The following is a 46,967-nucleotide window of genomic DNA, read 5'->3' on the forward strand; positions in this document are numbered from 1 at the left end:
GCTCGCTCCCGGTGACCATGAAGATGCGCAAGGGCATCGACGACGACCACATCACCTACCTCGACGCCGGCCGGATCGCGGTCGAGGAGGGCGTCACCGCCATCGCCCTGCACGGCCGCACCGCCGCCCAGCACTACGGCGGCACCGCCGACTGGGACGCCATCGCCCGCCTCAAGGAGACCGTCCCCGAGATCCCCGTGCTCGGCAACGGCGACATCTGGTCCGCCGAGGACGCCGTGCGGATGATGCGCGAGACCGGCTGCGACGGCGTCGTCGTCGGCCGCGGCTGCCTGGGCCGGCCCTGGCTCTTCGGCGACCTCGTCAGCGCCTTCGAGGAGGGCGGGAACGGCACGTACGCCCAGCCCGCCCTGCGCGAGGTCGCCCGGGTCATGCTGCGCCACGCGCAGCTGCTCGGCGAGTGGCTGGAGAACGAGGAGCGGGGCGTGATCGACTTCCGTAAGCACGTCGCCTGGTACACCAAGGGCTTCTCGATCGGCTCCGAGCTCCGTAAGAAGCTGGCAATCGCCTCGTCCCTGGACGAACTGGACGCTCTTTTGAGCGAGCTGGACCTGGATCAGCCCTGGCCCCTGGGTGCGGACGGGCCGCGCGGCCGGACCTCGGGTCGCAACCGGGTGGTGCTTCCGGAGGGGTGGCTGGAGGACCCGTACGACTGCGCAACTGTGGGCGCGGAGGCCGAACTGGACACTTCGGGCGGGTGAACGCCCGGCGATGACGCGTGATTCTCGCCACCTCTGATAGGGGCTCCGCTCAGATGAGCGTTGAAATCGGGGGTGCACCTCTGGAAGGGGTGGCACTGGGTGCCACCCCTTTTGGCTTCAATCCTTGGCGGCAGACGGCGGGAATTTTCGGCGCTCCGTGAGGCACCGATTATTTTCGGTCACCTTGCCTTCATTATGTGAAGGAAGCGGGTGCGAGCCTCAGATGAGCGCGCGACTTTCGATCTGCTGGCGGATGGGTGGTTGCGCCCCCAAGATGGCGGAGTGGACCTCCTCAGATGCCTTCGATCTGGGTACGCTCCCCGCCGTCAGGGCAGCCCACCCCCAACTGCGTCCCGGGAGGCCCCAGTGAGGAGTCGATTCCCGTGCCGGTATCTGAAGATCGCCAGAAGTTCGTCTACGACTTCACCGAGGGCAACAAGGACCTCAAGGACCTGCTCGGCGGGAAGGGTGCCAACCTCGCCGAGATGACCAACCTCGGTCTGCCCGTCCCTCCGGGCTTCACCATCACCACCGAGGCGTGCAAGGTCTACCTCGAGGGCGGCCAGGAGCCGTCGTCGATGCGCGACGAGGTCACCGCCCACCTCGAGGCCCTCGAGGCGCGGATGGGCAAGAAGCTCGGCCAGGCCGACGACCCGCTGCTGGTCTCGGTGCGCTCCGGCGCCAAGTTCTCCATGCCGGGCATGATGGACACCGTCCTGAACATCGGCCTCTCCGACGAGTCCGTGACCGGCCTCGCGACCCAGGCCGGCGACGAGCGGTTCGCGTGGGACTCCTACCGCCGCCTCATCCAGATGTTCGGCAAGACCGTGCTGGGCGTCGACGGCGAGCTCTTCGAGGAGGCGCTGGAGGAGACCAAGCGGGCCAAGGGCGTCACCACGGACGTCGACCTCGACGCGGCCGACCTCAAGCGCCTGGTGGAGGAGTTCAAGGTCATCGTCTCCAAGGCGACCGGCCGGGACTTCCCGCAGGCCCCGCGCGAGCAGATGGACCTCGCCATAAGGGCGGTCTTCGACTCCTGGAACGGCGACCGGGCCAAGCTCTACCGCCGCCAGGAGCGCATCCCCGGCGACCTCGGCACGGCCGTCAACATCTGCTCGATGGTCTTCGGCAACCTCGGCCCCGACTCCGGCACCGGCGTCGCCTTCACCCGCGACCCCGCCAGCGGCCACCAGGGCGTCTACGGCGACTACCTGCAGAACGCCCAGGGCGAGGACGTCGTCGCCGGCATCCGCAACACCATGCAGCTCGCCGAGCTCGAGCAGCTCGACAAGGCCTCGTACGACCAGCTGATGCAGATCATGGAGACGCTGGAGACGCACTACAAGGACCTGTGCGACATCGAGTTCACCATCGAGCGCGGCAAGCTGTGGATGCTGCAGACCCGCGTCGGCAAGCGCACGGCCGGTGCGGCCTTCCGCATCGCCACGCAGCTGGTGGACCAGGGCCTGATCGACGAGGCCGAGGCGCTGCAGCGCGTCACCGGCGCCCAGCTGGCGCAGCTGATGTTCCCGCGCTTCGACGAGAAGGCGAAGGCCGACCTGCTGGGCCGGGGCATCGCCGCCTCGCCGGGCGCCGCCGTCGGCCGGGCCGTCTTCGACTCGTACACCGCCGTGAAGTGGTCGCGCTCGGGCGAGAAGGTCATCCTGATCCGCCGCGAGACCAACCCCGACGACCTCGACGGCATGATCGCCTCCGAGGGCATCCTGACCTCGCGCGGCGGCAAGACCTCCCACGCGGCCGTCGTCGCGCGCGGCATGGGCAAGACCTGTGTCTGCGGCGCCGAGGAGCTGGAGGTCGACACCAAGCAGCGCAAGATGACCGCGCCGGGCGGGGTCGTCATCCAGGAGGGCGACGTCGTCTCCATCGACGGCTCCACCGGCAAGGTCTACCTGGGCGAGGTCCCGGTCGTGCCGTCCCCGGTCGTGGAGTATTTCGAGGGCCGCATGCACGCGGGCGCCGACGACGCCGACGAGCTGGTCCAGGCCGTGCACCGGATGATGGCCTACGCCGACCGCATGCGCCGGCTGCGCGTACGGGCCAACGCCGACAACGCCGAGGACGCCTCGCGCGCCCGCCGCTTCGGCGCCCAGGGCATCGGCCTGTGCCGCACCGAGCACATGTTCCTCGGCGAGCGGCGCGAGCTGGTCGAGCGCCTGATCCTGGCGGACACCGACACCGAGCGCGACGAGGCGCTGGGCGCCCTGCTGCCGCTGCAGAAGGCCGACTTCGTCGAGCTGTTCGAGGCCATGGACGGGCTGCCGGTCACGGTGCGCCTGCTCGACCCGCCGCTGCACGAGTTCCTGCCCGACATCACCGAGCTGTCGGTGCGTGTCGCGCTCGCCGAGGCCCGCGAGGACGCCAACGAGAACGACCTGCGCCTGCTGCAGGCCGTGCACAAGCTGCACGAGCAGAACCCGATGCTGGGCCTGCGCGGCGTGCGCCTGGGCCTGGTCATCCCCGGCCTGTTCGCCATGCAGGTGCGGGCCATCGCCGAGGCCGCGGCCGAGCGCATCAACGCCAAGGGCGACCCGCGCGCGGAGATCATGATCCCGCTGGTGGGCACCGTCCAGGAGCTGGAGATCGTCCGCGAGGAGGCCGAGCGCGTCATCGCCGACGTCGAGGCCGCCACCGGCGTCGGCCTCAAGCTGCCGCTCGGCACGATGATCGAGCTGCCGCGCGCCGCCCTGACGGCCGACCAGATCGCCGAGGCCGCGGAGTTCTTCTCCTTCGGTACGAACGACCTGACCCAGACCGTGTGGGGCTTCTCCCGCGACGACGTCGAGGCCAGCTTCTTCACCGCCTACCTGGAGAAGGGCATCTTCGGGGTCAGCCCGTTCGAGACCATCGACCGGGACGGCGTGGGCTCGCTGGTCCGCGCGGCCGCCAAGGCCGGCCGGGCCACCCGGCCCGACCTCAAGCTCGGCGTCTGCGGCGAGCACGGCGGCGACCCGGAGTCGGTGCACTTCTTCCACGAGGTGGGCCTGGACTACGTCTCCTGCTCCCCGTTCCGCATCCCGGTCGCCCGCCTGGAGGCGGGCCGCGCGGCCGCGCTGAACGGCACGGCGGGTACCAGCGACAGCCGCTGAGCACCGGCCGGACGAGCTCCGGAGCCGCTGATGGGATGACCTCGACCCTCAGCCCCCTGCGGCTCCGGTAGAGGAGGGGCAGCACCCGCGCGGGGTGCTGCCCCTTCCGGCCATTTAACCGCTGCGTAACGCGACGTACACGCGAAGATCATCCGCCGGGACGGGCGGGCGGGCCGCCGGGGCTCCCGGCGGCCGGTGGAACGGTGAAGGGGCGGCGCCCGTGCGGGAGCGCCGCCCCTCTTTACTCCCCCACCGGGAGTTGTTGCCGCCCGCATCGGCTCGGGCGGCAACTCACATACTCAGCGGCCGCTTTTTCGCTCGCCACCCCCCACGGGAACGAGCGGGTGCGGCCCTGAGTGCGTGAATAGCATTTCGCTTCTGCGATGTTCGCCGCGAGTCCTTTCAACTGTGGCCAAAAGGGCGTGGTAACACCGCGTATCGGTGTGCATACTCAGTGGGCGGGGGGTGGTTGCGGATGTCTCATGTGGGGGTTTGGTGCTGCGTGTCCATTTCACTGGACTCGATCTGGCCCGGTTGCGCCTGGCCGGAGACCCGGACGTGCTGTGGGAAACCGTATTGAGCCTGCACCGCCTCCGGGACAAACAAGGCGAGTCGATCTTCGGAGATTGGCGCTCGGAAACCCGTCCTCGGTTGAATGGTGAAACGCGGCTACTGGCGCCGCTGGTTCCGCCTCGTGGTTATTTCCCGGACTTCCTGACGCCGCCCGAAGGGTTACTCGGACTCGAGTCCGGCATACAGGCGCTGCGGGCCACGCCCGCCGACCGGGTGCACGAGGAACTGGGCAGGCTGTCCACCGTACGGACCCTGCCCGCTTGGATACGATCGCTGGCCGAGGGCGACGCCCGTGCGTTCGGCAAGCTGATCAGCGCCCTGCATTCCTACCATCAGGCGGCCATCGCCCCCTACTGGGCCCACATCCAGGCGCAGATCGAGGCCGACCGCGCCATCCGCGGCCGGGCCCTGCTGGACGGGGGCGCGGACGCCCTGCTGTCCTCGCTGCCGCCCACGATGCGCTGGCAGGCCCCGGTGCTGGAGGTCGACTACCCCGTCGACCGCGACATGCACCTGAACGGCCGCGGACTGCTGCTCCTGCCGTCCTTCTTCTGCCGGCGCACCCCGGTGACCCTGCAGAACGCCGAGCTCACGCCCGTCCTGGTCTACCCGGCCCGGGCCATGTCGGAGTCCGCGCCCGCCGTACCGGCCGCCCCGCGCTCGCTGGGCAAGCTCGTCGGGCACACCCGCTCCGCGGTCCTGGGCTCCATAGGGGGCGGCTGCACGACCAGCGAACTGGCCCGCAGGGTCGGGGTGTCGGCGGCCTCGGCCAGCCAGCACGCGGGCGTCCTGCGCGAGGCCGGCCTGGTGCTGACCCTGCGCAACGGCAGCGCCGTCATGCACACCCTCACGCCCCTGGGCGCCGCCCTCCTGCGCGGCGGCCACCGCGGCCCGCAGGGCCGCTCCCGCGTCCAGTCGTCGATGGTTCAGTCGTCGATCCCGGACCGCTCGACGCCGGCGACGATGTAGCGCTGCAGCAGCAGGAAGACCAGCAGCAGCGGAACGATCGAGACGGCGGCGGCCATGAACAGCTCGTGCAGGTTGACGACCTGCGCGGTGGTGAAGGTCGACAGCGCCACCTGGACGGTCCACGAGTCACGGCCCTGGCCGATGACCAGCGGCCACAGGAAGGAGTTCCAGGCGCCGATGAAGACGATCGTGCCGACGGCCGCGAAGACCGGCCGGGAGTTGGGGACGACGATGCGCCAGTACGTGCGCCAGTAGCCGAGCCCGTCGACCTGGGCCGCGTCCTCCAGTTCGCGCGGGAAGCCCAGGAAGTACTGGCGGAAGACGAAGCAGGCGAACGCGCTGAAGAGCGTGGGCACGATCAGCCCGCGCAGGGTCGAGACCCAGCCGAGCGAGGAGACCAACACGAAGGACGGCACGAACGTGACGGCCGCCGGGACCATCAGGGTGCCCACGACCGCGTAGAAGACGGCGTTCGCGTGCCGGTAGGGGATGCGGGCCAGCCCGTACCCGGCGAGCGAGGCGAGCAGCAGGGTGCCGACGGTCGTGACCACCGCGATGAGCGAGGAGTTCAGCAGCGCGTGGGCCATGGGGACGTCCGGGTCGGCGAACAGCTCGCGCACGTTCGACCAGTGCGGATCGCGGGGGAAGAACGTCCAGGTGGGGGCGGTGATCTCGGACTCGGAGGCCAGGCCGTTGCGGACGATCAGATAGAAGGGGACCAGGAACAGCGCGGCCAGCGCGATGAGCAGCACCAGCCGCAGCGCGCGCCCGGCGCGTACGAGAGCGTTCTCCACGGCTAGTGCTCCTCCTTGCGGCCGAGCCCGGACCAGCGGGCCTGTACGACGGTCACCACGGCGATGACCAGCGCCAGGATCACCGCGCCCGCGCTGCCCAGGCCCAGGTCCTGCCCCTGCCCGAGCGCGGTGTAGTAGAGGTAGACCAGCGGTGGCCGGGCGTAGGGCGGGTAGCCGCGGGCGTCCGAGAGCAGGTTGTAGAACTCGTCGAACGCCTGGAAGGCGGCCACGACCAGCAGCAGCACCACGGTGACCGAGGTGGTGCGCAGGGCGGGGAAGGTGATGTGCCGGAACGTCTGCCACCCGGGCCGGGCGCCGTCGAGCGCCGCCGCCTCGTACAGCCGCACCGGGATGCGCTGCAGCCCGGCCAGGAACAGCAGCATGTAGAAGCCCGCCTGCAGCCACAGCCGCACGGTGACGATGACGAGCCAGTACCAGGGCGGATCCGTGGCCGCCAGCCAGGCGACGGGCTCCGCGCCGAACCAGCCGAGCACGGTATTGGCCAGTCCGAAGCGCACGCCGTTGAAGACCGACAGCTTCCAGACCATCGCGGCGACGACGTACGAACAGGCGGCCGGCAGGAAGAAGACGGACCGGAAGAACGCCTGCGCGAAGCGCAGCCTGTTCACCGCCAGGGCCAGGCCCAGGGACAGCGCGTAGGTGGCCGGCACGATGAAGGCGGTGAAGACGGCGAAGGTCACCAGCGACGAACGGAAGGCCGGGTCGCCCAGCATCGCCGTGTAGTTGCCGAGACCCACGAAGTCGGTGGGGGAGACGGTGTTGTGGGCGTCGAAGAAGCTGAGGTACACGCTCCAGGCGAGCGGTACGTACGTGAAGAGGGCGAGCCCCGCTACGAACGGGCCGACGAAAGTCCAGAACCAGAAGGTACGGTTCCGCTGCCGTAGCCGGTCGCTCCGCGCCGTGCTCATGATCCCTTCCGCACCCGGCGCAGCTCCGCCTCCGTCTTGCGGACGGCCGCCTTCAGCTCGCTGCCGGGGTCGGCGCCGCCCTTGATGATCCGGTTGAGGGCGTCCTGATAGGTGGTCTGACTGGGCGGCGTCCACAGAAGGGGCTGCGCCGGGAAGCCGTGCTCGGTGGTGAACCGTACGGCCTCGGCCGCCGGTCCCTTCTTGAGCCGGTCGGCCTTCGCGGCGAGCGAGGTCCGGGCGGGGATGTGGAAGCCGTAGGACAGCGCGAAGTCCTCCTGGTGGTCGGTGCGCTCGATCCACAGCCACTTCACGAACGCCTTGGCCGCCTCCCGGTGTTCACTGCGGGCGCTGACGGCGGCCGTCCACGCGCCGACCGGGACGGCGGGGCGGCCGCCCGGGCCGTCCGGCGGGAACGGCAGCACTCCGAAGTCGTCGCCGAGCGCCTTCCTGATCTGCGGCAGCGCCCACAGCCCCGACCATTGCATGGCGGCCAGGCCCTGGACGAACGCGGAGGGATCGGCCCAGTCGGTGGGCGCGCCCAGCAGCAGCGACTTGTCGGCGTACAGCCGGTGGAGCTTGCCCAGGGTGCGGGCGGCGGCAGGGTCGTCGAAGCCGACCTTGCCCTCTTCGGTGAGGAGCGAGAGCCCGGCGGCCTGCAGGGGAGTGCCGGCGAGGGCGCTCGCGCCCCCGTCGTTGCCCAGGAAGAGGCCCTTGACCTTGGAATCGGAGAGCCTGCGCGCGGCGTCGACGAGCTCGTCCAGGGTGCGGGGCGGCCGCACCCCGGCGGCCTCCAGCAGGCTCTTGCGGTAGTACAGCAGCTGGGTGTCGACGACCTGGGGGATGCCCCAGACGCGGCCGTCGTGGGTCTTGGGGGCGAGGACGGCCTGGCTGAAGTCGCCCTTGACATCCTGGATCAGGTCGCTTAGATCGACGATCTGCCCGCCCTGGATCTGGTCCAGGGTCGGGCCGTTGACCTCGAAGACGTCCGGGCCGGAGGAGGTCAGCAGGGCGGCCGCCGCCTGCTGGTCGTAGTTGCCCGGCCGCCATTCCACCCGGACGTCGGCGTCCTTGTACGCGGCGGCGTACCGCCCCACCGCCTGCCGGGTGCCGACCTCCCCGTACTGGTGGTACCACTGCGACAGGCGGGGTCTGTCCGAACCCCCGCCCCCACGACCGGTGTTCGAGCCGCACGCGGTGGTGAGGCCGCCCGCCAGTGCGAGACCGGCGCCGCCGGTCATGAGCTGTCTGCGGCTGATCGGCATGTCGGCTCTTCCCCTCGGCGGTCGGGACCGTACGGATCAACGATCAACGATGAAGGGGAATTACGACAGAGGGGTTAGCGCCGCGTGTCGGCCGTTCCGGCGGCTGCCCCGGCCTGCCCGGCGTCAGGCCGTCTGCCGTGTGTCGATCCGGAACCGGAGCCTGCAGATGACCGCGTCGGTGTCCCGGCGCACGGCGTGGGCGACGACCGCGCCGCGCTGGTTCTGCAGCAGCCGCTGCCAGACGTGCGCGGGCTCGACCTCCGGGATGAGCACCGTGACGCGGTTGTCGGGGTGGCGGTCGGCGAGCTCGTGGACGTACGCCACGATCGGGCCGCCCAGCGAGCGGGAGGCGGTGGGCAGTTCGACGAGGTCGACGCCGGGGCACCACAGCTCCCAGTCGCGGCGCAGCGACTCCGCCGCCCGCCGCCCCTCGGCGTCGGGATGGGTGACGGTGACGGCCACCACCTCGTCGCCGAGCGACACGGCGGCCGTCAGCGCCTTGCTCGTCAGCCGGGACAGTGAGGAGACGGGCACGACGACCACGGAGTGGCAGCGGCGCGGCGCCTCGGGCACCCGGCCCAGCTCCAGCCGCTCGCCGATCCGCCCGTACGCCCGGTGGACGGCCTCGAGGACGAGCACCAGCAGGGGGAGCGCGACCACGATCAGCCAGGCGCCCTCGGTGAACTTCGTCGCCGTGACGACGACGGCCGAGACGCCGGTGAGCACGGCCCCGAAGCCGTTGAGCAGCGCCTTGCCCCGCCACCCGGCGGAACGTTCCTGCCGCCAGTGGCGGACCATGCCGACCTGGCAGATGGTGAAGCCGACGAACACCCCGATCGCGAACAGCGGCACGAGCGTGTTGACGTCGCCGCCGGAGAGGACCAGCAGCACCGCCGAGACGGCCGCGAGCGCCAGCACACCGTGGCGGTGGACCTGGCGGTCGGCCTTCAGGCCGAAGACGTGCGGAAGGTAGTTGTCACGGGCGAGCAGGCCCATCAGGACGGGCAGCCCGCCGAAGGAGGTGTTGGCGGCGAGCGCGAGCAGGATCACGGTGGCGAACTGCACGACGTAGAACGCCCAGTTGTGGCCGAGCGAGGCGTCCGCGAGCTGGGCGAGGACGGTGACGCCCTCCACCGGCTGCAGGTGGAAGCGGCCGATGAGGACCGACAGGCCGATCAGCATGACGCCCAGCAGCGCGCCCAGCGCGACCTCCGTGCGCTGGGCGCGGCGGGTGGCCGGGGCGCGGAAGGACGGCACGGCGTTGGCGACGGCCTCGACGCCGGTCAGCGCCGAGCAGCCGGCCGCGAACGCCTTCAGCAGCAGGAGGGCGCCGACGGTGGTGGCGTCGTCACCGAGCACGGAGGCGTGCCCGGCGGCCGCCTCGGTGCTCGCGGGCGCGGCACGGAAGAGGCCCACGACGATCAGCACCAGGATCGAGCCGACGAAGACGGCCGTCGGCGCGATGAACGCCTTCGCCGAGTCCACGATGCCGCGCAGGTTCACGCCCGTGACCAGCACCAGCACGCCCAGGCAGAGCCACATCCGGTCGCCGTAGAGGGAGGGGAAGGCCGACGTCAGCGCGGCGACCCCGGCGGTGACCGACACGGCCACGTTCAGGACGTAGTCCAGCACCAGCGACGCGGCGGTGAACAGGCTCGTCCGCCGGCCCAGGTGGCGCTTGGCGACGGCGTAGGAGCCGCCGCCGTCCGGGAACGCCGCGATGACCTGCCGGTAGGAGGCGACGAGCACGGCCAGCAGGGCGGCGATCGCCAGCGTGACCGGCAGCGTGAAGCCCAGGCCGTGCGCCCCGGCCGCCGCCAGCACCAGGACGATCGCCTCGGGCCCGTACGCCACCGACGCCATCGCGTCGAGGGAGAGGGCCGCCAGGCCCTGCGTGGCCGTCAGCCGGTGCCGGTCCTCCGCCACGGGCCGCCCGGCGCCGGTATCGGGCGGCTCCTCGGTACCGGCGGCGTGCTCCGAATTGGCCAGCATGGACATCTTTTGTCGTACCTCCGTTGTCTCGGAGGCCCAGCGTGCGCCCGCGCCGACGGGGCGGCGCCCGGCATTGGCGCCCTCTTGGCGGGTCTTGGCGCGATCCATACGCCTTCTTGACGCCCCGTGAGGCCGGGCGTCAGTGAGCCGCAAGGATTGGCCAAGACCACGTCAGCAGGGCGTCAACATCCCGCGTACCGCCCGCCGTGCGCCTCTAGCGTCAGCATCATGGGACGGCGACAGACATTGCGGGCGCGTACGCGGGCGCGCGAGGCGTACGGCCGGGGCCCGAAGGCCCGCCCGCCCGCAGGCGGCGCACTGGCCTGGGACCGGAACTGGCGGCGCGAGGCCCGCGCCGCCTGGTGGTGCGGGCTGGCCCTCGGGGGCGTGCTCGTCCTCGCCGACCTCGCCCGCGGCGGCCTCGACTGGCCGCGCGGCTGCTCCTGGGTCGCCATCGGCGGGGCGCTCGTCGCGGTGCTGCGGCCCCCGAGGATCACCGCCGGCGAGAACTGGCTGGCCGCGCGCGGCCTGCTGCGCGAGCACCGCGTGCGCACCGACCTGCTCACCCAGGTGCGCCGCGCCGACGGCATCGCCCCGCGCCTGGTGCTGCGCGACGTCGCCGGCAACCGCGTGGAGCTGGACCCCGCGGTCCTGGCCGCGAACCCCCTGCTGTGGCACCGCCTCGACGCCGGCGCCCGCCGCTCCCGTGCCCGGGGCCTGCTGCGCGAGGGCACCCAGCCGCTCGCGGACCTGGCGGCCCGCATCGACGACGAGGGCGCCAGGCGCCTCCTGCAGGACGCGGGCTTCGACCGGGGATGACGCCGGCCGGCCCGTCCCGCCCACGGGCGGGCCTAAGCGCTCCGCTGGAAGTGCCGCGATATGCCGTCGATCGTCCGCGGCGCCATCGTGGCTGGTCGCGCGGTTCCCCGCGCCCCTTCAGGGCGCTGCCGAACCGCAGCGGACTTCGCCCGACCTGCTTAGGCGGCGCCCCGCCAGTCGTACCGGACCCCCGTCAGCCGCTCCGACGCCGCCCACAGCCCCGCGCTCGCCCGGTCGTCCCGCGTCCACCCCGCCCGCAGCGACCGCACCGGCGACCCGCGCCACAACTGCACGCGCGGCCCGAAGAAGTCGTCCTGCTCCACTCCCGGCGCCGTCGCCGCGTAGAGCGAGGGCAGGGCGCCGTCCTCCGCGCTCTGCGCGACGGTGCGGTTGACGAACTCCACGGCCCGCTCCGCCCAGGCCCGTTCCTCCATCCGCACCCCGGCCGTCTGCAGGTTGGTCGCCGCGTACCCCGGGTGCGCGGCGGCCGCCACCACGGCCGAGCCCTCGGCGGTCAGCCGCCGCGCCAGCTCGTGGACGAAGAGCAGGTTGGCGCTCTTGGAGCGGCCGTAGGCGATCCAGCGGCGGTAGCGGTGGTCCATGTTCAGGTCGCGCGGATCGACGGTGCCCAGGTAGTGCAGCCCGCTGGAGAGCGTGACCACCCGCGCCCCGGGCCCGCCCGCGCGCAGCCGCTGCAGCAGCAGGCCCGTCAGCGCGAAGTGGCCGAGGTGGTTGGTCCCGAACTGCATCTCGAAGCCGTCCACCGTTCTTCGGTGCGGCAGCGCCATCACCCCGGCGTTGTTGACCAGCAGGTCCAGCCGGTCCTCCGTGAGGTCGGCGGCGAAGGCCCGCACGGAATCGAGATCCGCCAGGTCCAGCTGTGCGAACCGCACCTCGGCGCCGGGCGCCTGGGCCCTCATGAGCTCCTCGGCCGCCTTGCCGCGCGTCGCGTCCCGGCAGGCCAGCACCACCCTCGCCCCCTTGCGGGCGAGCTCCCTGGCGGTCACATAGCCGATGCCGCTGTTGGCGCCGGTCACCACGGCGGTGCGGCCGCTCTGGTCGGGGATGTCGCTCGCGGTCCAGCCGTTCATGTCCGGTGTGCTCCTCTGCGGTCCGTACCTGGCGGTTACGAGTGAGTAGCTTCTGAGGCCCAGCCTAGGCGGGAAGGTTCGCACGGGCAGCCCCGGTTCGTACGTCCGATCGCAGAAACGTCCTGTCGCGTGTCGGCGGGGCCTTGGTACGGTCGCGCCATGTCGCCCTCGCATGGTTCGCCGCAGCCCGTGACCGCCGACGACGTCGAGGAGGCCGTCCGACTGGTGATCACCGCCCTGCGCGGCGCGCCGGAGGTGAACTGGCAGAACCGCGCGGGCTCGCTGGAGTGGGACTGCTGGGAGACCGTCGAGCACCTCGCCGACGACATGTTCTGCTACGCCGCCCAACTGGCCCCGCCGACGCCGCCCTTGGACGGCTACGTCCCCTTCGTTCTGACGCGGCTGCGCCCGGGCGGCCCGCAGGAGACGATCCACGCCGAGCGCGGGCCGGGGGTGCCGGGGCTGCTCCAGGTGCTCGAGGCGGCCACCGGGCTCCTCGCGGCCCTGGTGCGCACGAAGCCGCCGCACACCCGGGCGTTCCACAGCTACGGGATCGCGGACCCGGAGGGCTTCGCGGCCATGGGCGTCGTCGAGGCCCTGGTGCACGCGCACGACGCCGCCGAGGGGCTGGGCGTCGCCTGGGAGCCGCCCGCCGCGCTGTGCGAACGGGTCCTGGCCCGGCTGTTCCCCGACGCCCCCGCCGATGCCGGGCCGTGGCCCACCCTGCTGTGGGCGACCGGCCGCACGGAGCTGCCCGGGCACCCGCGCCAGGCCTCCTGGCGATGGCACAGCGCCCCGCGGGACTGACCCCGGACCCGCCCCCAAGCGCCCTGCCGCGAAGGGGCCTTGTGCGGCGGTCCCGTACGATCCGCCGGTGAACCCCGACATATCCCTGACAACGCTGATCGTGCTCTGCCTGGCCGCGGGCGCCGCCGGGTGGATCGACGCCGTGGTGGGCGGGGGCGGCCTCCTCCAACTCCCCGCCCTGATGGTGGGCTTGCCGCACATGGCGCCCGCCTACGTGCTCGGCACCAACAAGGCCGTCGCCATCTGCGGGACGACCGCCGCGGCCGTCGCCTACACCCGAAAGGCGCCCCTGGACCTGCGCACCGCCGTGCGCATCGGCCTCGCCGCGCTCGGCGGCTCGCTGGCCGGGGCGTTCTTCGCGTCGGGCATCAACAGCGCCGTCCTGCGCCCCCTGATCATGGCCGTCCTGCTGGCCGTCCTCGCCTTCGTCCTCCTGCGCCCCACCTTCGGCGCGACCACGGCCCCCGCCGCCCCGGTGACCCGGCGGCGCGTGCTGACGGCGATCGGTGTGGCGGGGCTGGGCATCGGCTTCTACGACGGGCTCATCGGCCCCGGGACCGGTACGTTCCTGGTGCTCGCGCTCGCCGGGATCCTCCACATGGACCTGGTCGCGGCCTCCGGCACCGCGAAGATCGTCAACGTCTGCACCAATGTGGGCGCGTTGGTGACCTTCTCGGCGCAGGGCGCCGTCCTGTGGCAGGTCGCGGCCCCGATGGCCGTCTTCAACCTCACCGGCGGCGCGGTGGGCGCCCGCATGGCGCTCAAGCGGGGGAGCGGCTTCGTGCGGGGCGTGCTGGTCGTGGTCGTGGTGTCGCTGGTGTGCAAGCTGGCCTATGACCAGTGGGGCGGATGAGGTAGTTGATGTGGCTGGGGTGCCACAGGGGCTGTTTTGTCGCTGCTTATCGGTCGTTCGTACGACCGACAGTGCGGAAAGCAGTCCGGTGCGCGGCGATCGGGCACCGTGCGGTTAGCCTGGCTCCTGCCTTTCCGCACCTTCCCGACGGCTGGGGGCGCCCGTGCATTTCTCCCGGTGGAGCCGGTCCCGATGGACCCGGGCCGTGCTCGCGGGGCTGTATGTGGTCACGCTCGCGGCCGCCGTGCCCAGGGGCGCCGGCGGGCACGGCCGGGACGGGACGTGGTCGAGCGCGGAGGCCCGGCGCTTCTGGGGCCCGTCACGGATGGCCGCCTCCACGGACGACGCCGGGCCCGACGCCGCGGGCGGGCCCCAGAGCATCACCGGCAGCGCCCGCCACTTCGAGGGCGTGCCCACGGTCGGCGTGCTCTTCTACGTCGGCGAGGACATGCGGGACCACCACTGCACCGCCAGCGTGGTGCACAGCCCCAAGGGCAACCTCCTCATCAGCGCCGGCCACTGCGGCTTCGGCGACGACGCGGCCTTCGTCCCGGACTACCGGCGGGGCGAACGCAAGCAGCCGTACGGCGTCTGGGCGATCGACCGCACCTTCGTGGACCCCCGGCGCGAGGACTACGGCGACGGCTCCGACCTGGACTTCGCCTTCGCCACCGTCAGACCCGACGGCAGGGGCCGCCAGATCGAGCGCGTCACCGGCGCCAACCGCCTAGTCCGCACCCCGGGCGAGGTGAACCGGGTGACCGTCATCGGCTATCCGAGCGCCGACAGCGACCCCGCCGACCAGGCCGTCCGCTGCACGGCCATGACCAGCCGGCTGGAGGGCCACCGACAGCTGACGATGCGCTGCGACGGCTTCTTCTCCGGCACCTCGGGCAGCCCCTGGCTGATCCACTTCGACGAGAAGACGAGGACGGGCGACCTCATCGGCGTCCTCGGCGGCCTCAACGGCGGCGGGCCCGACGGCGACGAGAGCGACAAGATCTCCTACAGCCCGCTCAACGACGACGAGATCTTCAGGCTCTACCTGGACGCCATCAACGGCCGCGAGCCCAAGCGGGCCTGACCCGCCCCGCATGACGGGAACCCGCCAAAACCGCCGTTCCCCGGGTGTGCCGACACCGGCCCCGGGACGGTGTTCCTCCCGACACACGAGGGGGGATTGCCATGACGAGGAGCTTCAGCCGTGCCGTCGCCGGTACGGCGGTGGCGCTGGCTCTGCTGGTCCCGGGCGGGACGGCCGTCGCGGCGGACGCGGACGGCACGGCGGCCGTGCGGGGCGCGGACGACGGGCCGGCGACGCCCGGGCCGCGGGCGAGGGTGATCGGCACGCTGGAGGGCAACCACAGCGCCCACTCCCTGAACAAGCGCGGGGAGGTCGTCTTCCGGTCCGACGGCGCGTCCACGGTGTGGAACGCGGTGACGGGCAGAAGCCGGACGCTCGAAGGGGCCCCGGACGCCGTGCCCTCCGACATCGCCGACGACGGCCGGGTCGTGGGGTCCCAGCCGGGCGAGGGCCTGGTGGTGTGGAACACCGACGGGACGGTCACCCGCGCCGGACTGCCGCCCGGCGAACAAGCGGTCACCGGCGGCAGCACGATCCGGACGGGCGAGGACGGCACCGTCGTGCTCGCGGCCTACCACTACGTCAGCGTGCCGCCCAGCCCCCGCCCGCGCCTCGTCGTGGCCCACTACCGCTGGCAGCCCGCCAAGGGGTTCCAGCAGCTGACGCGGCCCGGCGACGGCTCCAACGCCGTGGCCCTCAACGACGAGGGCCTCGTCGTCGGCCGCACCGAGAAGACGGCCGCCGCCTGGCGCCCCGACGGCACCGTGACGAAGTACGCGCCCACGGCCGGTCACACCGGCTGGACCTGGGCCAACGCCGTCAACAACCGTGAGGTCCTCGTGGGCGGCCAGGAGCGCCCGGACGGAGCGGTCACCCCGACGCGCTGGGACGGGCCCGAGAGCCCCCGGCAGCTGCCGCACCCCGGCTTCGGCGGCGACGCCACCGGCGTCAACGACCGCGGCTGGGTCATCGGAGCCGTCCGCCCCGCCGCCGAGGGCTACCGGACCGACCCGGTGGTGTGGGACCCGCGCGGCCGGATGCACCGCCTCGACGCCCTGCTCCGCCCGGACCCCGGCGGCGAGGTCGAGTCGGTCGACGCGATCAACAACCGCAACCAGGTGCTGGTGCACATCAAGAGGGCCGACTCGAGCAGATACCTCGCGGTGGTCCAGCTCGGCTGACGCCCGGCCCGGACCCCGTCCCTCAGCCCGCCGCCAGCGCCCGCTCCACCCCCGGCTCGTGCGGCCCGAGGAACGCGGGGCTGGGCCGCACCAGGGCGTCCAGCGCGGCCTTGCCCGACGCGAAGACCTCGCGCGCCCCGCCCGCGTACCAGGTGACGTCGTGCTTGGCGGCCACCCCGACGCCGTACGCGTCGATCCCGGCCGCCTCGCACAGCGCCAGGGCCCGGCGTATGTGGAAGCCCTGGGTGATCAGCACCGCCCGCTTCACCCCGAAGATGCGCTGGGCGCGGGCGCACGAGTCCCACGTGTCGAAGCCGGCGAAGTCGCTGACGATGCGGTCGTCGGGCACCCCGCGCTCCGTCAGATAGGCGCGCATCGCGTCCGGTTCGTCGTAGTCATCGCGGCTGTTGTCACCGGTCACCAGGACCACACGGACCTTGCCCGCGCGGTACAGCTCGGCCGCCGCGTCCAGCCGGTGCGCCAGATACGGGGACGGCTTGCCCTCCCACAGGCCCGCGCCGAAGACCATCGCGACCGGCGCCGACGGCACGTGCGCCATGTCGCGCACCCGCGGCGTGCCCGCCGCGTACACCCACGTGGCGGGCAGCAGCGCCAGCACACAGGCCGTCATCACGACCCACAGCGCACGCCGCCTGCCGCCCCTGGTGGCCGGCAACCGCAACGGCGACCGCCACCGCGGCCGCGCCTGTCGCACCGGACCCGCCGAATCCATGAAACCTCCCCGTTCGCGAGACCAACGCGGCGGGTCGCCAGGAGGTTCCCGAACCGAACGCGCATCGCTGCTGTCACACCCTGGGGCTACCGTCGAGGGTATGAACGGCAGCACAGCAGGGACCGCGACAGAGAAGCCCGGCATCGCCGGATACGAGCCGTCCGACCTCGAGCGCTGGGCGCCCGAGCCCGACAAGCGCCCCGGCCGCACGGCCTTCCAGCGCGACCGGGCGCGCGTACTGCACTCCGCGGCGCTGCGCCGCCTCGCCGGGAAGACCCAGGTCGTCACCCCGGGCGTCAGCGCCCAGGCCTGGGACGCCAGCCCCCGCACCCGCCTGACCCACTCCCTGGAGTGCGCCCAGGTGGGCCGCGAGCTGGGCGCCGCCCTCGGCTGCGACCCCGACCTCGTCGAGGTCGCCTGCCTGGCGCACGACCTGGGCCACCCGCCCTTCGGGCACAACGGCGAGCAGGCGCTCAACGAAGTGGCCGGGCCCTGCGGCGGCTTCGAGGGCAACGCCCAGTCGCTGCGCCTGCTCACCCGCCTCGAACCCAAGCGCTTCGTGCCCGACCCCGCCACCGGCGAGCTCGTCAGCGTCGGCCTCAACCTCACCCGCGCCACGCTCGACGCCGCCACCAAGTACCCGTGGCCGCGCGGCGGCCACCCCACCGACCCGGCATCGGGCAAGTTCGGCGTCTACGCCGACGACGTCCCCGTCTACACCTGGCTCCGCAAGGGCGCCCCCGGGCACCGCCAGAGCTTCGAGGCCCAGGTGATGGACTGGGCGGACGACGTCGCCTACTCCGTGCACGACGTGGAGGACGGCCTCCACGCCGGCCACCTCGACCCGGGCGCCCTGCTCGCCGAGCCCGAGCGCCGCGAGGTCTTCGCCGTCGCCGCCGGCCGCTACGCCCCCGGCGCCGCGCCCGAGGAGCTCGCCGAGGCCCTGGACCGCCTCCTCGCCCAGGAGTGGTGGCCGCACGGCTACGACGGCTCCGCCGTCACCCAGGCCCGCCTCAAGGACGCCACCAGCCAGCTCATCGGCCGCTTCTGCCTCGCCGCCGAAACGGCCACCCGGGCGGCCTACGGCCCCTCCCGTCTCACGCGCTACCGCGCCGAGCTCGTCGTCCCCCGCGGGACGCGGCTGGAGTGCGCGGTGCTCAAGGCCGTCGCCGACCGGTACGTGATGCAGCGCGCGGACCAGGAGAAGCTCCGCTCCGAGCAGCGCGTCGTCATCGCCGAGCTCGCCGAGGCGCTTATCGCCCGCGCCCCCGACGGCCTCGACCCACAGTTCCGCTCCCTGTTCACCGAGGCCGCCGACGACGCCGGACGGCTGCGCGCGATCGTCGACCAGATCGCCGCCCTCACCGACAGCTCCGCCCGCTCCCTGCACGCCCGGCTGAGGGGGACCGGCGCGGCGCGGAGGCCGGGACCGCCGGGCGGCCCCCGGGGTTGAGCCGGCCGGCCCTTGCGGGCGGCGGCCGGAGCGGGGTACTCCCTCTACCGACGGCACGCCGGGTGCGGGACGCTCGGCAGTGGCGCAATCCGACCGGGGGCGACAACCGCAGACGCGTCAGCAGACACGGACTGCGCGGTAGCGAGGAGGCAGCAAGTGGTGGACGCACACCAGACGTTCGTCATCGTCGGAGGGGGCCTGGCCGGAGCCAAGGCGGCCGAGACCCTCCGCAGCGAAGGATTCACCGGCCGGGTGATCCTCATCTGCGACGAACGCGAACACCCCTACGAGCGGCCGCCGCTGTCCAAGGGGTACCTCACGGGCCGCGACGCCCGCGACAGCGTCTTCGTCCACAAACCCGACTGGTACGCCAAGGCCGACATCGAGCTCCACCTCGGCCAGCCCGCCGTCCACCTCGACCGCGGGGCGAAGTCGGTGCGCCTGGGCGACGGCACCCTCGTCCACTACGACAAGCTGCTGCTGGCCACCGGCGCCGAACCCCGCCGCCTCGACATCCCCGGCACCGGCCTGGCCGGCGTCCACCACCTGCGCCGCCTGGCCCACGCCGAGCGGCTGCGCGGCGTGCTGTCCTCCCTCGGCCGCGACAACGGCCACCTCGTCATCGCCGGGGCCGGCTGGATCGGCCTGGAGGTCGCCGCCGCCGCCCGCGGCTACGGCGCCGAGGTGACCGTCGTCGAGCCCGAGCCGACCCCGCTGCACACCGTCCTCGGCCCCGAGCTCGGCCAGCTCTTCACCGACCTCCACGCCGAGCACGGCGTCCGCTTCCACTTCGGGGCCCGCCTCACCGACATCGCCGGGCACGACGGCATGGTCCTGGCCGCCCGCACCGACGACGGCGAGGAACACCCCGCCCACGACGTCCTCGCCGCCATCGGCGCCGCCCCCCGCACCGCCCTCGCCGAGGCCGCCGGCCTCGCCCTCGTCGACCGCGCCGACGGCGGCGGCGTCGCCGTCGACGCCTCCCTGCGCACCTCCGACCCCGACATCTACGCCGCGGGCGACGTCGCCGCCGCCGAGCACCCCTGGCTGGGCACCCGGCTGCGCGTCGAGCACTGGGCCAACGCCCTCAACGAAGGACCCGCCGCCGCCCGCGCCATGCTGGGCCAGGAGGTCTCCTACGACCGGGTGCCGTACTTCTTCTCCGACCAGTACGACGTGGGCATGGAGTACTCCGGCTACGCGCCCCCCGGCTCGTACGACCAGGTCGTCTGCCGCGGCGACGTCGGAAAGCGCGAGTTCATCGCCTTCTGGCTCCGGGAGGGCCGGCTGCTCGCCGGCATGAACGTCAATGTGTGGGACGTCACCGAGTCCATCCAGCGCCTCATCCGCTCCGGCGCCCGCCTCGACGCGGACGCCCTGGCCGACCCGGGCGTCCCCCTCGACCTCGACGCACTGGCCGGCTGAGCCGTGGCCGCCACCTTGCCCCGTACCGCGACGGTCCCGGTCGCGGAGGTCTTCGCCCTGCGCCACGCGGTGCTGCGGCCCGGCCTGCCCGCCGACAGCGCCGCCTTCCCCGGGGACGACGCCCCGGGGACCTTCCACGTCGCCTCCTACGACGAGCGGGGGAAGGTCCAAGGCTGTGCGACGTTCCTCCCCGAGCCGCTGCCCGGCACGGGGGAGGAGGCGTACCGCCTGCGCGGCATGGCCAGCGACCCGGCCGTCCGGGGCCTGGGCCACGGCGCTGCCGTCCTGCGGGCCGGCCTCGCCGGGGCGGCGGCCCGCGGCGCCGCCCTGGTGTGGTGCAACGGCCGCACCCCGGCCCGCGGCTTCTACGAACACCACGGCTTCCACGTGCGGGGAGAGGAGTTCACGGTCGAGGGCGTGGGCCCGCACTTCGTCTTCGCGATCAAGCTCTCAGGGGGTGCCGCCGGCGCCGGCGCGGACGGGAGTGCCGGCGGGCCACCGTAGAATTCACGCGTGGCAGGCAGGATCAACGATGACGACGTGAAGGCGGTCCGGGACGCGGTCCCGATCGACGCCGTCGTGTCCGAGTACCTCCAGCTGCGCAACGCGGGCGGCGGCAACCTCAAGGGACTGTGCCCCTTCCACGACGAGAAGTCCCCGTCCTTCCAGGTCAGCCCCGCCAAGGGACTCTTCTTCTGCTTCGGCTGCCAGGAGGGCGGGGACACCGTCGACTTCATCATGAAGATCGACCACCTCTCCTTCGCCGAGACCATCGAGCGCCTCGCCTCCCAGGCCGGCATCACCCTGCGGTACGAGGAGGGCGGCTACACCCCCGGCCGCCAGCAGGGCGAGCGCATCCGCCTCGTCGAGGCCCACAAGATCGCCGCGAAGTTCTACGCCGACCAGCTCTCGAGCCCCGAGGCCGAGATCGGCCGGAAGTTCCTGGCGGGCCGCGGCTTCGACCAGGCCGCCGCCGAGCACTTCGGCGTCGGCTACAGCCCGGCCGGCTGGGACCACCTCACCCGCTTCCTGCGCGGCAAGGGCTTCAGCGACAAGGAGCTGCTCCTGTCCGGCCTCGCCCAGGACAGCCGCAGCGGCAAGCCCATCGACCGCTTCCGCGGCCGCCTGATGTGGCCCATCCGCGACATCACCGGCGAGGTCATCGGCTTCGGCGCCCGCAAGCTCCGCGACGACGACAACGGCCCCAAGTACCTCAACACCCCCGAAACGCAGATCTACAAGAAGTCGCACGTCCTCTACGGCATCGACCTCGCCAAGAAGGACATCGCCAAGACCAACCGCGCCGTCGTCGTCGAGGGCTACACCGACGTCATGGCCTGCCACCTCGCCGGCGTCACCACCGCCATCGCCACCTGCGGCACCGCCTTCGCCGGCGACCACATCAAGATCCTGCGCCGGCTGCTGATGGACAACGCCGCCTCCGAGGTCGTCTTCACCTTCGACGGCGACGCCGCCGGCCAGAAGGCCGCCCTGCGCGCCTTCGAGGACGACCAGAAGTTCGCCGCCGAGACCTCCATCGCCATCACCCCCGGCGGCATGGACCCCTGCGAGCTGCGCCTGGCCGAGGGCGACGACGCCGTCCGCAACCTCGTCGAGACCCGCACCCCGCTCTTCGCCTTCGCCATCCGCCAGGTCGTCGCCCGGCACAACCTGGAGACGGCCGAGGGCCGCGCCGCCGCCCTGGAGGCCGCCGCGCCCATCGTGGCGGGCATCAAGAACGGCGCCATCCAGCACGAGTACGCCGTCCAGCTCGCCGGCATGCTCGGCATCCTCGACACCCAGTTCGTCGTCCGCCGCGTCGCCCAGCTCGCCCGCTGGGCCCGCGACCGCGGCCAGCGCCCCGGCCAGGACCAGGGACGCGACCGGCACCGGGGCCGGCAGCCGGGAGCGGCCCCGGCCGCTCAGGCGCCCGCACAGGCCGCCCCCCGCGGCGGCCCCGCGCTCAACCTCCGCAGCCCCGCCCACCGCACCGAGCGCGAGCTGCTCAAGCTCGCCCTGCAGCGCCCCGAGCTGGTCGCCCCCGCCTTCGACGCCTACGGCGAGGACGAGTTCACCGCCCCGCCCTACGTGCTGGTGCGCCGCGCCGTCGAGGAGGCCGGCGGCGTCACCCACGCCGACGACGGCTATCTGGCCAAGGTCCGCGAGGCCGCCCCCGACGACACCGTCCGCGCCCTGGTCACCGAGCTCGCCGTCGAGGCCATCCACGCCCGCACGGTCGACGAGGTCTACGCCGGCACCCAGCTGGTGCACGTACGGCTGCGGGCCGTCGAGCGCCGCATCGAGGAGGTCCAGGCCGGCCTCATCCGCCTGGGCGCCCAGGCCGCCCCCGACCACCTGGCCGCCGTGCAGAACGAGCTGTGGGTCCTGCAGCAGTACGGCAAGTCCCTCAAGGACCGCGGCGCCGACGCCCTGTAAGCACCTTCGCGCATCGACGGTGTAAGCAGCCGGTCACGGTCCGGGCTCAGAAAGTGAGCGCACGCCCCTCGTGGCGGGCCCGCGTCGTACCCCACACTGGTGGGCGGTGCCTGAGTCCTCGGAGCGCGGCAGGCCCGGCCTGCCGGACCCGGATTCCCCCGCGAAGCCGCTCCAGCTCCCCGGCACGGGTGGCGGCCCGGCCGTCGCCGCGCCACGAAAGCTCTGCCGCATGCTCTGCCGCCTCAGCAGCGATCACCCTGGAGGTCGCCCCCGTGCAGACCCGGACCCCGACCCTGCCTCAGGCCCTGGCCGACCCGGCACCGACCGTGCCGCAGCAGGCCGAGCCGCCCGCGTCCGAGACCCTGGCCCTCGCCGACGAGACGGCCCCGGAACCGGCCGTGAAGGCCGACACCAGCGGCCCCTCCTCCGACCTCTTCCGCCAGTACCTGAGGGAGATCGGCCGCATCCCGCTGCTGTCGGCGGCCGAGGAGGTGGAGCTGGCACGCCGCGTCGAGGCCGGACTCTTCGCCGAGGAGAAGCTGAGCAGCACCCCCGACCTCGACACCCAGCTCGCCCTCGACCTCGACCGCCTGGTGGTGCTCGGCCGGATGGCCAAGCGCCGCCTCATCGAGGCCAACCTGCGCCTCGTCGTCTCCGTCGCCAAGCGCTACATCGGCCGCGGACTGACCATGCTCGACCTCGTACAGGAGGGAAACCTCGGCCTGATCAGGGCAGTTGAGAAATTCGACTACGCCCGGGGCTACAAGTTCTCGACCTACGCCACCTGGTGGATCCGCCAGGCCATGTCGCGGGCGCTCGCCGACCAGGCCCGTACGATCCGAGTCCCCGTCCACGTCGTGGAGTTGATCAACCGTGTGGTGCGGGTGCAACGCCGCATGCTGCAGGAGCGCGGCTATGAACCCACCGCCGAGGAGGTCGCCGCCCACCTCGAGCTGACCCAGGAGCGCGTCAGCGAAGTGCTGCGCCTGGCCCAGGAACCGGTCTCGCTGCACGCGCCCGTCGGCGAGGAGGACGACGTCGCGCTCGGCGACCTCATCGAGGACGGCGACGCCACCTCACCCGTGGAGTCCGCCGCCTTCCTGCTCCTGCGCGAGCACCTGGAGGCCGTGCTCTCCACGCTGGGCGAGCGCGAGCGCAAGGTCGTCCAGCTCAGGTACGGGCTGGTCGACGGCCGGCCGCGCACCCTGGAGGAGATCGGCCGGATATTCGGCGTCACGCGCGAACGCATCCGCCAGATCGAGTCCAAGACCCTCAACAAGCTGCGCGACCACGCCTTCGCCGACCAGCTGCGCGGCTACCTCGACTGAAGGCGCTCAGGACGCGTTGAACGCACCCGGATGGGTCTGTTCGCGCACGGTCACGTACTGCTGGCGCACCGCCTGCCCGACGCCCAGGTCATCGCCGGAGGGGTCGAAGACCTGGCTGGCGGCCGCGGGCCACAGCGGGGGCTGCTGCGGGGAGAGCACGCCCTGCTGCACGCCCAGCGACCAGGCTGCCTGCCGGGCCGCGCCCAGCGCCGCGTAGTCCGCCGGCTGCGGCACGACCACCTGCGCGCCGAACAGCGACGGCGCGATCGCCTGCACGGCCGGCAGCTCCGCCGCCGCGCCCAGCAGGAAGACCCGGCGCACCTCGACGCCGCGCCCGCGCAGCACGTCGAGGGCGTCCGTGAGCCCGCACAGCATGCCCTCGAAGGCCGCCCGGGCCAGATGCTCCGGCTTCATGCTCTCGCGCCGCAGACCGGCCAGGGTGCCCGCCGTGTGGGGCAGGTGCGGGGTCCGCTCGCCCTCGAGGTAGGGCAGCAGCACCAGCCCGTAGGAGCCGGGGGAGGACTGCAGGGCGAGCTCGGACAGGCCCGGCAGGTCCGTGCCGAGCAGCTCGGCGGTGCCCCGCAGGACGCGCACCGCGTTGAGCGTGTGCACGACGGGCAGATGCATGCCGGTCGCGTCGGCGAAGGAGGTGATGGTGCCCGTGCTGTCCGCGAGGGCCGAATGGTGCACGGCGAAGACCGAGCCGGAGGCGCCCATGGAGATCACCGCGTCGCCGATCCCCACGCCCAGCCCGAAGGCCGCCGCCATGGTCTCGCCCGTGCCGACGGAGATCAGCAGCCCCTCGGGGGTGTGACCGGCCGGCTCGGCGGGCCCGAGGACCTCGGGCAGCGCGGCCTGCCGGCCCAGCGCCAGCTCCACCAGATCCGGCCGCCAGCCGCCCGTGGCCGCCGACCAGAAGCCCGTGCCGGAGGCGTCGCCGCGGTCCGTCGTGCACCGCGCCGGGCGGCCCAGCAGCTGCCACACCAGCCAGTCGTGCGGCTGCAGCACCGCGGCCACCCGCGCGGCCGACTCCGGCTCGTTGCGGGCCAGCCAGCGCAGCTTCGCCAGCGGCTGTGCCGCCTGCGGCACCGCCCCGACCGCCTCGGCCCAGGCGGCCCGGCCGCCCAGCGCGTCGGTCAGATCGGCCGCCACGGCCTGCATCCGCTTGTCGTTGCCGAGCAGGGCGGGCCGTACGAGCACGCCGCCCGCGTCCAGCGTGAGCAGGCCGTGCTGCTGGGCGGAGACGCCGATGGCCTGCACGCCTTCCAGCAGCCCGCCGGTCGCCGCCTCGCCCAGCGAGATCAGCCACGCCTGTGGATCGCCTTCCGGCGACGACTGCGGATGGGGTGCGTAACCCTGCCGGAGCACGGCACCCGTGTCCGTATCGCACACGACGATCCGCGTGCTCTCTGAGGAACTGTCCAACCCGGCGACTATGCCCATGCCGAGATGATGCCAAACCATCGGCGCCGGACCCGCATCGGTAGGGCGTCGGCCGCCCGCCGGTCAGGTGTTGCTGGTGCCCCAGTCGTCCTCGTCGGCCGTGCGCTGCTCGCGCAGGGACCGGATCCGGCTGGTCACCGAGCCGGGCAGCCGCTCGCCGACCTTGCCGATCGCCCGGGTGGCCATCGCCCGGCCGTTCACCGCAGCCGTCTCGGCCGTGTTGCGCACCGCCGGATTCTGTGCGACCCGCTGCGCTCCCTTGCGCAGCTCCTCGTACCGCTCGCGCCCGGCGCGTGCGCCGAGCACGTACCCGACAGCCGCGCCGGTGATGAACGTCAGCCGGTAGCGCATCGCGCCCCATCCTTCCGTTGGATCCGCTGTGCTGCCGCCTACCCGGCAGGGCCGAAGGTCACTCCCGGGGCCCCGGGGGATACCGATTGGCGGAGCACCCCCCTGCTTGCGCTAATCTATGTCTCGCAGCGAGCGCCCGCCGCCCGGGAGACCGGCCGGAGGTGCATTCGAGGCATACGCGACATTCCCCTGTAGCTCAATTGGCAGAGCAGCCGACTGTTAATCGGCAGGTTACTGGTTCGAGTCCAGTCGGGGGAGCGCGGTCCCCTGTAGCTCAATTGGCAGAGCAGCCGACTGTTAATCGGCAGGTTACTGGTTCGAGTCCAGTCGGGGGAGCAGTGAGAGAGGGCCCTTCGGGGTCCTTTTTTCATTCCGGAGGGAACCGAACGGCCGTGATCGAAGTCCTCATGGTCAGACCGATCACACGATACGGCCCCTCCGGGGCAACAGATCGTATGAGCGGCTATGCTGCGGCAGACGGCGCGCACAGATGTGCGCGACGCGCCGTGAACGGGGCGGTAGCTCAGCCGGTTAGAGCAGCGGACTCATAATCCGTCGGCCGTGGGTTCGAGTCCCACCCGCCCCACACGCGCGGCTCAGGTGCAGAAACGATGCGACCTGCGTCTTCGATGCCCCGCCCGGATGTCCGGGCGGGGCATCGTGCTGTTCGGGGGTTGTCGGGGCCCCAGGGGGCCGTGCGGCTCGGCGCACGGAATACGCCGCCGCGGCGGCCCGTTGCCGTCCTTGGGCCACACTGGACCGACGGACGAGACAACCGGAAGCGGGTGGGCGGGCGTGAGTAGCAGCACCGTGGAGCTGACCAAGGAGAACTTCGACGAGGTCGTGTCCGGGGGTGGGTTCGTCCTCATCGACTTCTGGGCCGAGTGGTGCGGGCCGTGCCGGCAGTTCGCGCCGGTGTTCGAGCGGGCGGCCGGGAAGCATGACGATCTGGTGTTCGCCAAGGTGGACACCGAGGCGCAGCCGGAGCTGGCCGCCGCGTTCGAGATCCGGTCGATCCCGACGCTGATGGTCGTGCGGGAGAACATCGCGGTGTTCGCGCAGCCCGGGGCGTTGCCGGAGGCGGCGCTGGAGGACGTGATCCGGCAGGCGCGGGCGCTGGACATGGACGAGGTGCGGGCCTCCGTGGCCAAGGAGCAGGGTCAGGCGCGCGACGGCGATGAGTGAGCTGCTGCTGATCCGGCACGGGGAGACGGCGTGGAGCCGGGACGGGCGGCACACCAGCTGGACCGACAAGCCGCTGACCGAGCGCGGTGAGCACGAGGCGCAGCGGCTGCGGCCGTGGCTGGAGGGGCGGGACATCGGGCTGGTGCTCGCGAGCCCCATGGCGCGGGCCGCGCGCACGGCCGAGCTCGCCGGGCTGAAGGACGTACGGACCGAGCCCGACCTGCGCGAGTGGGACTACGGCGGCTACGAGGGCATCACCACCGCCGAGATCCAGCGGAACCGGCCCGGCTGGTTCCTGTTCGACGACGGCGTCGTGCCGGGCCCGGACGGGCACCCCGGTGAGTCGCCCGGGCAGGTCGGCTCGCGCGCCGACCGCGTCCTGGCGAGGATCGGGACCCGGCTAGAGGACCCGTCCGGGGGCGATGTCGTCCTGGTCGCGCACGCCCACTTCCTGCGGGTGCTCACGGCTCGTAGGCTCGGGCTGCCGCCTTCGGCCGGGGCGCTGTTCCGGCTGGACACCGGCACCGTCAGCCGGCTCGGCACCGAGCACGGGCGCCCGGCGCTGGTCGCCTGGAACGGGCGTGTCGGAACCGGGGCCGGCGCGGCGGGGGCATGATGATCGGGGCGTTGTCCCCGATCTTTATATGACCCGTTCTTCACATGGAGGAACCCGTGGCCACCACCCGCATCGCGACCACCGCCTGGGAAGGCGAACTGCTCAAGGGCAGGGGCGTCGTCAGCTTCGAGTCGTCCGGCATCGGCGAGTACCCCGTCTCCTGGCCCTCCCGCGCCGAGCAGGCCAACGGCAAGACCAGCCCCGAGGAGCTGATCGCGGCCGCGCACTCCAGCTGCTTCTCCATGGCCCTCTCGCACGGTCTGACCGGCGCCGGTACGCCGCCCACCCGCCTGGAGACCAAGGCCGAGGTGACCTTCCAGCCCGGCGAGGGCATCACCGGCATCCACCTGAGCGTCCGGGGCGAGGTGCCCGGCCTGGACGAGGAGGGCTTCGCCGCCGCGGCCGAGGACGCCAAGAAGAACTGCCCGGTCAGCCAGGCGCTCACCGGGACGACGATCACCCTGGCCGCCGAGCTCGCCTGAGCCCGGCCGGCCCCGTCGGACGACGGATCGCCCGCGCGGCGGCGGCCCCTCCCCTCCCGGGGCCGCCGCCGCGCGGGCGTTCCTACGCCACCAGCTCCGCGTACACGATGAGGTTCTCCACCGGACGGCCCTGCGGGGCCGCCTCATCCGCGCACGTGACGAGCCGCAGCGTCTTCTCCTCGGTGTGCCCGTAGACCTTCCGGGTGGGGAAGGCGCTCCGGTCGACCGTCTCCGTGTCCGTCACCGAGAAGCGCAGCACCTTGCCGTCGCCCCGCTCCACGTTGATCACCGTGCCCTTGCCGACCTTGTGCAGGTCGCGGAAGACGGCCTTGCCGTCACGGGGCCCGTCGTGGCCGATGATCACGGCGGCGCCCGGGGTGCCCGGCTTGGCGCTGCCCGTGTACCAGCCGGCGGTCATGCCCTTCTCGGGCGGCGGGACCTGCACGGTGTCGTCCCCGTTGCGGCCCAGCCGGATCAGCGGGCTGGTGACGCCGATGGAGGGGATGGAGACCCGGGACGGCTCCTCGGCCCGGGCCGGGCCGCCGATGACCTTGCCGGTGCCGCCGCCCGGCGCACAGGCGGCCAGCAGGAACACCGGCAGGGCCAGCAGCAGGGCGGTCAGCGGGAGGAGTGCGCGACGGGACATGCGGACCAACCTAGGAACCGGAACGTTTCCTCCGCTTCGGCCGATCGGCCAGTTCCGTCTCCCCCTGGAGACCGACGCACCAGGCCCCGGCGCCCGTCGTGCCCCTCAGGGCACCAGTCGCTGGAAGAGTCCCCAGGTGAATTCCGCCATGTACGGTCCGCGCTGCCCGGACGCGTCCGGGGCCGTGAAGGCCGGCCGCCAGCGGGTGGGCGCCGTACCCTCCATCGGGCGGGCGGGGGCGAAGGCCCGGGCCACCTCGTCCACCGTGCACGACCAGGGCAGCAGGTCCTCGACCGTACGCGGCGACGGGCCGCGGGCGCCGGGGGCGCGGATCAGCCACTCGTTCCACACCGCCCCGCCGGGCGCGCTCAGCACCTCGAAGCGCAGATCGGGCCAGAGCGGCACCGGCCATGTCGTCGCCTCGAAGACCAGGTCCCCGACGCGACGCTCGCTGATGCTCTCGGGCGGGCCGAGCACGGAGCGGTAGCGGGGGCCGGCGCCGCCGCGGCGGGGGGAGCGCAGCATGGCCTGCCAGCGGCGGTTCGCCTCGCGCATCTCGGCGCGGCCCACGCCCAGTTCGCGCAGCGCGTCCTCGACCAGGCCGGGCTGGTGGTCGGCCATCCGGCGCAGCAGGACGAGCTGGAAGTCCATGGGCCCGAAGGTGTGGGAGGCTCCGGGGCCGGGGTCTGGGGCCGGTTTCATGGGGGTCATCGTCGCGCACCCGGGGTACGTTCGGGCAACCGATGGCCAAACCCCGGCGAGTTGGCGCGCCCGTCGCTCCGGTCCCGGCCGTAGCCGCCCTTTCGCGCAAGCTTTACCTCCCGTCAGCCGTGAGCTGGTCCGGAGGCCGCCCATGCCGTGGTCGTGGCCGGTACGGTCTGGCCATGACGGAAATCGACCCCCAGCGCACCGCACTCGTCCTCGTCGATCTCATGGAACGCGTCGTGGCGTTGCCCCTCGCGCCGCGTCCGGGTGACGAAGTGGCCGGTACGGCGGCGGAGTTGGCCGGCGCCTTCCGCAAGGCGGGGGCGCCGGTGGTGGTCGTGCGGGTGGAGCGGGAGGGCGTCGCGGAGCAGCCGCCCGGCAGCGGGCTGCTCGCCGGGATCGCCGAGCCGGGGGACATCGAGATCGTCAAGCGGACCGTGGGGGCGTTCCACGGCACGGAGCTCGACGCCAGGCTGCGCGAGCGGGGCGTGCGCACGCTCGTCCTGGCCGGCATCGCCACCAACCTCGGAGTGGAGTCGACCGCCCGCGCGGCCGCGGACCACGGCTACGACCTGGTCTTCGTCGAGGACGCGATGAGCGCCCTGACCGCCGAGGAGCACCGGGCGTCGGTGACGCTCGACATGCCGCGCCTGGGCACGGTCACCGCCGCCGCCGCGCTGACGCTCGTCGGCTAGGCGGACGGCGGGGGCTCCTCGCCCAGCATCCGCCGCAGCAGGTCGCGCAGGGCCGTGCGCTCCCGTGCCGACAGCCCGGCCAGCGGCTCGCGCGCGAAGTGCAGCGACTCCCGCAGCCGGGCGGAGGTGGCCAGACCCTCGGCGGTCGGGGCGGCGAGCTTGACGCGGCGGTCGTCCGGGTCCGGACGACGCTCGACCAGGCCCCGGGCCTCGAGGCGGTCGACGATGCCGGTGACGTTGGACGGCTCGCACTTCAGCTTCTGGGCGATCTTGCGCATGGGCATCGGCTCATGCGCAAGTAGCGCCAGCACGCGCGCCTGGGCGCCGGTGAGGGAGTGCTTGCCGGCCGCCTCCTCGTACTCCTCGTGGTAGCGCGCCACGACGGTTCCGATGAGCTCGACGACCTCCACGGTGACGGCGTCGGGCCGGGGCGCGGCGGAGGGCGCGGGAGGGTTCGCCGGGGGAGTCGGTGCCGGAGTCGGGGTCATGGGACACAGTCTACCGGGTTACTTGACAACATGAAATATCGAGGCACATGATTGTTTCAGCTCCTGAAGCATTAGAGAAGGTTGGTTCCCATGTCCGCCATGCCCGCCACCAGCCGTGAATGGCACCTGGTCGCCCGCCCGCAGGGCTGGCCCCGGCCCGAGGACTTCGCCCTGCGCGAGGCCGCGGTCCCCGAGCCCGCGGAGGGCCAGATCCTGGTCCGCAACATCCACCTCTCGGTGGACCCGTACATGCGCGGCCGGATGAACGACGTGAAGTCCTACATCCCGCCGTTCCAGCTCGACCAGCCCATGGACGGCGGCGCGGTCGGCGAGGTCATCGCCTCCCGGGCCGAGGGCTTCGCCCCCGGCGACCACGTCCTGCACGGCCTCGGCTGGCGCGAGTACGCCGTCGTGGACGCCCGGCGCGCCGCCAAGGTCGACCCCGGCGTCGCCCCGCTCTCCGCCTACCTCGGCGTCCTGGGCATGCCGGGCATGACCGCCTACGCGGGCCTGCTGGAGGTCGCCTCCTTCCAGGAGGGCGACACCGTCTTCGTCTCCGGCGCCGCCGGCGCGGTCGGCAGCCTGGTCGGCCAGATCGCCAAGCTCAAGGGCGCGGCACGCGTCATCGGCAGCGCGGGCTCGGACGAGAAGGTCCAGGTCCTGCTCGACGAGCACGGCTTCGACGCCGCCTTCAACTACAAGAAGGGCCCCGTCGCCGAGCAGCTGAAGGAGGCGGCTCCCGACGGCATCGACGTCTACTTCGACAACGTCGGCGGCGAGCACCTCGAAGCCGCGCTCGGCGCCCTGAACCTCAAGGGCCGCGTCACCATCTGCGGCATGATCGCCCAGTACAACGCCACCGAGCCGGTCCCCGGCCCGCGCAACATGGTCAACATCCTGGCCAAGCGGCTCCGCGTCCAGGGCATGATCGTCTCCGACCACGAGGCGCTGCGCCCGCAGTTCATCCAGGAGGTCGGCGGCTGGATCCGCTCCGGCGAGCTCACGTACCGCGAGACCGTCGTGCAGGGCATCGAGAACGCGGCCGAGGCGTTCCTGGGCCTGCTGCGCGGCGAGAACACCGGAAAGATGATCGTCAGCCTCGACGCCTGACCTTCCTTCCCGCCCCCCGAGTCAATCCCCCCTCCTAGGAGAAACGTTATGCCGATCCAGCCCGTCGAGGTCGTCTACACCGCCGTCGCCACCGCGGAGAACGGCCGTGACGGCCGCGTCGCCAGCGACGACGGCCAGCTCGACGTCATCGTCAACCCCCCGAAGCAGCTGGGCGGCAGCGGCGCCGGCACCAACCCCGAGCAGCTCTTCGCCGCCGGCTACAGCGCCTGCTTCCAGGGCGCCCTCGGCGTCGTCGCCCGCCAGGCGAAGGCCGACATCTCCGGCTCGACCGTCACCGCCGAGGTCGGCATAGGCAAGACCCCCGACGGCGGCTTCGGCATCAAGGTCGCGCTCTCGGCCCGCATCCCGAACGTCGACGAGGCCACCGCCCGTGCGCTCGTGGAGCAGGCGCACCAGGTGTGCCCGTACTCCAACGCCACGCGCGGCAACATCGAGGTCACCCTCGACGTCGTCTGACCGGGACGAACCCGGAACACGAGCGCGACGATCGCCTTTCCACCGAGCGGCTACGCTTCCCGCCATGCGAGATCTTGTAGCGGGCATGACGTACCTGGCCAAGGGTCAGCGCTGGGTGGGCCGCAACCGCCGGCAGTGGGGGTTCGGGCTGCTGCCCGGGCTCATCACCCTGGTCGGGTACGCGGCGGCGATCGTCGCGCTCGTCATATGGGCGGACGACTTCGTCGGCTGGGCCACGCCCTTCGCCGACGGCTGGGGCTCGCCCTGGCTCGGTCTCTTCCGCGGTGCCCTGACGACGGTGTTCTTCGGCGGCTGCCTGCTGCTGTCGGTGATCTCCTTCACGGCGGTGACGCTGCTGGTCGGGCAGCCCTTCTACGAGTCCCTCTCCGAGCGGGTCGACCTGGCCGAGGGCGGCAGCGCCCCCGAGTCGGGGCTGCCGCTGTGGCGGGAGCTGTGGATCTCGGCCCGCGAGAGCCTCGCGGTGCTCGTGCGGGTGGCCCTGTGGGGCGTCCTGTTCTTCGCGCTGGGCTTCGTGCCCGTCATCGGACAGACCGTCATTCCCGTGATCGGCTTCTGCGTCTCCGGCTTCTTCCTCGCCGAGGAGCTCACCGCCGTCGCTCTGCAGCGGCGGGGGGTGCCGCTCAAGGAGCGGCTGGCGATGCTGCGCTCGCGCAAGCTGCTGACGCTGGGGTTCGGGGTGCCGGTCGCTCTGCTGTTCCTGGTGCCGTTCGTGGCCGTCTTCGTGATGCCGGGGGCTGTCGCCGGGGCGACGCTGTTGGTGCGGGACCTTATGGGGGAGACGGTTGAGGGTGATGGTGAGGGCGAGGGCTTGGAATCTCCCCAGCCCCGCCCCTTCCCGTAACCGGGGGCTCCGCCCCCGGACCCCCGGTCCTCAATCGCCGGACGGGCTCAAATTGAGCTGAATGTCAGCCCTGCGCCCTCCTGAGTTCCCTCCGCCAGTACGCTGCCGTCCGGGCCCCACACCGCGCTCAGCCCGCACGCGTCGTACGGGCCCGACGGGCCCACGTGGTTGGCCAGCAGGACGTGCAGGGCGTGGTCCTTCGCCAGGGACGGGAAGATCTCCCCTCGCTCGGCCTCGCCCGTGGGGCGGCCGTACAGCGAGCTCGCCAGCAGGGCGCGGCAGCCGTCGGCCGCCGCGCGGGCCGCGACGTCGGGGAAGTGGGCGTCGAAGCAGATGGCGAGGCCGAAGCCGACGCCGCCCAGGGTGAAGCGGCCGTCTTCCGTGCCCGTCGTGAAGCCCGCCGCGGCCTCCGTCTCCGTCACGTGCACCTTGTCGTAGCGTGTGAGCAGGGCGCCGTCCGGCCCGTACACGAACGAGCTGATGGTCGGCCCGGCCGGGGCCGTGCCCGCGCAGTTGACCACGGCCGCGACGCCCGCCGTCCGGCAGGCGTCGCGGACCGGGGCCAGCCGGGCGTCGTCCGGGGCCATGGTCAGCCGGCCGGGATCGGCGACGATCGCGTCGAGCTCGTAGCCCGTGACGGCGAGTTCGGCGAAGACGACGAGCGAGGCACCCCGCTCGCCGGCTTCGGCCACGAAGCCGGCCATGCGGGCGACGTTGGCGTCGATGTCGCAGGGCCGGGCCGTGAACTGTGCGGCAGAAATGATCATGCGGTCATCATGACCGGCCCGTAGCCCCCACGGCCACCGAGATCACCGACCGGATCTGTGCGGTGATCGCCAGCCGGTTCCGTACGAAGTCGGGGTCGGTGATCCGCCCCGTCGCGGGGTCGGTGTTGCCCTCGCCGAACCGCAGCACCGGCGTGTGCAGATGCCCGCCCGGTACGCGCAGGCCCACGGCGTCGCGCAGCAGGGTGGCCCGGTAGGCGATCTCGTTGGAGAGGTAGTCGCCCCCGCCGCCCGCGCGGGCGGTCGAGCCCGGGGTGGGCCCGTCCGGCCGGTTCACCTCCTCGCCGCCGCCCGCCGGGATCTCGGTGACGGCGGTGTTGTCGTACACCCGGAACGGCCCGGTGGCCGCCGCCGTGATCGCGGCGTACGGCAGGCTGGTCGTCGTCCACTGCGGCTGCGGGACGACCGTCGGTACACCGGGCGGCACGGGCACGGTCTGCGTGCGCGAGACGTTCACGTTGTCCTCATAGCCGCCGCGCCACGCCCCGTTGGTGCGCTCGACGTCGAAACGGTCGGGCCGGCCCTGGCTGATGGTGGTGAACAGGTCCACCCTGCCGGGCCCGGGCCGGAAGTGCGGCAGCAGGGTCCGCTCGACCGTGCCGTCGGCGAAGTCGTCCCAGCGCACCGGGAAGAGGGCCGCCTCGATGCGCGCCGGGCCCGCCGGAGTGTCGACGGTGGTGCCGTCGAGGGCGAGGGCCGCCGCCCCCGAGGGGTTGGAGCGGCGGACGTCGGAGTCGAGCTGGAACGGGTCGAAGCCGGTGATCAGGACGCGCTTGACCCCGGAGCCGGACGGCAGGGCGATCGAGTCCTGGCCGCGCGAGCCCCGCTCCACCGCGGCCACCAGCTCCGCGCGCCGCCGCTCGTCCAGCTCGAAGGCCGGCCGCCACTCGCGCAGCGCCCGCGTCATGCCCAGCCGCGCCCAGTACAGCGGCCGGTCGTCGTCCCGGCTCAGGTCGCCGCCGGCGGGGCCGCGGCCCTGGACCCGGTCCACGGCCCGTCGCCACAGCTGCCGCCCATGGACCGAGGCCAGCGTCTCGGCCTGCCCGACGGTACGGGTGCGGGCCAGGGCGAGGGCGAAGCCGGGCGCCACGCTGTCGAAGCCGCTGCGGCGCAGGATCTCCTGCGGTACGGGGCCGTTCAGCCGCTGTTCCTCGACGGTGAGCGGTGCGGTGCGCGTCGCCGCCGTGGCGGGGGCGGGGAGGGCGAGGGGGGTGCAGGCGAGCAGGACGGCGCCGAGGGTGCCGAGGGTGCTCCTGCGGGATATCCGGGCGGAATCAACGGGTCTCATGAGCCGGAAGGTAACCACTGCGGCGGCATTGGCGGTAGGGGGAGGCCAACTCCCCTCGCGGACAGTCACCTTCAGGCCACAATGGCGGAATGGCAATCTCGCAGCTTCTCGCCGACCCGCTCATATCCGCCGGACGACATTTCGCTGCCCCGCTGTTCGACCCCAGAGCCGGGCAAGGCGCCCGGGAATTCGCCGAGATGGCCCTCGCGCTCCTGCTGTCCTCGCTCATCGGCCTCGAGCGCGAGCTGCAGCAGAAGAGCGCCGGTCTGCGCACGCACACCCTCGTCGGGGTGGGCAGTGCGCTGTTCATGGAGATCTCGATCCACGGCTTCGGCGCGCTGGCCGACCTCGACGGCGACGCCCGCCTGGACGGGTCCCGGGTGGCGGCGCAGATCGTCTCCGGCATCGGCTTCATCGGCGGCGGCCTCATCTTCGTCCGCCGGGACGCGGTGCGCGGCCTGACAACGGCCGCCACGATCTGGCTGACCTGCGCCGTCGGCATGGCGTGCGGCGGCGGGCTGCCGCTGCTCGCGGCCGCCGCGACCGCGGTGCACTTCCTGGTGGTGCGCGGCTTCGTGCTGCTGACCCGGCGGCTGGGAAGCGTCGAGCGGGTCGAGCTGAGCCTGTCCTACCGCACGCGCCGGGGGCTGCTCGGCCGGGTGCTGGAGCTGTGCACGAAGAACGGCTTCCGGGTGATGGACGTCCACGTCGACGCGGAGGCCGGCGCCGGGGAGGGCCCCAAGAGCAAGGGCAAGGAGGCCGGGGTCGTGCTGAGCCTGGAGGGCAAGAGGTCGGCCCATCCGCTGGTGGAGGAGCTGACGGACTGGGACGGCATCACCGGCGTCGGGCTGCGCGCGCACGCCGACAGCGCGGAGTGAGCGGACGGACCGCCGTCGTCCCCGGCGCGGGTGAACTCGCTTATGAGCCAGGGGGCTTCATCGGATAGCGTGCGGTCGGAGGGTGGTCGCGGTCTTCGCGCGATCCCTCTGCCTCGGCCTGGTCCCCACCGGGCGGGTTCGCGAGGCACCGGTTTCCCGGGGCGAGGGTACGGGCGCCGGTGCCACCGGCGGGGTACCGGGCCGTGAGACGGTCCGGCTCTCCGGCCGTTGCGGGGGCGGAGCCACCTGACGGGCTCCGCCCCTTCCCCGTTTCTTGTCCTCAATCGCCGGACGGGCTGAATTTCAGCCCGTCCGGCGCTTGAGGACCGGGGTCCGGGGCGGAGCCCCGGTTCGGGAAGGTGGCGCTTACGGCAGCGGCTTCGTCGCCGTGATCGTGCGGTAGGCCATGCCGGCCAGTTCGACCTGGCCCTTCTTGCTGGGGTGGAACCAGTCCCACTTGCTCAGCTCCTGGCCGGTGAAGGTGTAGCCGTTCACCGCGCCGTCGTAGCGGCACAGCGTGTCCCGGCCGCAGATGTCCTTCAGGACGGCGTTGTACTCGCCGACCCTCTTGTCGACCTGGGCCCGCCGCTCCTCGGCCGCCTCGTCCGCCGCGTCGGCGTCGCGCAGCATCGACGGGCAGATCGACGCCATCTTCCAGATCTGCTTGCCGAGCATGCTCTTGCGCCCCTCCGACCACAGCCGCTTCAGGTCGGGGATGCCGGCGACGTAGACCTGGGACTTCGGCAGGGTGGAGCGCAGGGTGCCCAGCGACGCCTCGAAGTCGGTGCGGAAGCGGTCCACGGGCGTCATCTGGGCCACGTCCGCGCGGCAGGCGTCGTTGGCGCCGAGCAGGACGGTCACCAGCTGCGGCTTGTGGGCCACGGCCGAGCGCATCTGCCCCGGCAGGTCGGCCATCCGCGCGCCGGTCTTCGCGTAGTTCCAGCTGCTGGTCTGCGGGGACAGCAGCAGCCGCCGGGCGAGGCTGTCGACCTCGGTGCCGGTGGCCCACGAGACCTCGGGGCAGTCCTCGAGCACCGAGCAGGCGTCGAAGCCGCGGGTGATGGAGTCGCCGAGGGAGGCCATCGAGGCCGGGCGGGGGTTCCAGGCGGGACGGGTGGGGCTCGGCTCGGCCGCCTTGGTCCCGGTAGCGCCGTCATCGCACCCGGTCGCCAGCAGTACGGCGCCGAGCACCGCGGCCGCGGTCCGTATGCCCGCAGGCCGCCTTCGCCTCCTGGTCGTCGCCATCTCGTTCCCCCTCCGGCCGGGTGATATCTGTCCGGGACCGACGGTACGTCACCCCACAGGGGCTTCCGCACGGTAGCTTTTCCCCGGTGATCAACTTGTTCCGGGATCTTTGCAAACGCGGCGCGACGAAATCACAACACGTCACTTCCTGTCCATTTTCAGGAGAATTGCTCCCGATGGTGTTTACTGTTGGTAACCTCGCGAGCTGGTGCGGGAGTGGTCATGGGGGCGGACTGCCCACCGCTGCCCCGGGCGGGACCGTCACGGGTGCGAGGCCGCTGGGGAAGGCGAACCTCGAACCGCACTGGAGGTCCCGGTGACGACACGTGGAGTTCTGTACGTGCACTCCGCGCCGCGCGCGCTGTGCCCGCACGTCGAATGGGCCGTGGCGGGCGTTCTCGGCGTACGGGTCACCCTCGACTGGATCCGCCAGCCCGCGGCGCCCGGCACCTGGCGCTCCGAGTTCTCCTGGCAGGGCCAGGCCGGCACCGCCTCCAAGCTCGCCTCCGCGCTGCGCGGCTGGCACCTGCTGCGCTTCGAGGTGACCGCCGACCCCTGCGCCACCGTCGAGGGCGAGCGCTACAGCTCCACCCCCGACCTGGGCATCTTCCACGCCGTCACCGGCATCCACGGCGACATCCTCATCCCCGAGGACCGGCTGCGCGCCGCGATGTCCCGCGCGGACCGCGGTGAGAGCGACCTGCAGGCCGAGGTCGCCAAGCTGCTGGGCAAGCCCTGGGACGACGAGTTGGAACCGTTCCGTTACGCGGGCGAGGGCGCACCGGTGCGCTGGCTGCACCAGGTGGTGTGAACCGCGCCCGGACGGGCGCTCCGGCGGCGCGCTCTTGCCTTCGAGCGCACTCCAGCGCCTAGCGTCCGGGTCATGCCCGACACACCTGCCCCCGCCCCCGTGCACGTCGCCGTCCTCGGCACCGGCACCATGGGCGCCCCCATGGCCCGCAACCTCGCCCGCGCCGGGCTGTCCGTACGCGCCTGGAACCGCAGCCGCGCCAAGGCCGAGCCCCTCGCCGCCGACGGCGTCACCGTCGCGGACACGCCGCAGGAGGCGGTACGCGGTGCCGACGTCGTCCTGACCATGCTCCACGACGGCCCCGCCGCCCTCGACGTGATGCGCGCGGCGGCGCCCGCGCTGCGCCCCGGCACGGTGTGGGTCCAGTCGACCACCGCCGGGCTCGAGGGCCTGGCGGACCTCGCCGCCTTCGCCCGCGAGCACGACCTGGTCATCGTCGACGCCCCGGTCGTGGGCACCCGGCGGCCCGCCGAGGAGGGCACGCTCACGGTGCTGGCCGCGGGGCCGGAGTCCGTACGGCAGGTCCTCGCCCCCGTCTTCGACGCCGTGGGCGCCCGTACCGTCTGGGTGGGCGACGACAGCGCGCGGGGCGCGGCCACGCGGCTCAAGCTCGTCGTCAACAGCTGGATCCTCGCCGTCACCCACGGCGCGGCCGAGGCGCTGGCCCTGGCCGAGGGGCTGGGAGTGGAGGCGGAGGGGTTCCTGGACGCGGTGGCGGGCGGCCCGCTCGACATGGGCTATCTGCGCGCCAAGGCCGCTCTCCTGCGCAGCGGCGCTCTCACCCCGCCGAGCTTCGCCACCACGACGGCGGAGAAGGACGCCCGCCTGATCGTCGCGGCGGGGGAGTCGGCCGGGGTGCGCCTCGACGTCGCGGCGGCGGGCGCGGAGCGCTTCCGGCGGGCCGTCGAGCAGGGGCACGGCGACGAGGACATGGCCGCCTCCTACTTCGCCAGCTTCGACGCGTAAGGCGGCGCACGGTACGCCGAAGGGCCCGCCCCGGCCGGGGCGGGCCCTTCGCCCGTAAGAGTGATGCGCCGGGCGCGATCAGACCGTTCGCAGGGCGAGCACCACGTTGTGGCCGCCGAAGCCGAACGAGTTGTTGATCGCCGCGATGGAGCCCTCCGGGAGCTTGCGGGGCTCGTCGCGCACGATGTCCGCGTCGATGTCCTCGTCGAGCTCTTCGATGTTGATCGTGGGGGGCGCGGTGCGGTGGTACAGCGCGAGCACGGTCATGACCGTCTCGATGCCGCCGGCACCGCCGAGCAGGTGGCCGGTCATCGACTTGGTCGCGGAGACCGCGACGTGGTCGAGGTCGTCGCCGAGGACCTTGCGCAGCGCCTTGAGCTCCGCGGAGTCGCCCTGCGGCGTGGAGGTGGCGTGCGCGTTGAGGTGCACGACCTCCGACGGCTTGAGGTCGGTGCTGTCGAGCAGGTTCTGCAGCGCGGCGGCGATGCCGCGGCCGCTCGGCTCGGGCTGGGCGATGTGGTGGCTGTCCGCGGACAGGCCCTGGCCCAGCACCTCGCAGTAGACGCGCGCGCCGCGGCGGGCGGCGTGCTCGGCCGACTCCAGGACGACGACGCCGGCGCCCTCGCCGAGGACGAAGCCGTCGCGCTTCTTGTCGTACGGGCGCGAGGCCGTGGTGGGCTCGTCGTTGTTCTTGGACATCGCCATCATGTTGGCGAAGGCCGCGATGGGCAGCGGGTGGATGGCCGCCTCGGTGCCGCCCGCGACGACCACGTCGGCGCGGCCGGTGCGGATCATCTCGACGGCGTAGCCGATGGCCTCGGCGCCGGAGGCGCAGGCGCTGACCGGGGTGTGGACGCCCGCCTGGGCGTTCACCTCGAGGCCGACGTTGGCGGAGGGGCCGTTGGGCATCAGCATCGGCACGGTGTGCGGGGAGACGCGGCGGACGCCCTTCTCCTTGAGCACGTCGTACTGGTCGAGCAGGGTGGTCACGCCGCCGATGCCGGAGGCGATGACCGTGCCGAGGCGCTCGGGGACGATCGAGGCGTCCTCGCCGGCCTTGGCGGTGAAGCCCGCGTCGGCCCATGCCTCGCGCGCGGCGATCAGCGCGAACTGCGCCGACCGGTCCAGCTTGCGGGCGAGCGGCCGGGGCAGCACGTCCTCGGGGTCCACGGCCGCGACGGCGGCGATACGGACCGGCAGCTCGGCGAACCGCTCACCCTCCAGGGCGCGGGCGCCGGAACGCCCGGCGAGCAGCCCTTCCCAGGTCGATGCGCTGTCGCCACCCAGCGGTGTGGTTGCGCCGATACCGGTGACGACCACGGTGCGATTGGTCGGATTCACAGGAATTCTGTCTCCACGTGTAGAGGTGCTGGAACCGCCACCGCTGGGGTGGCGACGAACGCTTGATCAGTCCTGGTGCTTCAGGATGTACTCGGCAGCGTCACCGACGGTCTTCAGACCCTTGACGTCCTCGTCGGGGATCTTCACGTCGAAGCGCTCCTCGGCGGCCACGACGACCTCGACCATGGACAGCGAGTCGACGTCCAGGTCGTCGGTGAAGGACTTGTCCAGCTTGACGTCCTCGACCGGGATACCGGCGATCTCGTTGACGATGTCGGCGAGGCCCTTGAGGATCTCTTCCTGGGTGGCGGCCATGTCGGCGCTCCTTCTATCGATAGTGCGGTGGAACTGCGGTAAGGGAACTGCTGGTGCGGTGACCTTCCGGTGACCGGCCGGTGGTGCCGGTCTCCGTGGATCTCGCCTAGGGGAGGGTAACGACCGTGGCGGCGTACACGAGACCCGCCCCGAAGCCGATGAGGAGCGCGGTGTCGCCGCTCTTCGCCGCTCCGGTGGCCAGGAGGCGCTCCATGGCCAGCGGAATGGAGGCCGCGGAGGTGTTGCCGGTGGTCTCCACGTCACGGGCGACCGTGACGCTCTCCGGCAGCTTGAGGGTCTTGACCATCGAGTCGATGATCCGCATGTTCGCCTGGTGCGGGATGAAGACGTCCAGGTCCTCGGGGCTCACCCCGGCCTCGTCCAGCGCCTGCTGGGCGATCTTCGCCATTTCGAAGACGGCCCAGCGGAAGACCGCCTGACCCTCCTGGGTGATCGCGGGGAAGCGGACGTCCGTCTCCTCGCGGTAGACGTCCCACGCGACGGTCTGCTTGATGGTCTCGGCCTTGTCGCCCTCCGAGCCCCACACCGTGGGGCCCATCGCCGGCTCCTGCGAGGGGCCGATGACCACGGCGCCCGCGCCGTCGCCGAACAGGAAGGCCGTGGCGCGGTCCTCCAGGTCGGTCAGGTCGGAGAGCCGCTCGACGCCGATGACCAGGACGTACTCCGCCGAGCCCTCGGTCACCATGCCCTTGGCGATGGCCAGGCCGTAGCCGAAGCCCGCGCAGCCGGCGGAGATGTCGAAGGCGGCCGGCTTGCCCGCGCCGACCTTGTGGGCGATCTCGGTCGCGATGGCCGGGGTCTGCTTGAAGTGCGACACCGTCGAGACGAGGACGGCGCCGATCTGCTCGGGGGTGATGCCCGCGTCGGCGATGGCCTTGCCCGCCGCCTCCAGGGACATCGCGGCCACGGTCTCCTCCGGGCCGGCCCAGTGCCGGGTGGCGATGCCCGAACGGGAGCGGATCCACTCGTCGGAGGAGTCGATGTGCTTGAGGATCTCCTCGTTCGGCACCACACGGGTGGGGCGGTAGCCGCCCACGCCCATGATGCGTGCGTACGGGGCGCCCTTGCCGGGCTTGATCTTCGAGGTCATGCTCTCGGACTCCTTATTCGGCCGGGCCGGCGGCGTCGGCTGCGTGCTCGGCGATCAGCGCGCGGGCGGCCTCGAGGTCGTCCGGGGTCTTGAGCGCGAGGGTCTTGACGCCGGGCAGGGCGCGCTTGGCCAGGCCCACGAGGGTCCCGCCGGGGGCCACCTCGATCAGTGCGGTGACGCCCAGCTCCTTGAAGGTCTCCATGCACAGGTCCCAGCGGACCGGGTTGGCCACCTGGCCCACCAGGCGCTGCACGACGTCCTGGCCGCCGGCGACGACCCGGCCGTCCTTGTTGGAGACATAACGCGTATGGGGGTCGCGGACTTCCAGCTCTCCCACCGCGGCCTCCAGGGCCGCCACGGCCGGGGCCATGTGGTGGGTGTGGAAGGCGCCCGCCACCTTCAGGGCGATGACCTTGCGGGTGCCCTCGGGCTTGTCCTCGGCCAGCGCCGCCAGCTGCTCGGCGGTGCCGGCGGCCACGATCTGGCCGGCGCCGTTGACGTTCGCCGGGGTCAGGCCGAGCTTCTCCAGATGGGGCAGGACGTTCTCGGGGTCGCCGCCGAGGAGCGCGGACATGCCGGTCTCGGTGACGGCCGCGGCCTCGGCCATGGCCAGGCCGCGCTTGCGCACGAGCTCCATGGCGGACCGCTCGGACAGCACACCGGTCAGCGCGGCGGCGGCGAGCTCGCCCACGCTGTGGCCGGCGGTGGCGCCGACGAGGCGCGCGAAGTCCTCCTGCGTGGCGAAGAGCTGCCCCGCCGAGATCAGCGCGGACGCCACGAGCAGCGGCTGGGCCACCGCGGTGTCGCGGATCTCATCGGCGTCGGCGTTCGTGCCGTAGTGGACGAGGTCCAGGTCGATGGCTGCCGACCACTCGGCCAGACGGCCGGAGACACCGGGGAGGTCGAGCCAGGGGGTCAGGAATCCGGGCGTCTGAGCGCCTTGGCCGGGAGCGACGAGTACGAGCACCCTCACACTCTCTCTCGTGGACGGCATCGGTCACCCGTGAGGACAGGGACCAAGAACCGTCAGGGGAATTGTGGACGTTCGACAAAAGCCTAAGGGCGTTACTCCGCGTCGGCCAGGCGCCCGAGGATCAGTGCGATCCGCAGTGTGAAGGCCGAGCGGACATCGGAGGGTGACCAGCCGGTGACGTCCGTCACACGTCGGAGGCGGTATCGCACGGTGTTGGGGTGGACGAACAACATCCTGGCCGCCCCCTCCAGGCTGCTGGCCTGTTCCAGGTAGACGCTCAGCGTCTCCAGCAGCGCCGAGCCCGCCTCCTCCAGCGGTCTGTAGATCTCCTCCACCAGCTGTTCCCGTGCGGCCGCGTCACCCGCCATCGCCCGTTCGGGCAGCAGGTCGTCGGCCAGTACGGGACGGGGGGCATCCGGCCAGGCCGCGCAGGCCTTGAGGCCCGCCCCCGCGGCCTGCGCGGAGCGGTTCGCCGCCAGCAGATCGCCCACCACGGGCCCGGCCACCACCGGGCCGGCCGCGAACGGGCCGATCAGCGCCTTCGCCGCCTGCAGGGGGTCGTCCGAGCCGCCCGCGATCACCACCAGCCGGTCGCCCAGCACCCCCGTCAGGACCTGCAGCTTGGCGTGCCGGGCGGCCCGGCGGATCGCCTCCACCGTCAGCTCGCTGTCCCCGTTGGGAGCCGTGCCCAGCACCACGGCGACATGCGCCGGCGAGTTCCAGCCCAGCGCCGCCGCCCGCGACAGCGCGCCCTCGTCCGCCTCCCCCGAGAGCACCGCGTTGACCACCAGCGACTCCAGCCGGGCGTCCCACGCGCCGCGCGCCTCGGCGGCCTGGGCGTAGACCTGCGCCGTGGCGAAGGCGATCTCCCGTGCGTACACCAGCAGGGCCTCGCGCAGCGAGTTCTCGTCGCCCGGCGCGGCCACCTCGTCGATGGCCGACTCCATGACCTCGATGGTCGTCCGCACCATCTCCACGGTCTGGCGCAGTGTGATCGCCCGCGTCAGCTCCCGGGGAGCCGTGCCGAAGACGTCCGTGCTGATGGCCTGAGGGGTCTCCGGATGCCGGAACCACTCGGTGAAGGCCGCGATGCCGGCCTGGGCCACCAGGCCGATCCAGGACCGGTTCTCCGGGGGCATCGCCCGGTACCACGGCAGCTGGGCGTCCATCCGGGCGATGGCCGCGGCGGCCAGCGTTCCGGAGGACTTCTCCAGGTTGCGCAGGGTGGCGCTGTGGGGATGCGGGGTGTTAGCGGCTGGTTCAGGCACGGGGACAAGCCTGCCTTATTCGGGTGCGCCTCGGGGCCGCCGGGCCCCTGTGGAGCCCTTCACGGGGCTACGGTGGCCCGATGACGCACGTGCAACGGGCCGCCGAACGCTTCCGCGGCGGCGATGCGGAGGCCGGGATCGAGACCTGGCACGCCTTCTCCTTCTCCGGCTTCTACGACCCCGACAACGTGCGGTTCGGCCCGCTCGCGGCCTGCAACGAGGAGCGGCTGGCGGGCGGCGCGGGCTTCGCCGAGCACCCGCACCGGGACGTTGAGATCGTCACCTGGGTGGTGGAGGGCGAACTCACACACGAGGACTCCACCGGTCACGTCGTCACCGTCCGCCCCGGCGACGTCCAGCGCCTGAGCGCGGGCTCCGGCGTCCGCCACGTCGAGCGCAACGCGGGGGCGGATCCGCTGCGGTTCGTCCAGATGTGGCTCACCCCGTCCGAATTCGGCGGTGAGCCCCACTACGAGGTGGTGCGGGGCATTGCCGACGGCACGCCCTACGCGCTGTCGCGGGCGGAGGCGGTGCTGCACGTGCGGCGGCTGCGGAGTGCTGAGCGCACGGCGTTGCCGGATGCGCCGTGGTTGTACGTGCATGTGGTGCGGGGTGCTGTGCGGGTGGGGGGCGAGGTGCTGGGGGAGGGTGACGCGGCGCGGCTGCTCGACGCCGTCGGGGTGGAGGCGGAGGCCGTCGGCTCCGGCGCCGAGTTCCTGGCGTGGGAGATGCACGCGGAGCCCCACTTCGGCTGAGGCCAGGCACGGTGCGGGCCGGTGGGCCGGTTTGTGCCCACCCTCCCCCAGCTACCGCTGGGAGGTGCCCCCAGCCCTGCGGAACGACTGCCCACAAACCGGCGGCGCCCGGAATCAGGCCAGCTCGGCCAGTACGGCGTCCGTCAGCAGGGGCCACGCCTCCACGGCCCACGGGCCGAACGCGCGGTCGGCCAGCGCCACGCACGCCGCGCCCGCCTCCGGGTCCACCCACAGGAACGTTCCCGACTGGCCGAAGTGCCCGTAGGTGCGCGGCGAGGACGACGCCCCCGTCCAGTGCGGGGACTTCGCCCCGCGGATCTCGAAGCCCAGGCCCCAGTCGTTGGGGCGCTGGTGACCATAGCCGGGCAGGACGCCCGTCAGGCCGGGGAAGGCCACCGAGGTCGCCTCGTCCAGGGTCTGGCGCGAGAGCAGCCGGGGCGCCTGCAGCTCCGCCGCGAAGCGCGCCAGGTCCTCGACCGTCGAGACGCCGTCCTTGGCGGGCGAACCGGGAAGGTCCGTCGCGGCCATGCCCAGCGGCTCCAGCACCGCCTGCCGCAGGTACTCCGCGAAGGGGATGTCGGTGGCCTTGGCGATGTGGTCGCCGAGCACCTCGAAGCCGGCGTTGGAGTAGAGCCGCCGCGTGCCGGGCTCGGCCATCGTGCGGTGCTCGTCGAAGGCGAGCCCGGAGGTGTGGGCGAGCAGGTGCCGGACCGTGGCGCCGGCCGGGCCCGCGGGCTCGTCCAGCTCGATCGCGCCCTCCTCGACGGCGATCAGCGCGGCGTACGCGGCCAGCGGCTTGGTCACGGACGCGAGGGGGAAACGGTGCCCGGTCGGCCCGTACGTCCCCGCACGCGTGCCGTCCGCCCGTACGACGGCCGCCGCGGCGGTCTCCACGGGCCAGTTCTCGATCATCCGCAGGCTCTCCATGGCAAGGAGCCTAACCCGCACCGGGATCGGCCCGGGCTCCGCTTGCCTGGAGTGCACTCCAACTCTCTAGCGTGGGGGCCACCGCAGACGTTCGCGAGGGGGAGTGGCATGACCGTGATGCACAGCGCGCCGGTGGAGGCGCCCGGTTGTCTGGAGCTCGACCGGCAGCGCCACCGCCGCCCGGAGGGCCGGGACCGCTACACGATCAGCGAAGTGGCCGCCTACGCCGGGCTGTCCGCGCACACCCTGCGCTGGTACGAGCGGATCGGCCTGATGCCGCACGTCGACCGCTCCCACACCGGGCAGCGCCGCTACACCGACCGCGACCTGGACTGGCTGGATCTGGTGGGCCGGCTGCGGCTGACGGGGATGCCGGTGGCCGACATGGTCCGCTACGCCGAGCTCGTCCGACAGGGCGAGCACACCTTCGCCGACCGCGAGCGGCTGCTGAGCGAGCACCGGGAGAACGTCCGCCGGCGCATCGCGGAGCTGCGCAGCACGCTCGAGGTGCTCGACTACAAGATCGACATTTACTCCGGCGCCGGGCGCCGGTCACCCGAAGGGTTCTGAGACTCCATCATGAGCAGTGACAGCACGATAGCGAGCGTGACGCTCGGCACCGCCGGCCCCGAGGTGGGCGTCCAGGGCCTGGGCTGCATGGGCATGAGCTTCGCCTACGGGCCGACGACCGACGAGGCCGAGGCCCGGGCCACGCTGGAGCGGGCGCTGGAGCTCGGCGTGACGCTCTTCGACACCGCCGACATGTACGGGATGGGCGAGAACGAGAAGTTCATCGCCCCGTTCGTCCGGGCCCACCGCGAGCAGGTCGTCCTGGCCACCAAGTTCGCGATCGTCCCCGACCCCGACGACCCGACGCGGCGCAGCATACGCAACGACCGTCCGTACATCCGCCAGGCCGTGGAGGGCAGCCTGCGGCGCCTGGGCGTCGACGAGATCGACCTCTACTACATGCACCGGCGCAACGTCGACGTCCCGATCGAGGAGTCGGTCGGCGCGATGGCCGAGCTGGTCGCCGAGGGCAAGGTCAAGCACCTGGGCCTGAGCGAGGTGACCGGCGGTGAGCTGCGCGAGGCGCAGGCGGTGCACCCGATCGCGGCCGTGCAGTCGGAGTGGTCGCTGTTCAGCCGGGACATCGAGGCGAACGTGGTGCCCACCGCGCGCGAGCTGGGCGTCGCCCTCGTGCCGTACTCGCCGCTCGGCCGGGGCTTCCTGACCGGGGCGTTCGTCGACGCCGACAAGGAGCTCACGAGCGACGACTGGCGCCGGACGCTGCCGCGCTTCACCGGCGACAACGCGGAGCGGAACGCGGCGCTGCTCGCGCCTGTGCGGCGCATCGCCGAGGAGCGGGGGATCTCGCTGGGGCAGGTGGCCCTGGCGTGGGCCCAGCAGCGGGCTCGCGTGCACGGTCTGACGGTGGTTCCGATTCCGGGGACGCGGAGGCGGTCGCGGTTGGAGGAGAACGTGGGGGGTACGCGTATTGAGCTGACGGCTGGTGAGCTGGCCGCTCTGGAGCCCATTGCCGGGCAGGTGGCCGGGGGGCGGTACGCGGACATGGCGCTCACGTCGGCGGGGCGCGAGTAGTCCTTCCCCCACCCCGCCCCTTCCCGTAACCGGGGCTCCGCCCCGGACCCCGGTCCTCAAACGCCGGACGGGCTGAATATTCAGCCC

The 46,967-nt window shown here is 72.7% G+C and carries 46 protein-coding genes and 3 tRNA genes (1 of these 49 cut by a window edge); 29 read left to right on the plus strand and 20 right to left on the minus strand.

The window, feature by feature from the left end; all coding sequences use genetic code 11:
* From dusB to AB0G59_RS23475, 3 genes are all read left to right on the plus strand, one after another.
* A protein-coding gene (gene dusB, locus AB0G59_RS23465; protein ID WP_360914812.1) for a tRNA dihydrouridine synthase DusB crosses the window boundary here: on the plus strand, window positions 1-719 show its 3' portion. 412 nt of this gene lie to the left of the window's left edge; 719 of the gene's 1,131 nt are visible here — the last part of the coding sequence; the start codon falls outside the window, past its left edge; its stop codon occupies window positions 717-719.
* A gap of 383 nt (window positions 720-1,102) precedes the next feature.
* Window positions 1,103-3,826: a pyruvate, phosphate dikinase gene (gene ppdK, locus AB0G59_RS23470; protein WP_360914815.1), complete on the plus strand. Its 2,724-nt coding sequence runs from the start codon at window positions 1,103-1,105 to the stop codon at window positions 3,824-3,826.
* 495 nt (window positions 3,827-4,321) lie between these two features.
* The gene (locus AB0G59_RS23475) at window positions 4,322-5,368 is read left to right on the plus strand and encodes a helix-turn-helix domain-containing protein (RefSeq protein ID WP_360914818.1); all 1,047 of its coding nucleotides are present in this window, start codon (window positions 4,322-4,324) and stop codon (window positions 5,366-5,368) included.
* Here the strand turns inward: AB0G59_RS23475 and AB0G59_RS23480 are convergent.
* The 4 genes from AB0G59_RS23480 to AB0G59_RS23495 all read right to left on the minus strand — a co-directional run bounded on the left by AB0G59_RS23480 (window position 5,326) and on the right by AB0G59_RS23495 (window position 10,351).
* Window positions 5,326-6,162, minus strand: coding sequence for a carbohydrate ABC transporter permease (locus AB0G59_RS23480; protein WP_360914821.1), 837 nt, complete (start codon window positions 6,160-6,162; stop codon window positions 5,326-5,328). The two genes, AB0G59_RS23475 and AB0G59_RS23480, sit on opposite strands and share 43 nt — an antisense overlap.
* A 2-nt stretch (window positions 6,163-6,164) precedes the next feature.
* Entirely contained in the window at window positions 6,165-7,091 is a 927-nt protein-coding gene (locus tag AB0G59_RS23485) for a sugar ABC transporter permease (protein WP_360914824.1), read from the minus strand.
* Window positions 7,088-8,353, minus strand: coding sequence for a sugar ABC transporter substrate-binding protein (locus AB0G59_RS23490; protein WP_360914827.1), 1,266 nt, complete (start codon window positions 8,351-8,353; stop codon window positions 7,088-7,090). Before AB0G59_RS23490 ends, AB0G59_RS23485 begins: the two co-directional genes overlap by 4 nt.
* A 123-nt stretch (window positions 8,354-8,476) precedes the next feature.
* On the minus strand, window positions 8,477-10,351 hold the full coding sequence (locus AB0G59_RS23495; RefSeq protein WP_360914934.1) for an APC family permease: 1,875 nt from the start codon (window positions 10,349-10,351) through the stop codon (window positions 8,477-8,479).
* A gap of 222 nt (window positions 10,352-10,573) precedes the next feature.
* Between AB0G59_RS23495 and AB0G59_RS23500 the strand changes: the two genes are divergently transcribed.
* A complete protein-coding gene (locus AB0G59_RS23500) occupies window positions 10,574-11,164 on the plus strand; it encodes a hypothetical protein (protein WP_360914830.1) in 591 nt (196 codons plus the stop codon).
* A 158-nt stretch (window positions 11,165-11,322) separates the two neighbouring features.
* Here AB0G59_RS23500 and AB0G59_RS23505 read toward each other — a convergent pair whose 3' ends face one another.
* A complete protein-coding gene (locus tag AB0G59_RS23505; protein WP_360914833.1) occupies window positions 11,323-12,255 on the minus strand; it encodes an oxidoreductase in 933 nt (310 codons plus the stop codon).
* Between the two features lie 159 nt (window positions 12,256-12,414).
* On the opposite strand from AB0G59_RS23505, the gene AB0G59_RS23510 reads away from it, so the two are divergent.
* The 4 genes from AB0G59_RS23510 (at window position 12,415) to AB0G59_RS23525 (ending at window position 16,180) form a co-directional block, all read left to right on the plus strand.
* Window positions 12,415-13,062, plus strand: coding sequence for a hypothetical protein (locus AB0G59_RS23510; RefSeq protein ID WP_360914836.1), 648 nt, complete (start codon window positions 12,415-12,417; stop codon window positions 13,060-13,062).
* 67 nt (window positions 13,063-13,129) lie between these two features.
* Window positions 13,130-13,915, plus strand: a complete 786-nt coding sequence (locus tag AB0G59_RS23515) for a TSUP family transporter (RefSeq protein ID WP_360914839.1) — start codon at window positions 13,130-13,132, stop codon at window positions 13,913-13,915.
* A 205-nt stretch (window positions 13,916-14,120) separates the two neighbouring features.
* Window positions 14,121-14,999: a hypothetical protein gene (locus tag AB0G59_RS23520; RefSeq protein ID WP_360914842.1), complete on the plus strand. Its 879-nt coding sequence runs from the start codon at window positions 14,121-14,123 to the stop codon at window positions 14,997-14,999.
* 101 nt (window positions 15,000-15,100) lie between these two features.
* Window positions 15,101-16,180, plus strand: coding sequence for a hypothetical protein (locus AB0G59_RS23525; RefSeq protein ID WP_360914845.1), 1,080 nt, complete (start codon window positions 15,101-15,103; stop codon window positions 16,178-16,180).
* Window positions 16,181-16,202: 22 nt separating this feature from the next.
* Here AB0G59_RS23525 and AB0G59_RS23530 read toward each other — a convergent pair whose 3' ends face one another.
* On the minus strand, window positions 16,203-16,913 hold the full coding sequence (locus AB0G59_RS23530) for an ElyC/SanA/YdcF family protein (RefSeq protein WP_360914848.1): 711 nt from the start codon (window positions 16,911-16,913) through the stop codon (window positions 16,203-16,205).
* A gap of 100 nt (window positions 16,914-17,013) precedes the next feature.
* On the opposite strand from AB0G59_RS23530, the gene AB0G59_RS23535 reads away from it, so the two are divergent.
* From AB0G59_RS23535 to AB0G59_RS23555, 5 genes are all read left to right on the plus strand, one after another.
* The gene (locus AB0G59_RS23535) at window positions 17,014-18,366 is read left to right on the plus strand and encodes a deoxyguanosinetriphosphate triphosphohydrolase (protein WP_360914851.1); all 1,353 of its coding nucleotides are present in this window, start codon (window positions 17,014-17,016) and stop codon (window positions 18,364-18,366) included.
* 156 nt (window positions 18,367-18,522) lie between these two features.
* A complete protein-coding gene (locus tag AB0G59_RS23540) occupies window positions 18,523-19,791 on the plus strand; it encodes an FAD-dependent oxidoreductase (protein ID WP_360914854.1) in 1,269 nt (422 codons plus the stop codon).
* 3 nt (window positions 19,792-19,794) lie between these two features.
* Window positions 19,795-20,295 (plus strand): GNAT family N-acetyltransferase, encoded by a 501-nt coding sequence (locus AB0G59_RS23545; protein ID WP_360914857.1) that lies wholly within the window; start codon window positions 19,795-19,797, stop codon window positions 20,293-20,295.
* Between the two features lie 9 nt (window positions 20,296-20,304).
* Window positions 20,305-22,227, plus strand: coding sequence for a DNA primase (gene dnaG / locus AB0G59_RS23550; protein ID WP_360914860.1), 1,923 nt, complete (start codon window positions 20,305-20,307; stop codon window positions 22,225-22,227).
* A gap of 188 nt (window positions 22,228-22,415) precedes the next feature.
* Complete coding sequence (locus tag AB0G59_RS23555) at window positions 22,416-23,555, plus strand: RNA polymerase sigma factor (RefSeq protein ID WP_360914863.1); 1,140 nt, start codon at window positions 22,416-22,418, stop codon at window positions 23,553-23,555.
* Window positions 23,556-23,561: 6 nt separating this feature from the next.
* Here AB0G59_RS23555 and AB0G59_RS23560 read toward each other — a convergent pair whose 3' ends face one another.
* Window positions 23,562-24,998: an FGGY family carbohydrate kinase gene (locus AB0G59_RS23560; RefSeq protein ID WP_360914866.1), complete on the minus strand. Its 1,437-nt coding sequence runs from the start codon at window positions 24,996-24,998 to the stop codon at window positions 23,562-23,564.
* A gap of 63 nt (window positions 24,999-25,061) precedes the next feature.
* Complete coding sequence (locus AB0G59_RS23565) at window positions 25,062-25,349, minus strand: YtxH domain-containing protein (RefSeq protein ID WP_360914869.1); 288 nt, start codon at window positions 25,347-25,349, stop codon at window positions 25,062-25,064.
* A 185-nt stretch (window positions 25,350-25,534) separates the two neighbouring features.
* Here AB0G59_RS23565 and AB0G59_RS23570 point away from each other — a divergent pair.
* From AB0G59_RS23570 to AB0G59_RS23595, 6 genes are all read left to right on the plus strand, one after another.
* Window positions 25,535-25,607: transfer RNA gene (locus tag AB0G59_RS23570), tRNA-Asn, on the plus strand.
* Between the two features lie 5 nt (window positions 25,608-25,612).
* Window positions 25,613-25,685 (plus strand) — tRNA-Asn (locus AB0G59_RS23575).
* 176 nt (window positions 25,686-25,861) lie between these two features.
* Window positions 25,862-25,935, plus strand: a tRNA-Ile gene (locus AB0G59_RS23580).
* A gap of 209 nt (window positions 25,936-26,144) precedes the next feature.
* Window positions 26,145-26,534 (plus strand): thioredoxin, encoded by a 390-nt coding sequence (gene trxA, locus AB0G59_RS23585; protein ID WP_360914872.1) that lies wholly within the window; start codon window positions 26,145-26,147, stop codon window positions 26,532-26,534.
* Complete coding sequence (locus AB0G59_RS23590) at window positions 26,527-27,150, plus strand: histidine phosphatase family protein (RefSeq protein ID WP_360914874.1); 624 nt, start codon at window positions 26,527-26,529, stop codon at window positions 27,148-27,150. The genes trxA and AB0G59_RS23590 overlap by 8 nt, the downstream gene beginning before the upstream one ends.
* Window positions 27,151-27,206: 56 nt before the next feature.
* Entirely contained in the window at window positions 27,207-27,632 is a 426-nt protein-coding gene (locus AB0G59_RS23595; protein ID WP_360914877.1) for an OsmC family protein, read from the plus strand.
* Window positions 27,633-27,714: 82 nt separating this feature from the next.
* Here the strand turns inward: AB0G59_RS23595 and AB0G59_RS23600 are convergent, their stop codons facing one another.
* Both AB0G59_RS23600 and AB0G59_RS23605 read right to left on the minus strand, forming a co-directional pair.
* The gene (locus tag AB0G59_RS23600; RefSeq protein ID WP_360914879.1) at window positions 27,715-28,278 is read right to left on the minus strand and encodes a sortase; all 564 of its coding nucleotides are present in this window, start codon (window positions 28,276-28,278) and stop codon (window positions 27,715-27,717) included.
* Between the two features lie 105 nt (window positions 28,279-28,383).
* Window positions 28,384-28,980, minus strand: coding sequence for a hypothetical protein (locus AB0G59_RS23605; RefSeq protein WP_360914882.1), 597 nt, complete (start codon window positions 28,978-28,980; stop codon window positions 28,384-28,386).
* A 182-nt stretch (window positions 28,981-29,162) separates the two neighbouring features.
* On the opposite strand from AB0G59_RS23605, the gene AB0G59_RS23610 reads away from it, so the two are divergent.
* A complete protein-coding gene (locus AB0G59_RS23610; RefSeq protein ID WP_360914885.1) occupies window positions 29,163-29,678 on the plus strand; it encodes an isochorismatase family protein in 516 nt (171 codons plus the stop codon).
* On the opposite strand, the gene AB0G59_RS23615 is transcribed toward AB0G59_RS23610, so the two are convergent.
* Window positions 29,675-30,166 (minus strand): MarR family transcriptional regulator, encoded by a 492-nt coding sequence (locus AB0G59_RS23615; protein WP_071966626.1) that lies wholly within the window; start codon window positions 30,164-30,166, stop codon window positions 29,675-29,677. The genes AB0G59_RS23610 and AB0G59_RS23615 overlap by 4 nt on opposite strands.
* Window positions 30,167-30,256: 90 nt before the next feature.
* Here AB0G59_RS23615 and AB0G59_RS23620 point away from each other — a divergent pair, with 90 nt between their 5' ends.
* From AB0G59_RS23620 to AB0G59_RS23630, 3 genes are all read left to right on the plus strand, one after another.
* Window positions 30,257-31,276, plus strand: coding sequence for an NADP-dependent oxidoreductase (locus AB0G59_RS23620; RefSeq protein ID WP_360914888.1), 1,020 nt, complete (start codon window positions 30,257-30,259; stop codon window positions 31,274-31,276).
* Window positions 31,277-31,324: 48 nt separating this feature from the next.
* Window positions 31,325-31,753: an organic hydroperoxide resistance protein gene (locus AB0G59_RS23625; RefSeq protein ID WP_360914891.1), complete on the plus strand. Its 429-nt coding sequence runs from the start codon at window positions 31,325-31,327 to the stop codon at window positions 31,751-31,753.
* Between the two features lie 64 nt (window positions 31,754-31,817).
* Complete coding sequence (locus tag AB0G59_RS23630) at window positions 31,818-32,615, plus strand: EI24 domain-containing protein (RefSeq protein WP_360914894.1); 798 nt, start codon at window positions 31,818-31,820, stop codon at window positions 32,613-32,615.
* Window positions 32,616-32,662: 47 nt separating this feature from the next.
* Here the strand turns inward: AB0G59_RS23630 and AB0G59_RS23635 are convergent, their stop codons facing one another.
* Together AB0G59_RS23635 and AB0G59_RS23640 are read right to left on the minus strand one after the other, a co-directional pair.
* Entirely contained in the window at window positions 32,663-33,382 is a 720-nt protein-coding gene (locus AB0G59_RS23635; RefSeq protein WP_360914897.1) for a carbon-nitrogen hydrolase family protein, read from the minus strand.
* Between the two features lie 7 nt (window positions 33,383-33,389).
* The gene (locus AB0G59_RS23640) at window positions 33,390-34,688 is read right to left on the minus strand and encodes a pyroglutamyl peptidase (protein ID WP_360914900.1); all 1,299 of its coding nucleotides are present in this window, start codon (window positions 34,686-34,688) and stop codon (window positions 33,390-33,392) included.
* An 89-nt stretch (window positions 34,689-34,777) separates the two neighbouring features.
* On the opposite strand from AB0G59_RS23640, the gene AB0G59_RS23645 reads away from it, so the two are divergent.
* Window positions 34,778-35,566, plus strand: a complete 789-nt coding sequence (locus AB0G59_RS23645; RefSeq protein ID WP_360914903.1) for an MgtC/SapB family protein — start codon at window positions 34,778-34,780, stop codon at window positions 35,564-35,566.
* A gap of 366 nt (window positions 35,567-35,932) precedes the next feature.
* Here the strand turns inward: AB0G59_RS23645 and AB0G59_RS23650 are convergent, their stop codons facing one another.
* On the minus strand, window positions 35,933-36,811 hold the full coding sequence (locus tag AB0G59_RS23650) for an SGNH/GDSL hydrolase family protein (protein ID WP_360914906.1): 879 nt from the start codon (window positions 36,809-36,811) through the stop codon (window positions 35,933-35,935).
* A 316-nt stretch (window positions 36,812-37,127) separates the two neighbouring features.
* On the opposite strand from AB0G59_RS23650, the gene AB0G59_RS23655 reads away from it, so the two are divergent.
* Both AB0G59_RS23655 and AB0G59_RS23660 read left to right on the plus strand, forming a co-directional pair.
* Window positions 37,128-37,622, plus strand: coding sequence for a DUF3145 domain-containing protein (locus AB0G59_RS23655; RefSeq protein WP_360914909.1), 495 nt, complete (start codon window positions 37,128-37,130; stop codon window positions 37,620-37,622).
* A 72-nt stretch (window positions 37,623-37,694) separates the two neighbouring features.
* Entirely contained in the window at window positions 37,695-38,588 is an 894-nt protein-coding gene (locus AB0G59_RS23660) for an NAD(P)-dependent oxidoreductase (protein WP_360914912.1), read from the plus strand.
* Window positions 38,589-38,666: 78 nt separating this feature from the next.
* Here AB0G59_RS23660 and fabF read toward each other — a convergent pair whose 3' ends face one another.
* From fabF to AB0G59_RS23685, 5 genes are all read right to left on the minus strand, one after another.
* The gene (gene fabF / locus AB0G59_RS23665; protein WP_071966635.1) at window positions 38,667-39,929 is read right to left on the minus strand and encodes a beta-ketoacyl-ACP synthase II; all 1,263 of its coding nucleotides are present in this window, start codon (window positions 39,927-39,929) and stop codon (window positions 38,667-38,669) included.
* Between the two features lie 66 nt (window positions 39,930-39,995).
* The gene (locus AB0G59_RS23670; RefSeq protein WP_360914916.1) at window positions 39,996-40,244 is read right to left on the minus strand and encodes an acyl carrier protein; all 249 of its coding nucleotides are present in this window, start codon (window positions 40,242-40,244) and stop codon (window positions 39,996-39,998) included.
* A 106-nt stretch (window positions 40,245-40,350) separates the two neighbouring features.
* Window positions 40,351-41,355: a ketoacyl-ACP synthase III gene (locus AB0G59_RS23675; RefSeq protein ID WP_071966637.1), complete on the minus strand. Its 1,005-nt coding sequence runs from the start codon at window positions 41,353-41,355 to the stop codon at window positions 40,351-40,353.
* 13 nt (window positions 41,356-41,368) lie between these two features.
* Window positions 41,369-42,322, minus strand: a complete 954-nt coding sequence (locus AB0G59_RS23680) for an ACP S-malonyltransferase (RefSeq protein WP_360914919.1) — start codon at window positions 42,320-42,322, stop codon at window positions 41,369-41,371.
* Between the two features lie 98 nt (window positions 42,323-42,420).
* Window positions 42,421-43,596: a helix-turn-helix domain-containing protein gene (locus tag AB0G59_RS23685; RefSeq protein WP_360914922.1), complete on the minus strand. Its 1,176-nt coding sequence runs from the start codon at window positions 43,594-43,596 to the stop codon at window positions 42,421-42,423.
* A gap of 80 nt (window positions 43,597-43,676) precedes the next feature.
* On the opposite strand from AB0G59_RS23685, the gene AB0G59_RS23690 reads away from it, so the two are divergent.
* On the plus strand, window positions 43,677-44,351 hold the full coding sequence (locus AB0G59_RS23690) for a pirin family protein (protein ID WP_360914925.1): 675 nt from the start codon (window positions 43,677-43,679) through the stop codon (window positions 44,349-44,351).
* 114 nt (window positions 44,352-44,465) lie between these two features.
* Here the strand turns inward: AB0G59_RS23690 and AB0G59_RS23695 are convergent, their stop codons facing one another.
* Window positions 44,466-45,278 (minus strand): serine hydrolase domain-containing protein, encoded by an 813-nt coding sequence (locus tag AB0G59_RS23695; protein ID WP_360914928.1) that lies wholly within the window; start codon window positions 45,276-45,278, stop codon window positions 44,466-44,468.
* A gap of 117 nt (window positions 45,279-45,395) precedes the next feature.
* Here AB0G59_RS23695 and AB0G59_RS23700 point away from each other — a divergent pair, with 117 nt between their 5' ends.
* Window positions 45,396-45,848 carry a MerR family transcriptional regulator gene (locus AB0G59_RS23700; RefSeq protein ID WP_104531788.1) on the plus strand — a complete coding sequence of 151 codons (453 nt, stop codon included), beginning with the start codon at window positions 45,396-45,398 and terminating at the stop codon, window positions 45,846-45,848.
* A 9-nt stretch (window positions 45,849-45,857) separates the two neighbouring features.
* Window positions 45,858-46,880 (plus strand): aldo/keto reductase, encoded by a 1,023-nt coding sequence (locus AB0G59_RS23705; protein WP_360914931.1) that lies wholly within the window; start codon window positions 45,858-45,860, stop codon window positions 46,878-46,880.
* Window positions 46,881-46,967 lie beyond the last annotated feature (87 nt).

The organism is Streptomyces sp. NPDC021096 (genome assembly GCF_040641275.1).
Taxonomy (GTDB): domain Bacteria; phylum Actinomycetota; class Actinomycetes; order Streptomycetales; family Streptomycetaceae; genus Streptomyces.

Excerpts from the sequence above, each read along its gene's own strand:
- AB0G59_RS23610 (WP_360914885.1), top strand. The coding sequence starts at position 29,163 with ATGACGGAAATCGACCCCCAGCGCACCGCACTCGTCCTCGTCGATCTC.
- AB0G59_RS23635 (WP_360914897.1), bottom strand. The coding sequence starts at position 33,382 with ATGATCATTTCTGCCGCACAGTTCACGGCCCGGCCCTGCGACATCGAC.
- AB0G59_RS23690 (WP_360914925.1), top strand. The coding sequence starts at position 43,677 with ATGACGCACGTGCAACGGGCCGCCGAACGCTTCCGCGGCGGCGATGCG.
- AB0G59_RS23600 (WP_360914879.1), bottom strand. The coding sequence starts at position 28,278 with ATGTCCCGTCGCGCACTCCTCCCGCTGACCGCCCTGCTGCTGGCCCTG.
- AB0G59_RS23695 (WP_360914928.1), bottom strand. The coding sequence starts at position 45,278 with ATGGAGAGCCTGCGGATGATCGAGAACTGGCCCGTGGAGACCGCCGCG.
- AB0G59_RS23495 (WP_360914934.1), bottom strand. The coding sequence starts at position 10,351 with ATGTCCATGCTGGCCAATTCGGAGCACGCCGCCGGTACCGAGGAGCCG.
- AB0G59_RS23535 (WP_360914851.1), top strand. The coding sequence starts at position 17,014 with ATGAACGGCAGCACAGCAGGGACCGCGACAGAGAAGCCCGGCATCGCC.
- AB0G59_RS23625 (WP_360914891.1), top strand. The coding sequence starts at position 31,325 with ATGCCGATCCAGCCCGTCGAGGTCGTCTACACCGCCGTCGCCACCGCG.
- AB0G59_RS23615 (WP_071966626.1), bottom strand. The coding sequence starts at position 30,166 with ATGACCCCGACTCCGGCACCGACTCCCCCGGCGAACCCTCCCGCGCCC.
- AB0G59_RS23505 (WP_360914833.1), bottom strand. The coding sequence starts at position 12,255 with ATGAACGGCTGGACCGCGAGCGACATCCCCGACCAGAGCGGCCGCACC.
- AB0G59_RS23675 (WP_071966637.1), bottom strand. The coding sequence starts at position 41,355 with ATGACCTCGAAGATCAAGCCCGGCAAGGGCGCCCCGTACGCACGCATC.
- AB0G59_RS23630 (WP_360914894.1), top strand. The coding sequence starts at position 31,818 with ATGCGAGATCTTGTAGCGGGCATGACGTACCTGGCCAAGGGTCAGCGC.
- AB0G59_RS23510 (WP_360914836.1), top strand. The coding sequence starts at position 12,415 with ATGTCGCCCTCGCATGGTTCGCCGCAGCCCGTGACCGCCGACGACGTC.
- AB0G59_RS23640 (WP_360914900.1), bottom strand. The coding sequence starts at position 34,688 with ATGAGACCCGTTGATTCCGCCCGGATATCCCGCAGGAGCACCCTCGGC.
- AB0G59_RS23490 (WP_360914827.1), bottom strand. The coding sequence starts at position 8,353 with ATGCCGATCAGCCGCAGACAGCTCATGACCGGCGGCGCCGGTCTCGCA.
- AB0G59_RS23700 (WP_104531788.1), top strand. The coding sequence starts at position 45,396 with ATGCACAGCGCGCCGGTGGAGGCGCCCGGTTGTCTGGAGCTCGACCGG.
- AB0G59_RS23620 (WP_360914888.1), top strand. The coding sequence starts at position 30,257 with ATGTCCGCCATGCCCGCCACCAGCCGTGAATGGCACCTGGTCGCCCGC.
- AB0G59_RS23645 (WP_360914903.1), top strand. The coding sequence starts at position 34,778 with ATGGCAATCTCGCAGCTTCTCGCCGACCCGCTCATATCCGCCGGACGA.
- AB0G59_RS23485 (WP_360914824.1), bottom strand. The coding sequence starts at position 7,091 with ATGAGCACGGCGCGGAGCGACCGGCTACGGCAGCGGAACCGTACCTTC.
- AB0G59_RS23705 (WP_360914931.1), top strand. The coding sequence starts at position 45,858 with ATGAGCAGTGACAGCACGATAGCGAGCGTGACGCTCGGCACCGCCGGC.
- AB0G59_RS23605 (WP_360914882.1), bottom strand. The coding sequence starts at position 28,980 with ATGAAACCGGCCCCAGACCCCGGCCCCGGAGCCTCCCACACCTTCGGG.
- AB0G59_RS23660 (WP_360914912.1), top strand. The coding sequence starts at position 37,695 with ATGCCCGACACACCTGCCCCCGCCCCCGTGCACGTCGCCGTCCTCGGC.
- AB0G59_RS23670 (WP_360914916.1), bottom strand. The coding sequence starts at position 40,244 with ATGGCCGCCACCCAGGAAGAGATCCTCAAGGGCCTCGCCGACATCGTC.
- AB0G59_RS23525 (WP_360914845.1), top strand. The coding sequence starts at position 15,101 with ATGACGAGGAGCTTCAGCCGTGCCGTCGCCGGTACGGCGGTGGCGCTG.
- AB0G59_RS23560 (WP_360914866.1), bottom strand. The coding sequence starts at position 24,998 with ATGGGCATAGTCGCCGGGTTGGACAGTTCCTCAGAGAGCACGCGGATC.
- AB0G59_RS23565 (WP_360914869.1), bottom strand. The coding sequence starts at position 25,349 with ATGCGCTACCGGCTGACGTTCATCACCGGCGCGGCTGTCGGGTACGTG.
- AB0G59_RS23650 (WP_360914906.1), bottom strand. The coding sequence starts at position 36,811 with ATGGCGACGACCAGGAGGCGAAGGCGGCCTGCGGGCATACGGACCGCG.
- AB0G59_RS23530 (WP_360914848.1), bottom strand. The coding sequence starts at position 16,913 with ATGGATTCGGCGGGTCCGGTGCGACAGGCGCGGCCGCGGTGGCGGTCG.
- AB0G59_RS23500 (WP_360914830.1), top strand. The coding sequence starts at position 10,574 with ATGGGACGGCGACAGACATTGCGGGCGCGTACGCGGGCGCGCGAGGCG.
- AB0G59_RS23590 (WP_360914874.1), top strand. The coding sequence starts at position 26,527 with ATGAGTGAGCTGCTGCTGATCCGGCACGGGGAGACGGCGTGGAGCCGG.